This window comes from Mycolicibacterium elephantis DSM 44368 (assembly GCF_004014805.1).
GTDB lineage: Bacteria > Actinomycetota > Actinomycetes > Mycobacteriales > Mycobacteriaceae > Mycobacterium > Mycobacterium elephantis.
Genome location: NZ_ATDN01000056.1, coordinates 1 through 56,410, shown reverse-complemented (window position 1 = coordinate 56,410; position 56,410 = coordinate 1). Strand labels below are relative to the sequence as shown.

Sequence of the window (56,410 nt, the reverse complement as noted above, 5' to 3'; positions counted from 1 at the left end):
CACAGCCAGCTCGCGGCCAGTTCGCTGTAGTTTCGTCCGAGGGAATCCAGGTGCAGTGTGCGGTGCAGTTCGTCGAACCACACTCGCAGCGGCATCCACTGGCCGTAGGTGGTCAGCGCTCCGCGGACCTCCCCGGTGTAAGGGTCGACGAACACCGTGCGCGCGTAATCCGGCGGTACGTCGTCGACCCGCAATCTGACCTGTGTGGTCTCGCCGGCGCCGTTGGGCGGCCGGATGCTCTCGACGGTGCCGGCGGGGTACGCGGTGCGCGCGGCGGTGATCTGGTCGGCGAGCGGCAGGCGTTGTTCACCGACGCGGTCGACGGTCAACTCGTGCCGATACACCGCGGTGTCGATCTGCGGTATCACGGCGTAGAGCAGGCCGGTCACGGCCGCGATCAGGATGAACGGACCTATGAACACGCCCGCATAGAAATGCAGGCGGATCAGCAGGGCACGCCCCCCGCCGGTCGTGGCGTTTGTCATGGATGGGAAGGGCTTTCGGAGGTACGGGCTGCGTTCCGACACAGCAGAAGGCGCAACGCAGAATGGGGTCGCTCTTGCGGCGGCTTACTCAGCAGCCGTCAGCACTATGGCGAAGAAACGAGAATTCGTCGACTAGAGCGCCGAAGCGACAGCGCTCGGCGGGGCACGCATCCCCAGCCCCGAGCGCAGCAGGACAGATTGCGCGACAACGTTATTGGTGGTGCAGGACCGAGCACGTGACGTCGCACGCACGGCCCCGAGCGTGAACAGGCGCAGCCAGCAGAGCACCGACTCGCATACGACGAAGAGGTACTCGACCGCTGCGATCGCCAGCCCGAGCACGACTGCCGCGGCGGCGTGGGCGGCCGCCATCGACGGCGACATCCCGAGCCCGGCGAGTCCATGCTGATGGCCACCGAACACCGCCAGTGCCCAGTGCCCGAGAAGTTGGGTGCCGCCCAGTGCGGCGACCACTCCAAGGAGCGTGCCGTGCCCACGGCCCTTCGTTGCCGTACCCACCGCAGCGCCCGCGGTGGCACACAGCAGCAGGACAACCATCAGAGCGGCGCCGTGGGGAAGACGATCGTCGACGGCCGTGTGCGCCCCGACGGTCAACAGCGCTGAACACCCGCCGACCAGGCCACCACGCAACCGGCGCGCGCGTGTTCTCGGGGTGCTCACAGAACGAACCATACCGCGTCACTACTACAGCGATTAGTAGTCCATCGGATCGGGGCGCCTGCACCTCGCCGCATTCGTGGCGCACATTGCGCGCCGCCATTCCGGCAAAAAGTCGAGCGCGCCTATGTAGCAGCCAGAAATTTTGCGGTTGCAACGATTGAGTGGGCACCAAACGTTTGCTGAACAATGGGCTTTGGCACGCTGATCTGCCATTGTTGAACCAAAGTACTTTACAACTCTTCATCGCGGTCGACGCACGCGTCAATTATTTTCCGAAACCCGCCCTCAGGCGAAGCCTCGTCGCGGTACTTTGCCCTCTGACTGCACGCGCGCCCGTCATAAGTGGAATTGCGCCAATGCAGCCAGCGCTTCGTTATGTGACGAGGGGTGGAGCGCTGGTGATGCGCGCTCTTTCCCTTGGCGGGCCGCGTTTCGTCGGGCGTGACACTGCAAAAGGGGGATGACAGTGACAGCCGAGGTGGCATCCGTCGACGAATTCGACCGCATCAGCGCCGCTGACGAGATAGTGGTGTTCGAATTGGACGGCGTTCGGTTCGAGATCTACCTGTCGCGGGAAAATGCCGCAAAGCTGCGAGAGGCCTTCGCTCCGTGGATAAAGTCGGCGCGCCAAACAGCCTCCCGCCAGCGTCGGCATCTATTCAGCACGACATTGAACAGCGCCGAGGCCGCAGCCATGCGCCGGGCGGCGATTCGCCAGTGGGCCTGGACGCACGGCCACGGCGTGGCCGTTCATGGCCGGATACCGCGCGATGTTCTCAACGCGTACGAGGCAGCGCACGCCAGAAAGGTGCGGCAGCCGTTCAATCATCGGCTGGGTTAGTCACAGCCGTTCAATCACGAAGGCCGCCGCCTCACCGACCATGCCGTTGACGCCGTAGACGTTGTGCGCAAATGACGGACCGCCCGCGGGCGCGCCGTTGCAGATCGTGTCGTCGGGGGCGCACAGCTTCAGGGTCTTGTCCACATAGGACGGGCCGATCACCACCGGCGGGGCGCCGATGTCGCGCATGAACTGGTCCGAGGGCATGCCGATCAGGACCACCGCGGCGACGTGGTCCGCGACCTCCTCCGGCATCGGTTCCGGAATGAACTCTCGGTACTCGGCCGGGATCTGTTCGGGGATCTCGGCTGCCGTCACGTACCCGGCGACCACCGCGCCCTGCGAGAAGCCGCCGAGCACGACCTGGGTGTCGGGGCAGTTCGCGGCAGTGTCCTGCACCTTGATCGCCGCGTCGCGAATGCCGTCGATAACGGTGCGCGCGAATTGAATTCGGTCACCGAAAGCGCTGCTCGCCGGATAGTTGACGGGGTAGACGTCCAACGTCCTGGGTCCCAGTTGCGTCCGCAGGACGTCGACGTAGGACTGCCCGATGCCGCCGACACCCGGCGCCTCGGCCGTTCCTCGCGCGAAGACGAGCTGCACGTCGGGACAGGGCGGAGGCGCCGGGGCAGGTGCCGGGGCCGGCGGCTGCGCGGCGGAGAGCGGGACCGGTCCTGCGAGTAGTGCCGTGAACGTAGCCGCTGCAACAGCGAGCAGTCGAGCGTTTCGCCGAACGTCCATAGTCAACTCCTACACATCACTCGGTAACGTCGATAAGAAGCGCGACAGCCGTCGCCCGGTGACCCAATACCCCATATCTTTTGCTGGTCAAACCACCGGTGTCGAACTCATCCGGCGATGCTGGGTTCGCTGACTTTGACCAGCATCTTGCCGATGTTAGCCCCGGTGAACAGCCCGTTCAATGCGTCGACACAGGACTCGATGCCCTCGAAGATCGTCTGGCGGTGAACGAGCCGGCCCTCTTGCGCCCACGCGCGAAGCGGGCCGAAGGCCTCGTCGAACCGGCCCCATTCGTCGAGCGCGTTGAAGCCCTGCATCAGGGCCGTCTTCGACAGCAGGTTGACGTAGTTCGCCGGTCCGGGGTGCTCACCGGTCAGATAGCTGGAGATGACGCCGCAGAGCACGACGCGGGCCTTGGGAGCGAGTCGTCCCAGCACCGCATCCAGGATCGCACCGCCGACGTTGTCGAAGTAGACGTCGACACCTTTCGGGCAGTGCTGCTTGAGGGCGGCCTTGAGGTCGTCCTCGCGGTAGTCGACGCACGCATCGAAACCGAAGTCCTCCACCACCGCCCGGCACTTCTGTGGCCCCCCCGCGATGCCGACCACACGCGCTCCCGCGATTTTGGCGATCTGCCCGGCGATCGACCCGGTCGCCCCGGCGGCCGCGGACACCACGACCGTCTCCCCCGGCTGCGGCTTACCGATGTCGTTCATGCCGAAATACGCTGTGGCACCGGTCGGGCCGTACACGCTCATCACCGCGAGCTGGTCGACCGCGGGCCCGGGCACCGGTGTGGTGAACACGTCGTCGCGACTGATCACATACTCCTGGAACCCCGTCAGCGTGGTGACGACGTCTCCCACGGCGTACGCGTCGCAGCGGGAGGCCACCACCTCTCCGATCCCCGCAGCGCGGATGACCTCGCCGAGTTGCACCGGCGGAAGGTAGCCGGGCTGATCGTTGAGCCAGGTGCGCGCGGCGGCGTCGATGCCGATGTAGGTAGTGCGCACCAGCGCTTCACCCTCGGCAGGTTCGGGCGCCGGCATGGTGATCAGCTCGGTGTCATCGGGTTGCACCAGCCCGCTGGGCCGGCGCCGCAACACGATCTGGCGATTCATCAACTCGGCCACGATCGCGAAACTACCGGGTGCGGCGGGTGTTTGGTTGCTTCCAGGGGTGAACAGCGATTCGCCTCAGCGGAATCGGCGCTTCTCGCTACGGTCGCGGAACACCGGAATCGCCGGCGGTCTGGGGCAGCTTCGCGCTGTCGGGGCCGACGACCACGGGTGGAACCGCCAGATAGATGTGCAGCGCACTGAAGACGGCTCCGGCCAGCAACGGTATCGCCACCAGGGGAACGCCTGCGACGAACAGAGTCACCGAAATGGCCAGGAGTATCTGTGCGGCGAAAACCCACGCGAAGCGATGGGGCAGATCGCGGATGTCGCTGCGGATTGCCTGCATTCGCCATTCGCGAACGAAGTCGGCGTAGTCGAAAGGCCCGCCTCGTTCCAACGCCTCCGATGCGGCTCCGCACCATTCGATGTAGGCGAGCGCACGTTTGCGCTGAGCCGCCAGGTCATCGGCGTACCTGCGGGATCGCCGGCGAACAAGCCATTCCGTGGCGATCGCGGCGTCGCGACGCAGCAGGTCCTGCAGCTGGGCCGCGGTGATGTCCTGGCCGCGGGGCTCGTGGCGGTTGGAGGGACGCATGGCACCGGCGTTCACGCCGAATCGACATCTCGTAGCAGGTCCGCGTAGACGTCGCGGTCGAAGTCGCTCGACAGATGGGTCAGGCGATCGGCTTCGTTGCAGGCATCGGCCAGCGTCCAGATCAGCTCGTGAACGTCGGCGATATCAAGCTCCACCTGTTCGGCTCCAACGCGGATCATTCTCGCGACGACTGCGCCGCTGAGATCCTGGATTCCGACGATCTGAACGGGCACCTGATCGCCGCGGCGCGTGCCGAAGAGATGCCGCTCGATTTGGCCGTCGTTTTTCTCCCACGGGCCGACACTGGTGGCGTCGAGCGGAGGCGGCACACTGTACTCATCCGAGTTCATCAGAATGGCTCCGTTCTAGCCCGAAGACGAACACCTCGATGCCCGGGATCTTGTCGCGTCGGACCTGACGTTGCCTGTCGTCGGGCGTCTTGTGCCAAACGCAACTTCCCCCTGGTGGTGGCTGACCAGAAATTACCGGAAAAGCGCAGGCCATAGGCCCTATCCCGGCTTCGGTTCACGGAATGATCAGCCTGCTTACAAGCCGGGCAATTTGAGCCCTGAACGAAACTGCAGGGCAGTCGAGCGGCCTGTAGGGCAGGCAAAATAACGGCAGCGTTAGACAGTTTCAAGCCGAAAGTACTTGCCGAAAGCATTTTGAAACACGTTCTGGCCGACAGATCGGTTATTCGGGCATCCTTCCGCAGGAGGTCAGCGGGCGAAACTCCGGATCGGGGCGTTGTGCCGGCCGCAAATGGTGGCCGACCGTCACCGCCCGCGATGCCTGCTTCACTGGCGCATCGGCGGGATGCGGCCACACCGCAGAGCTAAGTGGGTGCGGACCTCATCCAGGCCTGCTGGTCGCGCAGCGGGGTGCCGATGCGTCGGCAACTGTCACCCAAGGCCGTCATCTGTTGACGCGTCAGCGGGTTGAGATACAGCGCGCGAACCCCTTTGGCGTATGCCGCGAGGGCCGGTTTCAGCGTGTCCCGGCCTTTGGGGGTGATGCAGGCGAGCACCACCCGCCGGTCCTCCTGGCTCTTGCTTCGGCGCACCAACGCTCGCGCCTCCAGTCGACGCATCTGTTGGCTGACCCGGCTGGGTATCACGGCAAGCACTTCGGCGATCTCGCCCATCCGTGCGGACCCGTCACACGAGTTGGCGAGAAAGCGCAGCAACATGACATCGGCCAACGTGAGCCCGTGCGCCTCGACGAGTTGACGATTCAAGGCCGCACAGAGCGCCGTTGCTGTGTCGCTGAATTGCTCCCAGGACACTTGCAGGGTCTCATCGAGTCCTGGCAAACAATCCGCTCGCGGCGCGGGCCTGAACTGGTTCGCGGCGGGCAATGACATGGAGGCCGAATGTTCGTCGTCGGAGCCATGAACGGCGATTCCAGCAATCGTCACCATCAGACCCATGCATGCTGCATCCGGGCAATGGGCGAACTCGCCCCAATTGCCTGTTCACCGGTATGCCGACGAGAACTCAGAAAACCCCCTCCGCGCTTGTGGTAACTGCGACCCTCAAGCGACTGCCCGTTCGCGATTGTAACGTCTCATGCAGAGTACTAGAAGTTGCCTACGAGAGCTCCACTTTCGCCAAACGCGCAGCCCAACCGATAGTCCTGACTCTTTTCGGATTTGCTACATAACTTGATACTCGAACGTGTCCACGCGATTATCGAACAATCCGCCGGTCGACAACCACAAGCCCGGAGCGAATTCGAGTAGCAGAGCTGGAGATCCTGACGCGCCCCGCGAGTTTGCCGAAAGGCCCGAGGACTTTTCCCGCGCCGGCGGCTGTTAATGGTTGCCCGTCCCCGCGGTGGCCGACCGGCAGATCGCGATTCCAGATCGATACCGACCACGTCGAGTCGACGCTGATCAGCGCAGCACCGCACCCCGGAGCGTCGTGATACAGCAAATCTCGGCCGGCCCCGGCGGCGGTCAAGTCCTCGCCGCCAACTCCGGTGCGTCGACGATGTCGCGCGTGAACCGCCCGCTGGCCGCCGCGTAGCAGCCCATCGCGACGATCTGCGCCACCGGAACGATCAACAGCGCACGCCCCAGTGACATGACGCCCACGTCGGCCGTCAGCGCATCGCTGATGACACCGGTGAGAAACGGGCCAGCGGAGCCGACGATGGCGCCGAAGAAGAGAAAGATCGCGGAGGCTGTCGCGCGCTGCTCCACGCGAACCAGCCGCTGAATCGCCGCGATCGACGGTGCCATATACGCCGTGCCGATCACGTAGCTCATCGCGATGAACCAGATGCACAGCCCCCGGCCCTCGACCAGAAACGCCAGCGCCGAAAACGGCAGCAGCGCCGCGATCATCACCGCGACCAGCCAGAGCAACCAGCGAGGATCCCTGGCCGACAAGCGATCTGCTATCCGGCCGACCACGAGGAGCCCGACGATCCCGGTCAGACCGCTCGCCACTCCGTATTGCACGCCGACCTCGCCCAGCGACATGCCCCGGGTACGAACCAGATACGCCGGCGCGAACGCCGTCAGCGAGTAGCCCGCGAACGACACGCACGCCCCTCCCCCGACGATCATCAGCAACGCCGGCTTCGTCAGCAGATCCCACGGGTTGCCCGGCGGCATCGCATCCTGCGACGGCGCGGACGGCATGGTTTGGCGCCGCCCGAGCACGAGCAGCACCAGCGGGGCGAACAACACGCTGATGACACCCATCACCACGAAAGCTGTTCGCCAGCCGAGCGACTGGGCAAGCAGGCCGCCGCCGATCAGGCTCGCGGCGCTTGCGAACGGGATGGCCAGCGTGATGACGGCCAACGGCGCCGCGCGTCGCTCCGGCGCGAAGTTCCGTGCCACGTAGGCATGCGCGGCGGGGGTACTGCCCGCTTCCCCGATCGCGACGCCGACCCGGGTGAGCACCAGTTGAAACCCGGATTGCACTGCACCGCCGAGCATGGTCATCGCGCCCCAGAGGCTCAGACAGACCGAGATCACCAGACCGAACGCGCCCCGGTCCGCGATCCGCGCGATCGCGATGCCGACCACCGCGTACACGACCAGAAATCCGAACCCGTTGATGACGCCGATCATCGTGTCCGACAACGCCAGCTCTTGTTTGATCGGCTCGGCCAGCACCGCGGGCAGGAACCGGTCGGCGTAATTGAGCGTGCCGACGATCGCGAGCAACACGACCGCGGCCCAAGCGCGCCCTGGTGGGTGGCGTTCGAGCATCCAAGGAGCCTCGCACGATTGGCCGACGGCCACATGTGGTGTAGAAGGAACCAATGGCTGAAGCAGGATTTTGGATCGCTTGGGGCATCCCCACGCCCGGGCGCGAACCGCAGGCACTCGCGCTGCTGCAGGAGACGAGGGCATACTTCGACCGCCTCGTCCAAGATGGTGCGATCGAGCGCTTCGACACCGCGATCCTCAAACCGCAGAGCACCGAGTTGGGCGGCTTCATCCTCATCCAGGGGTCTACGGAGCAGATCGACGCACTGCGCCGTGACGGCGAGTTCCAGGTCTGGCTGAACCGGGCGCAACTGGTCGCCGACCGGGTCGGCGTGGTGGACGCGTGGGTCGGCGAGGGCCTCAGCGAGGCCACCGACCTCTATGCGCAGGCGCTGCGCGAGGCGGGCATCACGCCATAGCGCCTCTGCCCGCTATTTCCGGCGGACTCTGACCGAGCGGCCCGAACGCCATTGCTCGGTGCTCCTGGGGGCGAGCCAAAAGCCCATCAAGATCAGAACCACAGGGTCCCCTGTGGTCTCTGAGACTTTTGACCCTTTTGCTGTGATCATCTTCCAGGTTCGCTTTAATTGCTCGAAGGCAAATTGACGGGGGAGAAGTACCTGGAGGGTTTACACCATGGGAGCCGCAGCTCATATCGGCCGCGTCGGGGGACTGGCTGTCGCGTTGGGCGTCGGCACGGCAATCGCCACCGGACACGGGGTGGCGTTGGCCGACGACGGCGATTCGGGCACCTCGACGTCCTCGGCGGAGAGCTCGTCGCCCCAGTCGGCGACCGAGAAGTCGGAGAGCGATGAGACACCGTCACAGACCGGGTCGACGACCGCTACGACGACCGACGACGAATCCACCGAGGAGGCGCCGGCAGGCACGACCGGTGTCGTGACGGCCCAGACCAACACCGGCACCTCGCCCACCGCCGAGACATCCGAGGACTCCGGCGCCGAAGACGAGGCAGTCGAAGAAGAAGAGCAGGCGGTCACTTCCGAGACGCCGGACCCCGAACCGGCCGAGCCCGAAGAGCCGGCCGAACCACCGTCCGACGACGACCCTCCGACCGCGCCCTCACCGTCGTCGAGCTCGACGAAATCCCGCAGCGCGGCATCGACCACTGCGACAACGGCAGCCCAAGAGGTCGCCACCACGTCCGCGCGCACCGCGCAATCCCTCGACGACCCGGCGTCCCCGGTTCGACGTACCGAGACCGTGGCGCGGTTCGTCGACGCGCGCGTGCTGGCAGCGGCCTCCCCGGTGATGATGTCGCCCAAGATGGCCGCGCTGTCGGCGGCGACCGAGGTCACCGAGGTCGCTCCGGCATCGACGTCGACGCCGCCGCGGGACCTGTTCGCAGCGGTGACGACGCTGGTCTCCAACGTGGTGAACTGGGTGCTGAACCCGATGGCGGGCACCGCGCCGACGGGACCGACGCAGCCGGTGCTCATGTGGGGGCTGCTCGCGTTCGCACGCCGGGAGTTCGAAAGCTTCCTCACCGGGCTGAGCGGCCAAGGCGCCGCGGAATCCACGGCGGCCCAGACCACCACCAGCCTTGCCTTGGCCGCCGCCGCCGCGGCCGCCAACCCGCGACCGGGCTTCCCGCGGCCCGGCCAACAACTCAGCCCGTCCACCAAGTTCATCGACTGGGTGACCGGGAACTACCCGACCAACAACACCGCTGAACGGTTCGGAGTGTGGGGCACCGACATCGGCGTCATGTGGGACAACGGCATGGAGGACGACCCGTCGACGCCGTGGAACGAGCACCAGGTCCTCATCGCGGTCGGCGACACCTTCAGCGGACCCAATATGAGCGGAATCTGGCGGCTCAACACGATTTTCCGCAGTGCCGACGACTATCTCGCGGACGGAATGTCGATTCCCGACGGAGAATGGTTCAACGGCAACATGTTCGGTGGCGCACCGCTGTCGAGCCCGACGTTCGCCAGGCAGATCATCCACCCGGCGCCGGGTCTGCCGACCGGGGTGACGCTGATTCCGACGGCGGGCATCGCGCTCCCGACGCCCGGCACCCAGTTCGGAGTGACCCAGTACGTCAGCTTCATGTCGGTGTCCCAGTGGGGCTCGCCGGGGCGGTGGACCACCAACTACTCGGCGATCGCCTACTCCACCGACAACGGCGAGAACTGGACCGTCGCACCGAGTTCCGTGCGCTACAACAGCCCGTGGAGCGGTCACAGGAACTTCCAGCAGTCGGCGTTCGTCCGCGGGGAGGATGGCTACGTCTACGTGTACGGCACCCCGAACGGGCGTCAGGGCGCCGCGTATGTGGCCCGCGTGCTCGAGAAGGACATCCTCGACGTCAGCCAGTACGAGTACTACAACGGCGGAACCAGAGCCTGGATCTGGAGCACCCCCGCCGGCTGGTACAAGAACGATCCCGGCAAGGCCACACCGGTCTTCGGCGTCGACCGGGGCGCCTGCGGCGTCGGCAAGGTCGGCAACCAGGTCAGCGAGATGTCGGTGCAGTACAACAAGCATCTCGACAAGTACGTGGTGCTGCACGGCGACCAGTTCAACAACATCGTGATGCGCACCGCCGACAACCCCGAAGGCCCGTGGTCGAGCGCGAAGGTGCTGATGGGCCAGCAGAACGGCGGAATCTACGCACCGATGATGCACCCGTGGTCGCCGTCCACACTGGGCACCGGTTCCGAGCTGTACTGGAACCTGTCGCTGTGGTCGGAGTACAACGTGATGCTGATGAGCACCGACCTCGACAAGGTATGAGCATGCGGCGCAACATCATCGCGCTCGTCACGGCGGCGACACTGCTGTCCGCACCTGCGGTTGCGTCCGCTGATCCCACTGCGCCGCAACCGGATACCCCGTGCCCGCCCGACCTGTCCGGCGTCGCGACCGTGCTTCCGGACGCCACGATGCCGCTGACCTGCCGGGACGGACGGTGGCAGCCGGTCACCACGCCGCAGCCGCCGAACGACCGATGGTTGAGCTACGGGCCGGAGATCACGCTGCGCGGACAAGGCAAGCGCAACCCCGAAGTCGCCGAAGGCGATTGGACCGCGACCCCGCGGGATCCGGAAAGCCGGTGTCGCGCGGTGCTGTCGGAGGTCGTCAGCGCCGGCGTCGTCGGCCCGCCTCAGGTCGCGGAGGGCCGGCCGGGTCAACCGCTGTCCGTCACGGTGCCTGCGAGGATGTACGAGGCCGCGCTGAGCGGTGACTGCCTGTGGCAGAAGGCGGACTAGTTCACCGGCACGTCGAGGATCGGATGGTCGCCGTAGGCGTTGGGGCCGTCGAAGTGCCACCATTCACCCGAATACACCGTGAGCCCACCGAGTCTCATCGCCTCGCGCAACCGCGCCCGGTTCTGCTGCGCGGCCGCGCTGACGCCGTCGGTCGCGTAGGCGTTGGCACGCGGCGCGAACTCGTCGAAGCCGGTGCCCATGTCGAGCGGTTCGCCGTCGCGCGCCAACGTCACGTCCACCGAGAGGCCGGCCTCGTGGCTGCGCGCATAGCGTCCTGGCCGCGCCACCCAGCCGGAATCTGAGACGGCCTCATACATCCGCACCTGCACGTCGTGGGGGCGATAGCAGTCCCAGAACACCAGCACGTCGGGGCGCAGCGCGTCGGCCGCCGCCGCAAGGCCCGCCGCGATCGAGTCGTGCACCAGACACCGGGCGTCCGACGGGTACAGCTGCTCGCCGACGAAGTTGTCGGGCGTCGCGTAGCGCAGATCGACGAGCGCGTCCGGCACCGCCGTCCGCACGTCGACGAGACCGGCGGCCCGCGCCGCGTCGGACACCGGCGGCACCGGCTGCTGCGGGGAGGCGACGGCCACCGCGGGCGTCGCGCACACCGCGCACGTCACCGTCAGAGCGGCCATCACCTGTCGCATCCGTGGCCTCGTTCCCGTGCCGAGTAAGCATCCACCTTAACTTGCTGAGCATCCGCCCAGCGGCGGCGGCGATCCGGCCTACACTGCCAGCGTGCGCGACGTACTGGAGCAGCTGCTGTCGGTCTGGCGGGCCGGCGGCACCGCGGGGGTCGCAACCGTCGTGCGCACCATCCGGTCCGCGCCCCGTCAGCCCGGCGCCACCATGGTCGTCTCCCCCGACGGCACGGTTGCCGGTTCGGTGTCCGGCGGCTGCGTCGAGTCGGCCGTGTACGAACTGGCCAACGAGGTCGTCGCCTCGGGCCGGCCGGAGTTGCAGCGCTACGGCGTCAGCGACGACGACGCGTTCGCCGTCGGACTCACCTGCGGCGGCATCATCGACATCTTCGCCGAACCGATGTCGCGCGAGAACTTCCCGCAGTTGCAGGCGGTCGCCGACGACATCGCCGCGCACCGCCCCACCGCCGTCGCGACGGTCATCACCCACCCCGATCCTCGGGTCCTCGGGCGCAGGCTCGTCATCGGACCCGACTCGACCGACGGCTCGCTCGGCTCAGTGCGCCTCGACGCCGCGGTCACCGACGACGCCAGAGGGCTGCTTGCCGCGGGGCGGACGACCGTGTTGTCCTACGGCCCCGACGGCCAACGCCAGGAAACCGGCATGGAGGTGTTCGTCGCCAGCCACGCCCCGCGGCCACGGATGCTGATCTTCGGGGCGATCGACTTCGCCGGCGCGCTCGCCCGGCAGGCCTCGCTGCTCGGCTACCGGGTGACGGTGTGCGACGCGCGGCCGGTGTTCGCGACGCCCGAACGGTTCCCCGGCGCCGACGAGGTCGTCGTCAAGTGGCCCGACAAGTACCTGGCCGAGCAGGCTCAACAAGGCGCGATCGACGCGCGCACGGCGATCTGCGTGCTCACCCACGACCCCAAGTTCGACGTTCCGGTGCTGCAGGTCGCGCTGCGGTTGCCCGAGGTGGGCTACATCGGGGTGATGGGTTCGCGGCGCACCCACCACGATCGGATGGACCGGTTGCGCGAGGTGGGCCTGACCGATGCCGAGCTGGACCGGTTGTCCAGCCCGATCGGGCTGGACCTGGGGGCGCGCACACCGGAGGAGACCGCGGTGTCGATCGCCGCGGAGATCATCGCCCAGCGGTGGGGCGGCGGTGGGCGCCCGCTGACCGAGACGACCGGCCGGATCCACCACGACGGATGAGACACCCGATCCGATAATGTCATTCTCCACTTCCGGCATGTTCTTTACCGAAGTACGATAACGAGACTCTTCAAGTCTTCGGATTGGAGCGATACCCGTGGCTTCCCCTCTCGGTGGAACCGTCGCGACACGTTATGCGGGCACCCGCGTCGCACGCGTCGAAGACAATCGGCTTCTCACTGGTCACGGCACCTTCGTCGACGACGTGATACGGCCGGGCATGCTGCACGCGTGCTTCGTGCGCAGCCCCTTCGCGCGGGCACGGATCAACGGCATCGACGCCTCGGCCGCGCTGGCCATGCCCGGCGTGCACGCGGTGTTCACCGCCGCGGATCTGAACCCGGACGTCCACGAGGCCTGGCATGCGGTGGCGGGCAAGGACGTGCCCGACACCCCGCGCCCGCCGCTGGCCGAGGGCGAGGCGAAGTTCGTCGGCGACCCCGTCGCGCTCGTCGTCGCCGACAGCCGCTACCTCGCCGAGGACGCCGTCGAGCGGGTGGAGGTCGACTACGAACCGCTGCCCGCGATCGCGGACTTCACCAAGGCGGTCGGCGGCGCGGAGGCCGGCGTTCCCGTCGTGCACGAGGCCTACCCGGACAACGTCGCGGGCGGAATGGCGGGCGCACCGCCGGACGAAGAGACCTTCGCCAACGCCGCGTACGTGGCCGAGGCGCACATCTATCAGCAGATCCATGCGCCGGTGCCGATCGAGACGCGCGGCATGGTCGTCGAATGGGCCGCGTCCACCGCCGAGTTGACGCTGTGGGCATCCACGCAGACGCCACATGAGCTGAGGGCCTTCTGCGCCCGCCTGCTCGGCATCCCCGCGCACAACGTCAGGGTGATCATGCGCGACACCGGCGGCGGCTTCGGGCAGAAGGTCGTGCCGATGCGCGAGGACATGTGCATCATGCTCGCCGCGCGCAAGGTGCCTTCCGCGACGTCGAACGCGCAATCGGGCGTAGCTCTCAAGTGGATCGAGGACCGGCGCGAGAACCTGATGTCGGCCGGGCAGGCCCGCCACGTCGACGGCAAGGCGCGCATGGCGTTCGACGAGGACGGCAACATCCTCGCCGCCGACATCGACTTCACCTACGACATCGGCGCCTATCCCACCCCGTATCCGGTGTTGACCACCGCGGCCGTCGGGATGTTCTTCCCCGGGCCCTACCGGGTCCCGAAGGCCAGCTTCAACTACAAGACGGTGTTCTCCAACACCGCGGGCCTGCACGCCTACCGCGGTCCGTGGCAGTACGAAACCCTGGCCCGCGAAATGCTTTTCGACATCGCCGCACGCCAGATGGACATGGACCCGGTCGAGCTGCGTCGGCGCAACATCCTTCGCGGCGACGAGATGCCGTACTTCAACCCCAACGGCATGCCCTACGACCACGTCGCGCCCGCGGACACCTTCGAGCAGGCCGTGAAAATCCTTGACCACGAAGGCTTCCGCAAGGAGCAGGCCGACGCGTTGGCCGAGGGCCGCTACATCGGCCTGGGCTTCTCGGCCTACATCGAGCCGACCGGCGCCGCGACCGGCCACCTGGCCACCGAAGGCGCCACCATCCGGATGGAGCCGACCGGCAAGATCAACGTCTACGTCAACGGCGGGTCGACGGGCAACAGCCTGGAGACCACCGTCGTTCAGCTGACGGCCGACGCGCTGGGCGCCGACATCAACGACGTGTCGACGATCCAGGGTGACACCGCGGTGACCCCATATGGCGCCGGCACCCAGGGCAGCCGCAGCGCGCCGATGACCGCGGGCGCCGTCAACGAGGCCGGTGCGATGTTGCGCAGCCAGATTCTGGCCATGGCGGCGCATCGCCTCGAGGTCGACGAGACCGAAGTGGAACTCGCCGGTTCGCGCGCACTCGTGCGCGACAACCCGGACAAGAGCGTGACTTTCGCCGATCTCGCCTACCGCGCCTACTACGAGCCGCAGCAGTTGCCGCCGAACGTGTCCGCATCGTTGGAGGCGACAGCGCGGTTCACCTCGGAGGCGCCCATTCACTGGGCCAACGCCACGCACGTCTGCACATGCGAGGTCGACGTGGAGACCGGCCGGGTCACGCTGACGCGCTACGTCGTCAGCGAGGACGTCGGTCCGATGATCAACCCCAACGTCGTCGAGGGCCAGATCGCCGGCGGCACGGTGCAGGGCATCGGCGGTGCGTTGTTGGAGCACATGGTCTACGACGACGACGGAAACCCGTTGTCGTCAACGTTTGTCGACTACCTGTTACCGACATCCACTGAGGTGCCGGTGATCGAGTACGGTCACGTCGAGATTCCCGGGCCGGGCGTCGGCGGATACAAGGGCTGCGGCGAGGGCGGCGCGATCGGTTCGACGCCCGCGGTGATCAACGCGATCAACGACGCCCTGGCGCCGCTGGGCGTGACGCTGACCAAGCTACCTGCCAGCCCGGCTGCGATCCTCGATCTGATCGAGCAAGCCAAAAAGTAAGGAAGAGAATGGAACTGAACAACGAGTTCCGCGTCGCGGTACCCGCCGCCAAAACGTGGGAGTTCCTCACCGACGTCGAGCGCGTTGCGCCGTGCCTGCCGGGAGCGACCCTGCTGTCCGTCGACGGCGACGAGTTCACCGGCACGGTAAAGGTCAAGGTCGGCCCGATCACCGTGTCGTACAAGGGTGAAGCGGCGTTCGCCGAGAAGGACGCCGCGGCGCAGCGGATGGTGTTGAAGGCCACCGGCAAGGAGACCCGGGGCAACGGCAACGTCGCGGCCGTCATCACCGCACAGCTCAAGGACGAGGGCTCCGCCGCGCAACCCGCCACTCGGGTGCTCATCAACACGGACCTGACGATTTCCGGCAAGGCCGCGCAGTTCGGGCGGGGTGTGCTCGCCGATGTGGCCGGGCACCTGATCGGACAGTTCGCGGCCGGCCTGGAGTCCGACCTGCTCGGGGTCTCTGCGCCGACTGCAACCGAAACGCCCAGTGCGGCAACCGAGGCCGAACAAGGTGACGTCATCGACACGGTCGCCCTGGTGAAGGCCGTCGCGCCGTCGGTGGCCAAGCGATACGCACCGGTGGCCGCCGGCCTGGCGGCGGGCGTGGTGATCGGGTTGCTCATCGGTCGCCGACGCAAGCGCGCCCACCCCGCCGCCGTGCTGGCCGACGACCTGCAGGCGGCCCTGACCCGGCTGTTGTCATGAAGCCCGCCCCGTTCGCCTACCACCGCCCCGACTCGGTGAAGGAAGCGGTGGACATGCTCGCCGAGTTCGGCGACGACGCCAAAGTGCTTGCCGGCGGCCAGAGTCTGGTGCCGATGCTGGCGATGCGGCTCACTCACTTCGAGAACCTCATCGACATCTCCCGGATCGACGAGCTGCGCAGCATCGATCTGGTCGACGGCGGGGTGCGGATCGCCGCGGGCACGCCGCACGCCTATGTCGGCATGGATGACGAAGTGGCCGAGTCCGTTCCGCTGCTGACGCTGGCCACACCGCACATCGGCCACTTCCAGATCCGGACCAGGGGAACACTTGGCGGCGCGATCGCGCACGCCGATCCCGCCGCCGAGTACGCGGCGGTGGCGCTGGCGCTCGACGCCAGGATGGACGCGGTGTCGTCGCGCGGATCCCGGCAGGTCGCGGCGAAGGACTTCTTCACCGGGCTGTGGGAGACGTCGCTGCATCCCGGCGAGATCCTGAGCGCCGTGCGCTTCCCGATCTGGGGCAGCCGGTCGGGTTTCGCGGTGGAGGAGTTCGTGCGCAGGCACGGCGACTTCGCCATCGCGGGCGCCACCGTCGCGGTCGAACTGGACGACGACGATCGGGTGACCCGCTGCGGCATCGGGCTTTTGGGCCTCGGCTCCACCCCGCTGCGCGGTACCCCCGCCGAAGAGGCCGTCAGCGGCCGCCCGGTCGGCGAGATCAGCGCCGACGAGATCGGCGAGCTCGCCCTCTCCGGTCTCGAGGACATCCCGTCCGATCTGCAGGGCACCGCCGCATACCGAGCCAAAGTCGGCGCCACGATGGTCGCGCGCGCCTGGTCGAAAGCCACCACGGAGGCAACCAACAATGCATGAGCTGCCGGTCGAGCTGACCGTCAACGGCCGGACCTACCGCGCGGTGGTCGAACCGCGCCTGACGCTCGCCGACTTCCTCCGCGAGAAGTGCGGCCTGACAGGCACACATCTGGGCTGCGAGCACGGCGCCTGTGGGGCCTGCACGGTGCTGGTCGACGGCGCCGCGGTGCGGTCGTGCCTGATCTTCGCCGTACAGGCCGAAGACAGTGAGGTGACCACCGTCGAGGGCATCGCCGGTCCCGACGGTGAGCTGTCGCCAGTACAGGCGGCGCTGCGCGAATGCCACGGGCTGCAATGTGGTTTCTGCACGCCGGGATTCGTCACGAGCATCACCGCGCTGCTGCGCGAGAACCCCAAGCCCACCGACGAGGAGATCCGCGAAGGGTTGTCGGGCAACTTCTGCCGCTGCACCGGCTATCAGGGCATCATCAACGCCGTGCACCGCGCGGCGGAGATGAGCTAGGGGTTCCTGCCGCGAATTCTGCACGAAGGCTGTGATTCCGCACGAACCACGACCCCGCTGCAGATTTGGGTGAAGGTCAGACCAAGGTCAGGCCAGGTTCAGACCAAGGTCAGACCTCAGGAGACCACGCCGCGCAGGCCGTCGGCGCCGAAGAGCGGTTCGAGCATCGCCGACATGTCCGGTCCGCGCCGCAGTCCGTGGCCGCCGTCGATGTTGATCACCTGCCCGGTGATCCAGCCGGAGGCGTCGCTGAGCAGGAACACCGCCGCGTTCGCGATGTCTTCGACCTCGCCGACCCGCGGCAGCGGCGTGCACGACGCGTAGTCGGCGCTGATCTCCGGTGAGCTCATGATGGGCTCGACCAGGTCGGTCCGGATCAGCCCCGGGCGGATGCAGTTCACCCGCACCCACGACGGGCCGAGTTCGTCGGCCGCCAGCATCATCAGGTGGTCGACGGCGGATTTGCTCACCCCGTACGCGCCGAACCACCGGTGGGTGTTGCTGGCCGCGATCGAGGAGATGCCGATGAACGACCCGCCGCCGCCGCGCACCATCTCGCGCGCCGCGTGCTTGAGCACGTACATGCTGCCGTTGACGTTGAGGTCGACGGTGCGGCGCCAGGCGTCGGAGTCGATCTGGGTGATGGGCCCGATCGTCTCGCTGCCACCGGCGCAGTGCACGACGCCGCGCAGCCGCCCGGTCCAGGCCGTGGTGGCGTCCACCACACGGGCCACCTCGTCCTCGTTGGTGACGTCGGCGGGCTCGTAACGCACCTCGCCCGGGCCGCCGCCGCCGCCGGAGAGCTCCTCGGCCGCGGCAGCCAACCGGTCGGCGTTGCGGCCGACGAGCATCGCGTTGCCGCCGGCGGCCACGACCCCGGCGGCCACGCCCTTGCCGATCCCGCTGCCACCACCGGTGACCAGTACCGTTCGCCCCGCCAAAGACACCGCAGACTCCTTCGCTGATCTAACTAGAACAAGGTATACGTCACGGCTCGTCTCGGCGGGCGGGCTTCGGCGCCCCGAGCGTGCGCCAGTCCGGAACGTTGGGCGGCAGCCCGACCGGATAGCGGTTCTCGTTGTGTGCGGCCCAGTGGGCGTGCCCGAGTTCGTGGATGTGGAACGCATGCCGCAAGGCCTCGGTGAAGCCCATCGCATCGGCTGCGGCGTTGACCGAATCCTTGACCAGCAGCGCCGCCATCGTGGGGCGTTCGGCGACGCGCCGCGCGAACTGAAGCGTCTTGTCCTCGAGCTCGTCGCGCGGAAACACCTTCGAAACCATGCCCAGTCGGTAGGCTTCATCGGCGTCGATCGAATCTCCGGTGAGCAGAAGCTCTTTGGCCTTGCGGGCCCCGAATTCCCATGGGTGCGCGTAATACTCGACGCCTGGCATGCCCATCCGAACGGCCACCACATCGCTGAACTTCGCGTCGTCGGCGGCCACGATCAGGTCGCACGCCCACACCAGCATCAGTCCCGCCGAGATCGCGTTGCCTTGCACCTGCGCGATGGTGATCTTGCGCAGATCCCGCCAGCGGCGAGTGTTTTCGAAGAAGAAGTGCCACTCCTGCAGGTACGTCCGCTCGGCGATCGCCGGCCGGGTGGCACCCAGCTGCTGGAACGTCGGATGCTGATCGGGTCCCGGTTTGCGTTCGAGCATCGCCTCTTCGGAGCCGAGGTCATGGCCTGCGGAGAAGTTCTTGCCGCGCGCGGCCAGGATCACGACCCGTACCTGATCGTCGGCCTCCGCGCGGCCGAATGCCTCGTCCAGCTGCACCAACAGGGTGCGTGACTGGGCGTTCTGGGCGTCGGGTCGGTTCAGCCAGATGCGGGCGATCTGGCCGTCGTCCAGCGTCTCGTATTCGACCTGCCGGGGCGCGTCGCCCCCGGCGGATTGCGTCGTCAGATCAGGGCTTGCCACCGCGGACCACCTCGCTCGGTTCGTTCATCACCGTGCACATTACGGTGCCAGTTCACAGCTTCTTTCAGCGGTGCCACCGCTACCTTCCGGCCGGGTCACAGCTGCGCACATCAGGATTGCCGGCAACGGTTCCGCCCCGCCTCACCGGCCGACAAGCAAACGAAGAAGCCAACATGACACCGCTACGGGTTGCAGCCACACGAATTCTCGCTGGCGCTTTCGCGGCGGCGGTACTGGCGATGCCCATGATCACTGCGGATCCGCCGACATCGTCGTTCACGGCTTGTTCGGGTGGTGAATCTCAAGACGTCTACACAGCGGCGTGCGTTCCCGACCTGGTGCCGAACTCGCCGGACCCGTACACGACGATCCCGGGCAACCCCGATATGCCGGCGATCAACGGAATCCCCTGCGGCGGGCACAGTTCGGGTTCATGCATGGGACTGGCCGAGGAACAACAGGCCCAGACGCCCCTGGTGCAGCCGCACACCTCGGTCGAATCCAGCCCTTGACACCCGGGAGGAAACCCCGCGAAGCACCACGTGAGTTGCTGCGTGGGTTCTAGAATTTGCGGAATGACTTCATCGTTCGCCGTCCGGCGGCAGTTCGTGATCGGCGCTTTCCTCGTCGCGGCGGCCGCCGCGCCGGTCGCGGCGGCTCACCACACACCGCAAGCCGGTAATCCACTGGCCGAGTGCTCTTCAGGCGAAGAGAGCGACACGTTCACCACCACATGCGTGCCCTACCTGGTGCCCACGTCGCCGCCGGTATTCACCACCACCGCGGCCAATCCCGACGTCCCCGAGGTCGACGGCATCCCCTGCATCGGCCACAACGCCGGTGGCTGCATCGGATTGGCCGAGGACGCGCAGATGGAGGGCCCGCCCGCGCAGCCTCGGGTCACCATCAGTTCCAGCCCTTAGCCGTGGTCGGTACTCACAGAAGTTGTGCAGAAAGCTCGCAGCTTCCATAGAATTCTTGCCAACGACAGGGTTGACAACTACAGAAAGCGTGACGATGGCGACCTTTCAGCTTTCAGCACGATTGCTCATTGCCGGTGGTTTCGCGGTCGCCGTTGCCGCTGCACCCGTGACGGCCGTGGTCGCAGTGCCCGGCCCCGACGTCACCCCGGTGGCCCAGGATTGTCCCTCCGGTGAGGAGGCCGACCAGTTCACCGGTGTGTGCGTCCCGCATACGGTGCCCAACGCCGGCTCGCCGTTCAGCACCACGCCGGGCAACCCGGACGTCCCCGAGGTGCTGGGCATTCCCTGCATCGGCCACAATTCCGGCGGGTGCATCGGGCTGGCCGAGGAAGCCGAGGCAATGACGGTGACGCCACCGCCGGCCCCGGTCATCGGCCACAGCCCGACGGTGACCGGCCATAGCCCCTGAGCAGCGACGACGGCGTCGCGGCTAGAGTTGTCGTATGGCTGCTAAATCTGATCACTCCGAGCTCGGCGACGTCGAGCCGCTGGCCGACAGCACCGCCCGCCAGGCGCGGCGCGTCGTCGCCGCGTATGCCACCGACGCCGACGAGTGCCGGGTCTTCCTGTCGATGCTGGGTATTGGACCGTCGAAACTCGAGGCGTAAGTGAGCCAGGGGGCCGGCGCGGGGAATTCTGACTTCGTCGTGGTGGCCAACCGGCTGCCGATCGACATGGAGCGGCTGCCTGATGGCAGCACGACGTTCAAACGGAGCCCGGGCGGGCTGGTGACGGCGTTGGAGCCGTTGCTGCGCCGCCGTCGCGGGGCGTGGGTCGGCTGGCCGGGCATCCCCGACGCCGGCGAGGAGCCGATCGAACAGGACGACATGGTCCTGTATCCGGTCAACCTCTCCGCCCACGACGTCGCCGAGTACTACGAGGGCTTCTCCAACGCCACCCTGTGGCCGCTCTACCACGACGTCATCGTCAAACCCATCTACCACCGCAAGTGGTGGGACGCCTACGTCGACGTGAACAGGCGCTTCGCCGAGGCCACCGCGAAGGCCGCCGCACAGGGCGCGACCGTGTGGGTCCAGGACTACCAGCTGCAGCTGGTGCCGCAAATGCTGCGCTCGCTGCGTCCCGACCTGACCATCGGCTTCTTCCTGCACATCCCGTTCCCGCCGGTGGAGCTGTTCATGCAGCTGCCGTGGCGGACCCAGATCATCGAGGGGCTGCTCGGTGCGGACCTGGTCGGGTTCCATCTGGCCGGCGGTGCGCAGAACTTCCTGATCCTGGCCCGGCGCCTGGTGGGGGCGAACACCTCACGCGGCTCGGTCGGCGTGCGGTCCCGCTTCGGTGAGGTCGAACTCGAGGACCGCGTCGTGCGCGTCGGCGCGTTTCCCATCTCGATCGATTCGACATCACTGGACCAGCAGGCCCGTACCCGGGCAATCCGCAAGCGCGCCCGCGAGATCCGCGCCGAGCTCGGTAACCCGCGCAAGATCCTGTTGGGTGTCGATCGGCTGGACTACACCAAGGGCATCGATGTTCGGCTGCGGGCGTTTTCGGAGTTGCTCGCCGAGAAGCGCGCCAGCCGTGAGGACACCGTGCTGGTGCAGCTCGCGACGCCGAGCCGTGAGCGCGTCGAGAGCTACATCGAGATGCGCGAGGACATCGAGCGCCAGGTCGGGCACATCAACGGCGAGTACAGCGAGGTGGGCCACCCGATCGTGCACTATGTACACCGGCCGGTCCCGCGCGAGGAGCTGATCGCGTTCTTCGTCGCCGCCGACGTCATGTTGGTCACCCCGCTGCGTGACGGGATGAACCTGGTGGCCAAAGAGTACGTCGCCTGCCGCAGCGACCTGGGCGGTGCGCTGGTGCTGAGCGAATTCACCGGCGCCGCAGCCGAACTGCGTCAGGCCTATCTGGTCAACCCACACAACCTCGAAGGCGTCAAGGACGCGATCGAGGCGGCGCTGAATCAGACGCCCGAGGAGGGTCGGCGGCGGATGCGGGCCCTGCGCAGGCAGGTGCTCGCGCACGACGTCGACCGGTGGGCGCGCTCGTTCCTCGACGCGCTGGACACCACGAACACCAAAGCCTCGGCTAAATCGGGGTGATGTACTCGATCAGCCACTTGCCGTCGATCTTCTGGTAGTCGACGCGTAACCGGCTGCCGTCGTAGATCGGCTTCTTGGACTTGTCGGTGATCGTCCGGTTCATGAACACCATCACCGACGCCGAAGTCCGTTGCGCCGTCATGACTCCCACGCCGACCACGTTGGCCTGGCTGACCAGCTGCCGTTCCCGGGCCTGCGGAATGATGTCCTTGGCGGCGCGATCCTGGAACTCCTGGCGATAAGCCGGGGTCAGCATCGGGTAGACCTCGTTGAGGCTGCGCTCGACGGTCTGATAGTCGTAGCCGAAGACCTGAGGAATCTGCTTCTCCGCCAACGGAGCCAGCTCGGCGCGGGCGGCTTGTTCACCGCGCAGCTGGACCCGGTTCCAATACATCGCCGCCCCCACCCCGGCGAGCGTCACGAACGCGACCGCCAACAGCGCACACAGCGCACCGACGAGCCTGCGCATCAGTTCCCCCCGTCGGGGTACTTGAGGTCGTAGGCCGTCATGTGGCCGCTACCGTCTTCGTGGACGATCACCCGCAACCGATACGGCTGCGACGGCTGGTTGTTTCCGTCGATATCGGTCACCGTCACCCGCGCGGAGACGAGCACAGAGGCGTTGTCGGCGATCTCGTCGATCTTCTCCAGCGCCGCGCCGTTGATCACCGCCTCGGCGCTGGCGTTGGTCTCCCGAAAGAGCATCTTCAGGTTCTCGGTGTTGTTTCCCTCGGTCATCATCGCCCGCAGCGGTCCGCTGGTGCTGTTGACGAACCGGTCGACGCTTTCGTCGATGGTCTCCTGGTCGTAGCTGAACATGTTGACGACCAACTGCGTCGCGGTGTCGACGAACCGCTGTTCTCGCGCGAACGTCTCTTCGGTGTCGCGTTGCTGGACGTGCAGGACGGCGGCCAACCCGATCAGTACCGCCACCGCCACGCCGGCCGTGGCGGCGAAGATGGTGGCCACCAACAGGCGGTTGGGTGGCCGCTTGGGCGGCGGACCGGGCTGCCGGGCCAACCGCACCTTGATCGTCGGTGGCGCCTCGACCCGCACGGCCGTCGTCGTGGCGGCGCCGCTGGCCGGGCCCGCGGCGCGAGACGCGCGCCGACGCCTGGCGGGCCTCGGCGAGCGTTCCGTCGAAGCCGTTTCTTCCGTCATTTACGCCTGCCTTGGAGCCAACATCAGATCAACCCAGTTCTCTGCCGGCGCCAGTTTGTCAGTTGCGTCCGCGAGCACGCCAGTTCCCCCGGCCGGGTCGACGAACTTGCCGTCGGCGTCGTAGGTGGTGAACTGCGCACCGGAGGCCATCGGCACCTCCGCGGGCAGCGGCGGCCCGTCGGGAGCGGGCGGGGTGTACACATCCCCGGCCGGCGGCGGGGGCGCGGGTGGCGCCGCCGGCGGCGGCGTCCTGCCGTAGGGCGGCAGCACGTGATCCGGCGGGGCGAAGAACGGCCACGCCGGCGGCAGCGTGGGTTGCACCTCGTTCGGCGGTATCGGCAGCGGGAACGGCGCGTGCGGCGCGGGTCCCGGGCCGGGCGGAACACCGGGCGGCAGCTGCACCGCCGGCGGACCCGGATCCGGATCGACCTGCGGCGGGATGTACGGGAACTTGTTGGGCGGCAGAATGTTTCGCCCGATTTCGGTGGTGTCGTCCTCGCGCGTGTCCATCGGTGTGCCGAGCGGAACCGGCGGCCCCCGCCACGGGTTGTTGCCGATCGGGACGTACCCCTGCGGGTCGCGGCACAGCTGGACCGTGGGCGCGCGTTTGCCCGGGAACTCCTGGCAGGGGTAGTTGCGCGCGCCCCGCACCACGGCCGGATCGTTGTGCGGGGTCTTGCAGTACAGGTCCTTCGGCAGCTCGCGCAGCGTCTCGTCGGCCGGTGAACGCATCTGCGACGGTGGGATGAACCCGGTCAGGCACGGCGGCGGGTCCTGCAGGTGGATCTTGAAGTCGAGCTTGCCGCCCTCGTCGGCGGGCACCCCGCCGGCGACGGTCAGCAGGGCCGCCATCAGCGCGGGAAACACCACAAGGGCGTGCTCGATCGAGTCGCGGTAGATCACCCCGATGCGGCCGAAGTTCGCGAGGTTGGCCGCCAGAATCGGGAACGACGGCCGAATGCCGCTGAACAGTTCGTTGGCCTCGGCGGTGGCGCCGGGCACCGTCTGCAGCGTGCTGCGCAGCTGCGGATCGGCGTTGACGAGCTCGGTGGTGAGCCGGGCCAGCCCGTCGGCGAGCGAGCGGATGTCGTCGCCGCTGCGGATCTGCGCGTCGAGGAACGGTCCGGCTTGGTCGATGAGCTGGTTGACCTGCCCGTAGTTGGCGTTGGCCTCGTCGATCAGCAGCCGCGACGACTGGATCAGCCTGGCCAGTTCCGGCCCGGACCCGTTGAACGCCTTGAAGGTTTCGCGCAGCAGGTCCTGCACCCTGCTGTCGTCGATGCTGGCGACCAGGTTCTGGGCTTCCTCCAGCAGTCCGGCGATGTCCTGGCCGACGGCGGTGCGCGAGACGTCGATGTTGGCGCCGTCGCGCAGCTTCTCCGGCGACGCGTCGTCGGGAGGCACCAGGTCGACATACTGCTCGCCGACGGCCGAGACACTCTTGACGGTCGCGGTGACGTTGTCGGGCACCGGTGTGTTGCTGTTGAGCCGCATGTGGGCCACGACGCTGTCGTCGGACAGCCCGACCGACTCCACCCGGCCGATGGTCACGCCTCGGTAGGTGACGTTGGCGTTTTCGTAAAGCCCGCCCGCCGCAACGAAATCCGCGGTCACCCTGTAGGTGCCGAACCCGAGTGCGGCCGGTACCTTCAGGTAGAAGATCGATATCGCGCTGACCGTCAACACCGTGACGATCACGAAGATCCCGAGTTGGATTCGGGTCAGCCTGTCCATCATCTACGGCGCCCCCTCGTGCTGGGTGGCCGTCCCCGGCGGGATCTTGAACGGGTCAGCGGCTTGGCCGGACAGGTTCGCCAACGCCCCGGTGAGAAACTCCGGCGGGGTGATCAGCTCGTGCATCCGTTTCATGTTCGGGTCCAGCCCCCACGAGGTGGTGAACACCGATTCGCCGACGCGCCGCAACGTGAGGTCGAAGGTGGTGTAGACGTTGAGGTAGTCCCCACGGACCGCGTTGCGCAGGTACTTGTAGTGGAACGGGAACGTCGGCAGAAACTCCAGATCCTTGATGAGGAAGTCGACGTTGTCGTTGAGCACCTTGATGATCGGGTACAGATCCTTGAAGTTGGCGGCGAAATCGTCCTTGGTCTGCTGCAGGATGCGCGCGGCGACGGTCGCGAAACTCCGCAGCGCACCGAACGCGTCGACGATGTTGGCGCGGTTGTTGTTCAGTACCGTCAGCGCCTCGGGAAGGCTGTCGAGGGTGCGGCCGAGGCTGTCCTTGCTGCGCGCCAGAATGCCCGCGAATCGGTCGAGCCCCTCGGCGGCGGCGATGATGTCGGCGGTCTGGCGGTCCAAGAAGCCGGTCAACTCGGCCAGCCGCGGTACCAGATGCTCGAAGCTGCCCTGCCGGTTGGCCACCGCGGCATAGGTCTCCTCGGTGATGTCTTGCAGCGCACCGAGATTGCCCTTGTTCACCACGACGCCCAGCGAGGACAGCACTTCTTCGGTGGTGGGATAGCGACCGGCGCGGTCGATCGGGATGTTGTCGCCGTTGGCCAACTTGCCGACCGGGGGTTCGTCGACCGGTTCGGCCAACTCGATGTGCTGTGAGCCCAGCAGCGAGGTCTGCGCCACCCGCACGGTCGCGTTGGCGGGCAGGTCGACGTTGCGGTCCAGGGACAGCTGCACGGCGGCGAAGAACGTGCCGTCGGAGCGCTGCACGGCGTCGATGCCCGACACGCTGCCCACGGTGACGTCGTCGACCATCACCGGAGAGTTCTGCGGCAGCGTCGCCACGTCCGGCAACTCGACGGTGACCTTGTAGGAACCCGCGCCGTGGCCCGCGGTCCCCGGCAAGTTCAGCGAGTTCAGCCCGCCGAACTGACAGCCGGCCACCAACGCGGCCAGCGAGGAGACTGCCAACACCCTGCGGATCATCAGCCACCTGCCTGCGCGGGTTGTGCGGCTTGGGGTGCGGGCGCTGCCGGACCGGCGGGCGCGGCCTCGGGTCCGCCCGCGTGCGACGACGACGGTGCTGAGCCCTCAGGAGCCGGTGGCACGATCAGCGAGCTCAGGTCCATGTCGGCCGAGATCTGCGGCGGGTTCACGCCCGGCGCCGGTTGCCATTGCAGATACGGCACCGGGGTCTTGGCCTTGGCCTCGGTTTCCGGTGTGTCGTAGATGATTTGGCCCTTGTAGGCGGTGATGCTGTTGATCGGGTGGAACAACAACGGCGGGAAGTTCATCGCGATGCGCTTGAACACCGGCCCCATGCGCTGGCGGCAGATCTCGGTGCGCTTGTAGTTGTCGGTCGAGGCGCCGGCCTCGAACGTGCCGCCGCAGATGAACTGCACCGGGTTGGCGAAGTTCGGCAGGGTGAGCAGACCACCGACGGTGCCCTGGGCGGGGTTGTAGATGTTGTAGAAGTTCGAAAGGCCGTTGGGCGTGATGTGCAGGATCTGCTCGATGTCCTCACTGCGCTCGGTCAGGATGCTGGTGAAGTCGGTCAGTTTGGTCACCTGATCGATCAACGCCTGGTTGGAGTCGTCGAGGAATCCGCGCACATCGCCCAGCGCCTGGTTGAGCGTGCCGAGCGTGTTGTCCAGATCGGCCGAACTGTCCGCCAGCACCTGCGACACCGAGGCGACGTGGTTGGAGAACTGCACGATCTGCTCGTTGCTGTTGGACAGCGCATCGACGAGCACCTGCAGGTTGCGGATCGTGCCGAACAGGTCGGTGCGCGAGTCACCGAGCCGGCCCGCCGTCTGCGAGAGCTCCCGCAGCGCTTGGCGGAACGAGTCACCGTTGCCGTCGAAGGTGTCGGCCGCCTGGTTCACGAACGCGGTCAGCGGGCCCTGCACCGACCCCGGTTGCGGCCCCAGCTGCGAACTGAGCGCCGTGAGCTGCTCTTTGACCTCGTCCCATTCCACCGGCACCGCGGTGCGATCCAAGCCGATCTCGGCGCCGTCACCGAGTTCGGGGCCGCCGGTGTAGGCGGGCGTGAGCTGAATGAACCTGGCGGCCACCAGGTTCGGCGAGATGATGAGCGCCTTCGCATCAGCGGGCACCCTGATGCCGTGGTCCAAGGTCATCGTGACCTTCACGTCCTCGGCACGCGGTTCGATCGAGTCGATCGTGCCCACCGGCACCCCGACGATGCGCACGTCGTCGCCGGGATACAGGCCGACCGCGGAGGTGAAGTACGCGGTCAGCTTGTCGCCGGTGCGCGACGGCCAGACCAGATACACGCCGGCGGCCAGCGACACCACCAAAAGGGCCGCCAGCGTCACCCGCAGCCAGCGGCTACGCTCGGAGATCGGGTTCGCGGACGTCATGGTGACTTCGGCCTGATGATCATTCGTTCGGAGATGTAGCCGCGCAGCATGTCGGACAGGCTGTCGGGCAGCTTGCCCGGCTGGAAGTAGACGTCCAACAGCACCTCGGCGATCGGGGCGGGCGGCAACCCGTACAGGTTGATCTGGAAGCCGGGGCCTGAACCGACCACCTCACCCAACGCGGTGGCGTAGGGCGGAAGCCGCTTGAGGGCCTCGCTGATGTGTTCCCGACGCTCGAGAAGGTTGTCCATCACCAGGCTGAGGTTCTCCAGCGCGGGCTTGAACTCACGGCGGTTGTCGGCGACGAACCCCGAAAGTTGTTGGGAGACATCGTCGATACCAGCGATCAGGTTGCTCAGTGCCTGACGTCGCTCGTCGAGCGCGGCGAACAGCATGTTGCCGTCGACGATGAGTTGGTTCACCTGGCCGGCCCGCTCGGCCAGCGTGTCCGACACCCGCTTGGCGTGGCCGAGCAGTTGGCCCAGGGCCTCGTCGCGCTTGTTGAGGGCGCGTGACAGGTTGGCGATACCGTCCAAAGCGCCGCGTAATTGCGGGGTGGCTTCCTGCAGCGAGTCGGTCAGCGTCTGCAGTGCCTGCTCGAAACGCGGCTTGTCCAGCTCGCTGACGTTCTGGCCGAGGTCCTGCAGCGCGGTGTTGAGGGTGTAGGGAGTCGTGGTGCGTCCCAACGGGATCACCGTGGAATCGCCGCTGCCCTTCGGCGTTACGGCCAGCGACTTCTCGCCGAGCACGGTGTCGGTCTTGATGGCGACCAGCGACTGGTCGCCGACCTTGACGTCGCGGTCGACGGTGAAGGTCACCATGGCGGCGTCACCGGCAAGTTCGACACCGGTGACCTGGCCCACCTTGATCCCCGACACGTTGACGTCGTTGCCCGGCGAAATGCCACCCGCATCGGTGAAATACGCCTCGTAGGGCTTTCCCTGCGGCCAGAACGGCAGGCTGGTGTAACCGAAGGCCACCAGCACCAGGCAGGCTATGAGGAAGATGCCGAAAATCCCGGTTCGTAAGGGATTCGACTCGTCAGGTCTACTCATCGACCGGTGCACACCTCCCCTTGGACGGATCCGGTGGCCCACCGAACGGAATCAGGATGTCGCTACCCGCAGGGCCGCTGATCTTGATCCGGGTAGCGCAGTAGAAGATGTTGAAGAACGAGCCGTAGGCGCCGAGCGCGTTGAGCCGCAAGTAGTTCTCGGCGAGCGGCTCGATGGCCTTGTTGACATCGGCCTTGCGCTCGTCGAAACGCTGAGCGAACGGGCGGGCGTTCTCGATCACACCCTGCACCGGCCGGCGCGACTGCTGGAGCATGTCGGTCAGGTCGTTCTCCGCAGACGCCAGCGGGCCGATCGCACCGGCAATCGGGTCGCGGCCCTCGGCAAGGCCGGTGATCAGCTTCTGCAGCTGGTCGACGCTGGCGTTGAACTGCGCGCCCTTCTCGTCGACGGTGGCGAGCACGGTGTTGAGATTGGTGATGACGTCGCCGATGAGTTGATCTCTGGCGGCAAGGTTCTGGGTGAACGCGCTGGTGCTCGACAGCAGGCTCGACAACGCACCGCCTTGGCCCTGCAACAGTTCGACGACCGCGTTGCTCACCTCGTTGACCTTTTGGCCGTCGAGCCCCTTGAGCACGGGACGCAGACCCCCGAGCAGGGCGTCCAGATCCAGCGCCGGCTGGGTGTTCTTCTGTGGGATGGTCGCGCCCGCAGGAAGTTTACGCAACTCGCCCGGCCCGGAGGTGATCTCGAGATAGCGGTCGCCGACGAGGTTCTCGTAGCGCACCACCGCGCGTGTCGAGGTGTAGAGCTGGTAGCGGTCGTCGACGTCGAACGCGACGTCGACGGTGTTGTCGGGGTTGAGCGTGACGTTGTTGACGGTGCCCACGGGAACACCGGCGATGCGCACATCCTGACCGGCCTTCAGCCGCGACGCGTCGGTGAACGTCGCGTGATAGCCGCTTTCCGGAGCGAACCGGAACTCGCCGAACACCACCACGAGCCCGCCGGCGACCAGCAGCATCACCACCGTGAAGACGCTGACGTTGAGCAGCGTGCGATCGCGCTTCGCCATCAGAAGTCGTCCCTCTCGGCGAACGCACCATTGAACAGCCACTGCAGCGTCGACGGCGCGTCGAACTGCAACTCGGTGTTCGGCTGATAAGGCACGTACGCGTTGTCGGTGACCAGGAACGGCGAGCGGTACCACGATCCGCCGAACTGCTTGCTCGGAACATTGGGCAGGCCACGGCAATTCGGGCCGCCCTTCGCGTTCACGATCGGCAGGCTCTCCGGGTAGGTGTAGCCCGGCGAGCCGGGCAGGAAGTTCGACGAGACGAACAGACCCGGCCGGATACCACCGATGACAGGGGCGAACCGGTCCACCGCCAACGCGGTGCCCTCCAGGATGCAGCCGTACTCGGGCGAATACTCGGCCGCCACGCTCAGCGGGGCCCGCAGCCGCTGCATCGCGGCGATGTAGTCGTCCGCTCCCGGCTCCAGCGTGGCGGTGCCGTTGTTGGCCAACCCCGTTGCGGCGAGCAGCGCCGCGTTGAGGTTGTCCTGCTCGTCGACGATCGTGTCGCTGATCGCCGGCGCGTTGTCGAAGATGCGCGCCACGTCGGGACCGGCGTCGCCGTAGATGTTGGCCACCACCGCCGTCTTCTGCAGATCCTCCCCCAACGTCGGCAACTTCGGATTCAGTTGCTCCAGATAGTAATTCAGGCCGGCCAGGGTGGCGCCGAGGTCATCGCCGTTACCGCGCAGACCCTCCGCCAACGCGCTCAACGTGGCGTTCAGGTTGATCGGATCGACCTTCTGCAGCACGTCGTTCAGCGTCTGGAACAGCGTGTTGACCTCGAGCTGAACATCCTTCGCGGCCACCGTCGCACCGGGTTTGAGCTGTCCGACCGGTTCCTCGGGAGGCAGGAACTCCACCGCCTTCGCACCGAAAACCGTTGTGCTGCCGATGCGCACCACGGCGTTGGACGGGATGTAGCGCATCTCAGCGCTGTCGATCGCCAGCGTCAGCCTGGCTTCGTCCCCGGCGTACTCGATCGTCTTGACCTTGCCGATCTGCACACCCCGGTACTTGACCTTGGCGTCGCGTTCCATCACCAGGCCGGCCCGCGGCGCGGTGACGCTGACGGTGTCGGTGGCGGTGAACGCCGCGGTGTAGGCCAGATAGGTGAAGACGGTGGCGCCCAGCAGGATTGCAGCCAGGATCGCCGCAGCGATCCGTACGTGGCTGCGCTTGGCGTCACCGTCGGACATCGATTCCCGCCTAACCCGAGAGGTTGAAGTTGCCGGACGCGCCGTAGACGGCGAGTGAGATGAACAGGGTGATGGTCACGACGACGATCAGCGAGGTCCGCACGGCCTGACCGACGGCGATGCCGACGCCAACGGGACCGCCGGTCGCGTTGAAGCCGTAGTAGGTGTGCACCAGCATCACCGCGACCGCCATCACGATGGCCTGCAGAAACGACCACAACAGATCGGTGGGCACCAGGAAGGTGTTGAAGTAGTGGTCGTAGAGGCCCGCCGACTGGTTGTTGACGAAGACCGTGGTGAACCGCGCCGCGAAGAACGCCGCGAGCACCGAAAGCGAGTACAGCGGGATGATCGCGATCAGCCCGGCCATCAGCCGCGTGGACACCAGGTAGGACACCGAGTGCACGGCCATCGACTCGACCGCATCGATCTCCTCGGCCACGCGCATGGCGCCCAGCTGCGCGGTGGTGCCCGCGCCGATGGTCGCCGCCAGCGCGATGCCCGCGATCACCGGAGCCACGATGCGCACGTTGAGGAACGCCGAGAGGAACCCGGTCAGTGCCTCGATACCGATGTTGCCCAGCGACGAGTAGCCCTGCACGGCGATGACGCCGCCGGAGGCCAGGGTCAAGAACGCCGCGACGCCGACGGTGCCGCCGATCATCACCAGCGCGCCGGTGCCCATGGTCATCTCGGCCACCAGCCGGATGGTCTCCTTGCGGTAGCGGGTGAGCGCGTTGGGGATGTAGCGCATCGTCTGGCCGTAGAACAGCGCCTGCTCGCCGACGGTGTCGACAACCCTTGGCACGCCGCGGAAAAGCCTGCGGAAGCGAACCGTTACGTCGTAACTCATGCTTGTCTGCTCTTCGCGTCAGCGCCCATCACCGCTCCAACACCCGGACCCCGACCGCCGTCATGATCACGTTGATCACGAACAGGCAGATGAACGCGTAGACCACGGTTTCGTTGACCGCGACGCCCACTCCCTTGGGTCCGCCCTTGACCGTCAGGCCCCGGTAGCACCCGACCAGCCCGGCTACGACGCCGAACAGCAACGCCTTGATCTCGGCCATGACGAGCTCACCCAGCCCGGTCAGCACCGTCAGGCCGTTGATGAACGCGCCGGGGTTGACCCCTTGCAGAAAGACCGAGAACACATAGCCGCCGGACAGCCCGATGAGGCAGACCAGGCCGTTGAGCAGCAGCGCGACGAACGTCGAGGCCAGCACGCGCGGCACCACAAGGCGCTGGATCGGGTCGATGCCCAGCACCCGCATCGCGTCGATCTCCTCGCGGATGGTGCGTGCGCCGAGGTCGGCGCAGATCGCGGTGGCGCCGGCGCCGGCGACCACCAGCACCGTCACCACCGGGCCGAGCTGGGTGATGGTGCCGAACGCGGTGCCGGCCCCCGACAGGTCGGCGGCACCGATCTCGCGCAGCAGGATGTTGAGGGTGAACGCGACCAGTACGGTGAACGGGATCGCGACCAACAGCGTCGGCACCAGCGACACCCGCGCGATCATCCAGGTCTGGTCGAGGAACTCACGGAACTGAAACGGCCGCCGGAAGATCTTGGCGAAAGTGTCGAACGACATTTCGACGAACCCGCCCACGGCCCGAGCCGGCGCCGCGAGCTGTTCGATCAACCTAGGCTCCATTCTCGGAAAGGGGCGATCCGACTCTCTTTGGCGAAGAGCTCCAAACTGCTTGCCGCCGAGGTCTTCCCCCCCCTCGTCTAAGCGATATTCTTAGTGAGCCGGCTCATCCTAACTAGAACAAGTTCGCAGTGTCAAAGAACGGCAAGAACAGACCAAGTTGTTATAAACGTACTGGTCAGGGGCACTGTGACCTGAGTCATTGTAGAACGTGTTCTAGTGCCCCGGGCCGGTTTGTCAAATGACCTTCGGCGCTACTGACCCATCAGCGCGGTGGCCGAGAAATTCCGTTCGGGATCCCGGCCAGCAAAGTACTTCTGCAACGTCGTCGACAGGTCCGCCGGATCCCAGGCCCCGGACTCGGCGGTGAACTGAGCTTCGACTGTCGGCGCGGCCACCAGCGTCACCGTGGGGCCGTAGACGATGAACAGCTGTCCGTTGACCCCTTCCGAGGCCGGCGAGGCCAGAAAACACACGAGTTTGACGACGTGCTCGGGCGACAGCGGGTCGACCTGCCCCTCGGCGAGGTCGGGCGCCTCGCCGAACACATCGGCCGTCATCGCCGTGCGGGCGCGCGGGGCGATCGCGTTGGCGCGCACCCCGTAGCGCTCCAGCGCCCGGGCCATCGACAGCGTCAACGCCGTGATGCCGGCCTTGGCCGCGCCGTAGTTGGCCTGACCGACGGGGCCCACCAACCCCGCCTCCGAGGAGGTGTTGATGACGCGGCCGTAGACCTTGCCGGCCCCGTCATCCCCGCCGGCCTTGGCCTTGGCGCGCCAATAGGTGGCCGCGTTGCGGGTCAGCAGGAAGTGGCCCCGCAGGTGCACGGCGATCACCGCGTCCCAGTCCTCGTCGGACATGTTGAACAGCATCCGGTCACGGGTGATGCCGGCGTTGTTGACGACGATGCCCAATCCGCCGAGCTGGTCTGCGGTCTCGACCAGTTCGTCGGCCGTCGACCGCTGCGAGATGTCACCGGCCACCGCGACGGCCTTGGCGCCGGCGGCGGCGATCTCGTCCAGGACGTCGGACTTGTCCAGCGCGGCTGCGATGTCGTTGACCACGACGGTCGCACCGGCCTGGGCCAGGCCGATGGCCTCTGCGCGGCCCAGCCCGGCGGCAGCGCCGGTCACCACCGCAACGCGTCCGGACAGATCGGTTGCGGACTGCTCAGTCGTCACTTTATGAATACCTCTAGTCGCGGCGGTTCAGGGCGGCGCGAGGGCACTCGTCGATCGCCCGCTGGGCGAGCTCCTCCTTGTCGGCGGGGATCGGGTGGGCCTTCACCACCGCGTAGTCATCGTCGTCGAGCTCGAACAGCTCAGGCGCAAGTCCGACGCATACCGCATTGCCTTCACAACGGTCGCGGTCCACTTCCACTCGCATGATTTCCTCCTCGCAGTCGGAGCTGCATGAGCAGCCAGGCGACACCGGCCTAGACCCACAAGACTAGAACGTGTTACAACCGGGGGTGAACTCCGGGTCAGGCGGGTTGTCACACTTGTTGTCACATTAGAGAAGTTAGGACAAGGCGATGCGAATCGGCTACACCCCAGAGCAGGAGGAGTTGCGTCGCGAACTGCGGGCCTACTTCTCCAAGTTGATGACGCCCGAGCGCGCCGAGGCGCTGGCCTCCAACGACGGCGAGATGGGCCGCGGCAACGTCTACCGGGAAACGGTTGCCCAGATGGGCAAGGACGGCTGGCTCACGCTGAGCTGGCCCAAGGAGTACGGCGGCCAGGAACGCCCGCCGATGGACGGGCTGATCTTCAACGACGAGGCCGCGATCGCCAACGTTCCGGTTCCGTTCCTGACGATCAACAGCGTCGCGCCCACGATCATGGCGTTCGGCACCGACGAACAGAAGAAGTTCTATCTGCCCAAGATCGCCTCGGGCGAGCTGCACTTCTCGATCGGTTACTCCGAGCCGGGCGCGGGCACCGACCTGGCCGCGTTGCGCACCACCGCCGTGCGCGACGGCGACGAGTACGTGATCAACGGCCAGAAGATGTGGACCAGCCTGATCGCCTACGCCGATTACGTGTGGCTGGCGGTGCGGACCAACCAGGAGGCCAAGAAGCACCGCGGTATCTCGATGCTGATCGTGCCCACCACCGCGGAGGGTTTCTCCTGGACCCCGGTGCACACGATGGCAGGCGTGGACACCAGCGCCACCTACTACCAGGACGTGCGGGTTCCCGTCGCCAACCTGGTCGGTGAGGAGAACGCCGGCTGGAAGCTGGTCACCAACCAGCTCAACCACGAACGGGTGGCCCTGGTATCGGCCCAGCCGATCTTCCTGGCGCTCAACGGCGTTCGTGAGTGGGCCCAGAACACCAAGGATGTGCACGGCAAGAGGCTGATCGACTCGGAGTGGGTGCAGCTCAACCTGGCCCGGGTGCACGCCAAGGCCGGGGTGCTCAAACTGATCAACTGGGAGCTGGCCTCCTCCGATGAGGCCGCGCCCTCCCCCGCGGACGCGTCGGCGGCCAAGGTGTACGGGACCGAACTGGCCACCGAGGCCTACCGGCTGCTGATGGAGGTGCTCGGCACCGCGGCCACGCTGCGGCCGGGTTCGCCCGGCGCGCTGCTGCGTGGCCGGGTCGAACGCATGCACCGCAGCTGCTTGATCCTGACTTTCGGCGGCGGAACAAACGAGATCCAGCGCGACATCATCGGAATGGTCGCGCTGGGCCTGCCAAGAGCGAACCGGTAAGGACGGCACCCGATGGATTTCAGAACAACCGAAGCCTCCGAAGACCTCGGCGGGCTGGTCCGCACCATCGTCGACTCGGTGTGCACACCCGAGCACCAGCGCGACCTGGACGGCCTCGAGGAGCGCTTCGACCGTGATCTGTGGGCCAAGCTGATCGAGGCCGACGTGCTGTCGGCCGCCGCGCCGGAAGCGTTGGGCGGCGGCGGGTTCGGCGTCCTCGAACAGGTCGCCGTGCTCGGCGCGCTGGGCCGACAGATGGCTGCGGTGCCCTACCTGGAGTCCGCGGTGCTCGGCGCGGGTGCGCTGGCGGCGTTCGGCGCCGAGGCGATCCAACAGCAGTGGGCCGTACCCGCCGTCAGGGGCGAGAAGATCATCACCGTCGCGCTCGACGGTGAGATGGGCGACGGCCCGGTGCGGGCGCAATCGTCGGGGGCGGGCGGATACCGGCTCACCGGGTCGCGTACGCAGGTGCCGTACGGCCCCGTCGCCGACGCGTTCCTCGTGCCGGCCGAGACCGATTCCGGAACGAAAGTGTTCCTGGTGGCCTCCGATGATGACGGAGTGAGCGTCGCGTCACTGGACACCACCGGCCATGGCAGCGTGGGACAGCTGCAGCTCCAGGATGTGGAGGTGGACGGCGCCCGGACGGTCGGCGACCAGGGCGACGCCGTCGTCGCGTGGCTGACCACCCGTGCCACACTGGGCCGCAGCGCATTTCAGCTCGGGGTGGTAGAGCGCGCCTTGGAGCTGACCGCGGCCTACGCACGCGAACGCGAACAGTTCGACCGGCCGATCGGCAGCTTCCAGGCCGTGTCGTCGCGGCTGGCCGACGGCTACATCGACGTCAAGGCGCTGCGGTTGACCGTGACCCAGGCGGCGTGGCGGCTCTCCGAGGATCTGCCCGCCGAGATCGACGTCAACACCGCGGCGTTCTGGGCCGCCGAGGCCGGGCACCGGGTGGCGCACACCACGGTGCACGTGCACGGCGGCGTCGGCATCGACATCGACCATCCGGTGCACCGGTACTTCCTGGCCGCCAAGCAGATCGAGTTCGCGGTCGGCAGCGCGACCGGGCAGTTGCTCCGCATCGGCAGGGAATTGGCGGACTCCCCGGCGTAGTCGTGAGCGAGTTGCCCACCGTCGCGGCCCTGTTGACGCCGCTGGCCGACGTCGACGACCGCGGGGTGTACTTCGAGGACAGTTTCATCAGCTGGCGAGACCACCTCGGGCGCGGCGCGGCGGTGGCCGCCGCGTTGCGGGCACGCATGGACCCCAACCGGCCTCCTCACGTCGGTGTGCTGCTGCAGAACACCCCGGAGTTCTCAGCGGTGCTGGTGGCGGCGGGGCTGACGGGCATCGTGCCGGTGGGCCTGAACCCGGTGCGGCGCGGTGCGGCGCTGCGCCGGGACATCACCCATGCGGATTGCCAAGTGGTGCTGGCCGATTCGGCGCATGCGGACATCCTTGCCGACGTCGAACATGTCAACGTCGACTCACCGCAGTGGGCGCAGGAGGTGGCATCGCACGCCGGCGCGCCGGTACTCGCCTACGACGCCGAGCCCACCGACTTGTTCATGCTGATCTACACGTCGGGCACCAGCGGCGATCCCAAGGCCGTCAAATGCAGCCACGGCAAGGTCGCGATCGCCGGGGTGACGATGGCGGGCCGTTTCGACCTGGGCGAAAGCGACGTCTGCTACGTCTCGATGCCGCTGTTCCATTCCAACGCGGTGCTGGTGGGCTGGGCCGTCGCGCTGGCATCCCAGAGCTCACTTGCGTTGCGGCGCAAGTTCTCTGCCTCACAGTTCCTGCCCGACGTGCGCCGATACGGTGCGACGTACGCCAACTACGTCGGCAAGCCGTTGTCCTACATCCTGGCCACCCCCGAACAACCCGACGACGCGGACAACCCGCTGCGCGCGGTGTACGGCAACGAGGGCGCGCCCGCCGACGTCGAGCGGTTCGCACAGCGGTTCGCCACGGTGGTGATGGACGGGTTCGGATCGACCGAGGGTGGTATCGCGATCGCCCGCACGCCGGACACACCGCCCGGCGCGCTCGGCCCACTGCCACCGGGCACCGAGATCATCGACGTCGACACCGGTGAACCGTGCCCGCCGGGAGTGACCGGCGAGCTGGTGAACGTCTCGGACGCAGGGCGTTTCGAGGGGTACTACAACGACCCGGAGGCCGACGCCGAGCGGATGCGCGGCGGCATGTACCACAGCGGCGACCTGGCCTATCGCGACGAGGACGGCTACGCGTACTTCGCCGGGCGGCTCGGTGACTGGATGCGGGTGGACGGGGAGAACCTCGGCGCGGCGCCGATCGAGCGGGTGCTGCTGCGCCATCCCGACGTGGTCGAGGTGGCGGTGTACGGCATCCCGGCGCCCGACGTCGGCGATCAGGTGATGGCGGCGCTGACGTTGACCGAGGGGGCGGTGTTCGATCTCGAGGCGTTCGCGGCGTTCCTGGCCGAGCAACCCGACCTGGGGCCGAAACAGTGGCCGTCGTTCGTCCGGGTCAGCACGGCGCTGCCACGCACCGAGACGTTCAAGGTGATCAAACGTCACCTACAGGCAGAGGGCACCGACTGCGCCGACCCGGTGTACCCGGTGCCCCGGCCGCAGTCCACCCGCCGATGACCGACACGCCCTTGAGGGTCGATACATTTGCCGTCGCCCCGAGGGCGGGATGAATATACTCTGTTGAGCTTGATCGGCCGTTGGCTTGCGCTTTGCTGACGCTGACCTGGGCAGACGGGAGCCGCGTGATGAGAGCCACGGCGATCTCGGCGGCCGTCGTGATGGTCACGGCGTCGGTGCTCGTGTTGGCCGGCTGCGGCTCGGACAGCGACACCGCGACCGAGCCCACCACCACGTCGGACACCACCAGCACCACGACGACCGAACAGGCAGCGCCGACGACGGCCCGTATCGCACCGCGCGAGGAGGACGCGCCGGGGCCCCATCCGACGATCGCGAGCTACATCGCCGAGAACGACATCGCCGAAACCCCGGTCCAGCGGGGCGATCCCGGTGCGCCCGTCCTCGATCTGCCGGTGCCCGAGGGATGGGAGCCCGCGGGCGACAGCACGCCGGAGTGGGCGTACGGCGCCATCGTCTACACGGGTCCGGAGGCCGGCGAGTACACCCCCAGCATCGTCGCGCTGATGTCGAAGCTGACCGGCGACGTCGACCCACAGGCCATCATCGACTTGGCGCCCGGCGAACTGCAGAACCTGCCGGGCTGGGCCCCGCTGAACGAGGGTGAGGTCAGCTCGCTGGGAGACTACCCGGCCTACCAACTCGGTGGTACCTGGGAGTCGGAGGGGCGGACCAAGATCGTCGCGCAGAAGACGGTGGTGATCCCCGGCAACGACGGGCTCTACGTGTTGCAGCTCAACGCCGACGGGCTCGACAGTCAGGCCGAAATCGTCGGCGCTGCAACCAAAGTGATCGACGAGCAGACCACGATCGGCTTCTGAGCCACGCCATCCTTCCGCCGAGCAGACGTGAAAACCCCCAAATTCACTGTATTTTGGGGGTTTTCACGTCTGCTCGCGGATGTCGTCGAGTCGGCGCGTGGCGGCCTCGAACCCGGCCACCAACTCCGCGATGATGTCGGCAACCGGGCGGATCTCGTTCATCCGGCCGACGATCTGGCCGACCGGCATCGCCACGGTGTCGGGGTTGTCCGACGCGTTCATCCGCTGATGCGCCTCGCTGACGAGGATGTTCTGCAGCGGCATCGGCAAGGGTTCCGGCGCGTCGGGTGCGTCCCACGCGTCGGTCCACTTGCTCTTCAGCAGCCGCGCGGGTTTACCGGTGTAGATGCGCCGGCGCACGGTGTCGCTGGACTCCGCGCGTAGCAGCGCCTGCTGGATGGTGGAGATGCCGCCGGGCTTGCGGTGCCCGAGGTCGTACTCGGCGGCGGTCAGAAACGCCGAACCCATCCACACCCCCTGTGTGCCGAGCGCCAGCGCGGCGGCCACCTGCCGACCGGTGCCGATTCCGCCGGCCGCCAGTACCGGTGCCCGGTCAGCAACGGCGTCGACGATCTCCGGCCACAACACCATCGAACCGATCTCACCGGTGTGACCGCCCGCCTCATGACCCTGGGCGACGACGATGTCCACGCCGTTGTCGACGTGGCGCTGAGCGTGTTTGGCGCTGCCGGCCAGCGCCGCCACCGGCACACCGGCGGCATGCGCCTGATCGATGACGTCGCGCGGCGGGGAGCCGAGCGCGTTGGCGATCAGCTTGATCGGATGCCGCAACGCGACCTCGACATGGGAGCGGGCCACCGAGTGCAGCCAGCCGAGCACCCCCTCACTGCGCGAGCCGTCCTCGGGCAGCGGTGGAACACCCAACTCGGCAAGGGTTTTCGCGACGAAGTCCCGATGACCCTGCGGAATGAGCTTGTCGATGTCGACCGCGGTGCCCTCCTGCGGCACCTTGGCGGGCATCACCACGTCCACGCCGTAGGGCTTGCCGTCGGTGTTTTCGTCCATCCACTGCAGCACGTCCTCGAGGTCGTCGGCGTCGTTGAACCGCACGCAGCCGAGCACCCCGAGACCCCCGGCTTTGCTCACCGCCGCCGCGACCTTCTCCGATGGCGTGAAAACGAAGATCGGGTAGTCGATGCCGAAGCGGTCACACAGCTCGGTGCGCATCAAGTGGCGGTCCCCACATGGTTGGCGTTGACCTCGTCGGCGGGCCGCTGTTCGGCCTGCTCCTTGGCCCACCGGTAGTCCGGCTTACCCGCCGGTGAACGCTTCACCTCGTCGACGAACCAGATACTGCGCGGCACTTTGTACCCCGCGATCTGGTTGCGGACGAACGCGTCGAGCTCGGCCAGCTTCGGCCGTGCGCCTTCGCGCGGCTGGATCACCGCGGCGACATGCTGGCCGAAGCGGGGATCGGGGACACCGACCACGAGCGCGTCGAACACATCCGGATGACCCTTGAGCGCGGCCTCCACCTCCTCGGGATAGATCTTCTCGCCGCCGCTGTTGATCGACACCGAACCACGGCCGAGCATCGTCACCGTGCCGTCCGCCTCGACCGTCGCGTAGTCGCCCGGAATCGCGTAGCGAATTCCGTTGAAGGTCTTGAAGGTCTCCGCGGTCTTCTTCTCGTCCTTGTAGTAGCCGATCGGGATGTTGCCCTTCTTCGCGATCAGGCCACGCACACCGGAGCCGGGCTTGACCTCGTTGCCGTCCTCGTCGAGCACGACGGTGCGGTGGTCGATGGTCACCCGCGGCCCGCCGGCGTTCTGCTGTCCCTTGGCCACGATGCTGGTGCCGCCGAACCCGGTCTCGGATGACCCGATCGAGTCGGTGATGATCCGGTTGGGCAGCAGCTCGAGGAACTTCTCCTTGATGCTGGAGGAGAACAGCGCGGCGGTGCTGGCCAACAGGAACAACGACGACAGGTCGTAGTCCTTGCCCTTGGCCTGTTGCGCGAGCAGCGCGTCGAGCAGCGGTCGGGCCATCGCATCGCCGGTGAAGAACAGCAGGTTCACCTTGTGTTTCTCGACCGTGCGCCACACCTCGTCGGGCTCGAATTCCGGTGCCAACACCGTGGTTTGGCCTGAGAACAGCGACATCCAGGTGGCCGACTGGGTGGCGCCGTGGATCATCGGCGGAATCGGGTAGCGGATCATCGGCGGGTTCTCGGTGGCCGCCTTGGCCAGGTCGTACTCGTCCTTGACGAACTCGCCCGTCGCAAAGTCGGTGCCGCCGAACAACACTCGGTAGATGTCTTCGTGGCGCCACATCACGCCCTTGGGGAAGCCGGTGGTGCCGCCGGTGTAGAGCAGGTAGATGTCGTCGGCGCTGCGTTCGCCGAAGTCGCGATCCGGCGACCCCTGGCTCAGCGCTTCGTTGAACTCCACCCCGCCGTAGCGCTTGAAGTCCTCGCTACTGCCATCCTCGACCACCAGCACCGTCTTCAGGCCGGGCGTCTCCGGCAGCACGTTGGCGACCCGGTCGGCGTAGCGGCGCTCGTGCACCATCGCCACCATGTCGGAGTTCTCGAACAGATACTTCAGCTCGCCCTCGACATAGCGGTAGTTGACGTTGACCAGGATGGCGCCGGCCTTCACGATGCCGAGCATCGCGATCACGATCTCGTTGCGGTTGCGGCAGTACAGGCCGACCTTGTCGTCCTTCTTGACGCCCATGTCGATGAGGTAATGGGCCAGCCGGTTGGCCTTCTCCTCCAATTGCGCGTAGGTCAGTTGGTCTTCGCCGCAGATCAGGGCGACACGGTCAGGCACCGCGTCGATCGCGTGCTCGGCAAGATCAGCAATGTTCAGGGCCACGGAACCTAAACTAGAACGTGTTACATTTTCATTCAAGTCTGTGCCATCGACGCTGGAAAGAGAACCGTACGTGAGCGACACAGAAACCTCTGAAAAGAGCCCAGACGCCCTCATTGAGCAGCGCGGACACACTCTGATCCTGACCTTGAACCGGCCGGAGGCGCGCAATGCCCTGTCGACCGAGATGCTCTCGATCATGGTCGAGGCCTGGGACCGCGTCGACAACGATCCCGAGATCCGCACCGCCATCCTCACCGGCGCCGGCGGCTACTTCTGCGCGGGCATGGACCTCAAGGCCGCGACCGCCAAGCCGCCGGGCGATTCGTTCAAGGACGGCAGCTACGACCCGTCGCGCATCGACGCGCTGCTGAAGGGCAGGCGGCTCACCAAGCCGTTGATCGCCGCGGTCGAGGGGCCCGCGATCGCAGGCGGAACGGAGATTTTGCAGGGCACCGACATCCGCATCGCCGGTGAGAGCGCGAAGTTCGGCATCTCCGAGGCGAAGTGGAGCCTGTACCCGATGGGCGGTTCAGCGGTGCGCCTGGTGCGCCAGATCCCCTACACCGTGGCCTGCGACCTGCTGCTGACCGGACGGCACATCACCGCCGCCGAGGCGCGGGACATGGGGTTGATCGGCTACGTGGTGCCCGACGGGTCAGCGCTGGACAAGGCGCTGGAGATCGCCGAGGTGATCAACAACAACGGCCCGCTGGCGGTGCAGGCCATCCTCAAGACGATCCGCGAAACCGAGGGCATGCACGAGAACGACGCCTTCAAGATCGACACCCAGATCGGCATCAAGGTGTTTCTGTCCGAGGACGCCAAGGAAGGACCGCTGGCGTTCAAGGAGAAACGCGCACCGAACTTCAAGATGAAGTAGCCGCGTCGGATCGCTCACGGGGTGGCGATGTGCCTGCCCGATTCTCGGGCTCGTCGCTAGGCTGGTTGCCGATGACCGAGAGCTCGGCCCGCGTCGCCGCTGTAATCCCTTGGCACGCCAGAACCGTCGCCGACGTCGAAGAGTCATTGGCGACCTCACCGCATGGTCTGACGGCCGAAGAGGCAGAAGCACGGTTGAAGCGGTACGGTTCGAACCGCATCCGCGAGCAACCGCCGCCGCGCGCGATCGTGGTGTTCCTGCGCCAGTTCTCCAGCACGTTCATCCTCATCCTCGTCGTCGCCGCCGTGGTGACCCTGGCACTGGGTGAGCTGCTCGACACCGCCCTGATCGCGGTCGCGCTGCTGCTCAACGCGGTGATCGGGTTCCACGAGGAACGCCGCGCCGCCGACGCCGTGCAGGCACTGATGCAGCTCGTGGTGCCGCACTGCCGGGTGGTGCGCGACGGACAGGAATGGGAGATCGACAGCCGCGACGTCGTACCCGGCGATGTGGTTCTGCTGGAGTCGGGCAGCCGGGCGCCCGCCGACATCCGGCTCAGCGCAGTGAACAGCCTGACCATCGACGAGTCGCTGCTCACCGGTGAGTCGCTGCCGGTCACCAAGACGACCATGCCGGTGCAGGAGAACGCGGCCGCTGTCGACCGCCACTCGATGGCGTTCACCGGCACCATCGTCGCCAACGGCCGGGGCCGCGGCTATGTCGTCGCCACCGGAGACGACACCGAACTCGGATCGATCGCCGGAAGCATCCGCACCGAAGAGGCCGGGGAGTTGCCTCTGCAGGCGCGGATGGCGAAGTTCGCACAGATCGTCGGCGTCTCGGTCTTCATCGCGGCGATCGTCGCGTTCGTCTCCGGTGTGCTGCTCGGCGAGTCGGTCAGCCAGATGTTCCGCGTCGCGGTCGCGATGGCGGTGTCGGCGGTGCCCGAAGGCCTGCCGGTGGCGATGACCGTCACCTTCGCCATCGGAGTGACCCGCATGGCACGGCGAAACGCGGTGCTGCGCCGGCTGCCGGCACTGGAGACGCTGGGCAGCACGACGGTGGTGGGCTCGGACAAGACCGGCACCCTCACCGAGAACCGCATGACGGTGCAGGCGGTGTGGGCCGGCGGGCGCAGCTACGACGCCCACGAGCTGCGGGGCGCGGGTCCGACCGTGGAAATGTTGTTGACCACCGGCGTGCTCACCAACGAAGCCGATCTGGTCAAGACCGCGGAGGGCCCCGTCACCACCGGCGATCCCACCGAGGTCGCGCTGCTGGTGGCGGCGGACCGGGCGGGCATCGACCCCGGCGAACTCCGCGACCGCCACCGGATCGTGGCCGAGATCCCGTTCGAGTCGCACCGCCGATACTCGGCCACCATCCGCGAGTACGACGGCGGGCATGCGGTGTTCGTCAAGGGCGCACCCGAGCGGATCATCTCGATGTGCACGACGATGAACACCGACCAGGGACCGGTCCCGTTCGATCCGGAGAGGCTGCACACCGCGGTGCGCGAACTCGCGGCCCGCGGGATGCGGGTGCTCGGTATGGCGTACCGCAGGCTCGGCCCCGAGGCCGTACGGTCGCTGACGGGCGACGACGCCCCGCCGGGCGACTACACCGATCCGGACGACCTCGTGCTCGTGGGGTTCCAGGCGATGATGGATCCGCCGCGTGAGGGCGTGCGCGAGGCGATCGCACAGTGCCACACCGCGGGGGTGCGGGTCGTGATGATCACCGGTGATCACTCGATCACCGCGCGGGCCATCGCGCACAGGCTCGGCATCCTCGGCAACCCCGACGGCCGGGTCCTGACCGGCGCCGAGATGCGCCACCTCGATGACGACGCGCTGCGCGACCTGGTCGACGAGGTCTCGGTATATGCGCGGGTCTCGCCCAACGACAAGCTTCGAATCGTGCGCGCCCTGCAGGACCGCGGCCACGTCGTCGCGGTCACCGGCGACGGCGTCAACGACGCCCCGGCGCTGCGCGCGGCCGCCATCGGGGTGGCAATGGGCCGGTCGGGCACCGACGTCGCACGGGAAGCCTCCGACATGGTGCTGTCCGACGACAACTTCGTCAGCATCGTGAGCGCGGTCGAAGAAGGCCGCATCGCCTTCGCCAACATCCGCAAGGTCGCGTTCTTCCTGATCTCCACGGCCGTGGCGGAAACCGCGGCCATCCTGGTGTCGGTGTGGCTGGGTTGGCCGCTGTTGCTGATCCCCGCCCAGATCCTGTGGCTGAACCTGGTCACCAACGGGGTTCAGGACATGGCGCTGGCGTTCGAGCCGGGCAGCCGCGACGTGCTCAAGCGCCCACCCCGACCCCGGCGCGAAGGCATCCTGTCGGCGATGATGTGGGAACGCACCCTGCTCGTCGGCATCGTGATGGCCGGCGGCGCGCTGTACATGTTCCACTGGCAGCTCGGCCGCGACGACTCCCTGGTCGCGGCGCAGAGCGTGGCGTTGACAACGCTGGTGATCTACAACATCTTTCAGGCCGGAAACGCCCGCGCGGAGAACCGGTCGCTGTTCACCATCACCCCGTGGGGCAACCCGTTCCTGTTCTGGGCCACGCTCGGCGCGATCACGCTACACGTGTCTGCGCTGTACTTTCCGCCCACGCAGTTCGTGCTCGGCGTCGAACCGATCAGCGCGGAGGCCTGGGTGCGGGCCGTCGTCGTGGCGGTGTCGGTCCTGGTCACCGTCGAGGCGCACAAGTGGGTGCGCCGCCGGTGGCCGCTGGGCACCAGCCACGTGCACTGGGACTAGTTCACCGGCTTCGACGGCGTGAACACCACCGGCATCCGCTCCAGCCCGGACACGAAATTGGCGGGGCGCAACGGTAGTTCGTCGTCGGAGGCCAGCCGAAGGTCGGGCAGCCGCTGCAGCAGCTTGGTCTGCATGATCGACAGCTCCAGCCGGGCCAGCTGGTTGCCCAGACAGAAATGCGTACCGAAGCCGAACGCCAGGTGGTTGTTGGGATAGCGCTCGATGTCGAAGACCTCGGGATCCTCGAACACCTTCTCGTCGAAGTTGGCCGATTCGAACAGCAGGATCATCTTCTCGCCCTCCGCCAGCGCGGTGCCGTGGAATTCGGTGTCGGCGGTGACGGTTCGCGCCATGTTCTTCACCGGCGCGGTCCAGCGCAGCATCTCCTCGATCGCGTTGGGCAGCAGCGACAGATCGTTGCGCAGCCGCTCGTGCTGGTCGGGGTGCAGGATCAGTTGGCGGGTGCCGCCGGAGAGCGTGTGGCGGGTGGTCTCGTCGCCGCCGATCAACAGCAACAGCACCTCGGTGACGATCTGATGGTCTTCGAGCTTGCTGCCCTCGACCTCGGCGTGCACCAGTACGCTCACCAGATCGTCGGTCGGCGACTCCTTACGTTCCGCGATCATGCCCATCATGTACTCGCTGTAGGCGGCGAAGGCGTCCATCGTCAGCTGGAACTGCTCCGGATCGGCGGTGCTGCTCAGGAAGCTGACGAGGTCGTCGGACCACTTCAGGAACATCTCGCGTTCCTCGGGGCGCACGCCGAGCATGTCGCCGATGACCGCCATCGGCAGGGGCGCGGCGATGTCCCAGACGAAGTCGCATTTGCCGCGCTCACATACCTTGTCGATCAACGTGTCGCACAGGTTCCCGATCGAGCCCTCGAGGTCCTTGACGCGCTTGCGGGTGAAGCCGGCGTTGACGAGCTTGCGGCGCAGCAGGTGCTGCGGGTCATCCATCTCGATCATCATCTCGACGCCGGGCTGGTCGGGCCGGATCCCGCCGGCGTTGGAGAACAACTCCGGTTTGCGTTCCGCCTCGATCACCGCGGCATAGGTTGAGGCAGCGGCCAATCCGTTGCGGTCGCGGAAGACCGGTTCGTTTTCGCGCATCCACTTGTAGACCGATCGCGAGTCCCCGGCATAGAAGTTGCCGTCGGTCAGGTCGACGTCGGGTTTGGTCTGCTGTGTGATTGCGGTCATGGGTGAACCTCCTGCGCGTCTGCGAACGTCATCTCCACGTTGCCTGCCGAACTCGAGAGGAGCGCGCGTTTCGAAAAGCCAAGGGACGCGAGCTCTTTGGCGTAAGGATGGTCACCGAGGCGCACCCGGGCACCGCCGAGCCGGTAACGCACGTCGGAAAGCGTCATCTCGCCGAGCGTGCGGCGCACCACCCCGTCGCGGTAGGAGTACGTGGGATGGGCCTGCGGCTTGGACGTGAACCGCGACGGGACGGCCAACCCGCGCCGGAAGTCCATGCCGACGGCGAACCGGCCGTCGATGGTCACGTCGAACGAGTACGTGTGCCCGTCACGGATGGTGAAGTCCGCCATGACTTTCGGATAGCCCCAGATCTTGGTGCCCGCCTCCAGGGTGAACGCCTGGTCGACGGGAAGGTGGTGGACGAACGCGCCCGCCGACTGCAGCGCGCGCGGGCTCCAGCTGCCCGGCGGACGGGTGTCCTCCGGCGGGTTCACCATGATGTTCGTGCCGTACTCGTAGTACTGGCCCAAGTCGCCGTCCTCGTATCGCATCAGCATCAACACGACGATCGCGCGGCCCGGCAGGTAGCGGCAGACCGTCAGGCCGCTGTAATCGATCAACCGCTGGGCGGCGTCGGCGTCCACTGAGAACATCGCCATGTGCTGGTGCGCCTTGCGGATCTTCACCGGCATCGTCAGAACGGTGCCTGCGATGGTGTGCTGGGTCATCGCGTCAATCTAAGACGCCGAGTAGACACCTGGCAAGGAAGTGTCTACTCGGTGAGCGCTCACGCAGCGAGGACCCGCTTTACACCAGCGCGGCGAGGTCGCGGATCTGCTCGACCGAGCGGGCGCCGACGACCATCATCGTCACGCCGGCGGCCTCCCACGCCTTGATCTGCTCGCGCACGTAGTCGAGGTTGCCGACGATCGCGGAGTCGTCGACCAGCTCGTCGGGAACGGCCTTGGCGGCCTCGTCCTTGCGGTCGTTGCGGAACAGCCGGGTGACGTCGTCGACGACCTCGGAGTAACCCATCCGGCGGTACACGTCGGCGTGGAAGTTGGTGTCCTCGGCACCCATTCCGCCGATGTAGAGCGCCAGGTGCGGCTTCATCAGCTCCATCATCTCGGCGCGGTCGTCGGTGACCACCACCTGCGCCGTCGCGCAGATCTCGAAGTCCTCGCGGCTGCGGCGGGCGCCTGGGCGGGCGAAGCCCTCGTCGAGCCACTCGTTGTACATGCCCGCGATGCGCGGCGAGTAGAAGATCGGCAGCCAGCCGTCGCAGATCTCCGCGGCCAGCGCCACGTTCTTGGGTCCCTCGGCGCCCAGCATCACCGGAATGTCCGCGCGCAACGGATGCGTGATCGGCTTGAGGTTCTTACCCAGCCCGGTGGTGCCCTCACCGGTCAGCGGCAGCGGATAGTGCGGGCCGTCGCTGCGCACCGGCGCCTCGCGGGCCCACACCTGACGCAGGATGTCGATGTACTCGCGGGTGCGGGCCAACGGTTTGGGGAACCGCTGCCCGTACCAGCCCTCCACGACCTGCGGCCCGGACACCCCGAGGCCGAGGATGTGGCGGCCGCCGGAGAGGTGATCCAGTGTCAGCGCCGCCATCGCACAGGCGGTCGGGGTCCGCGCGGACAACTGCACCACCGAGGTGCCCAGCCGCATCCGCTTGGTTTCGCGGCCCCACCAGGCCAGCGGGGTGTAGGCGTCCGACCCCCAGGCCTCGGCGGTGAACACGGTGTCGAAACCGGCGTCCTCGGCGGCGGCGACCAGTTCCGCGTGGTTGTCGGGCGGCTGCGCGCCCCAATACCCCAGCTGAAGTCCCAGCTTCATTAGCTCGCCTTTCCACCCGTCCTTGAAACCATTGTTAGAACCTGTTCTACTCGATGCCGTGACCACCAGCCATAGCAGCCCGGTGCAGATCGATCCACATGAGCCGCCGCTTTCGGCACCACTGAAGCTCTCATTCGACTACACCCGTTCAGTAGGGCCACTCCTGTCCCAGTTCTTCACCGCCCTGCGCGAGCGACGCATCGTCGGCGTGCGCGGTTCCGACGGCCGAGTGCACGTGCCGCCTGCGGAGTTCGACCCCGTCACCTACGAACGGTTGACGGAAATCGTACCGGTGGGCGCCGTCGGCACCGTCCAGTCGTGGACGTGGCAGCCCGCGCCGCTGCAGGGCCAACCCCTGGACCGCCCGTTCGCATGGGCGTTGATCAAGCTGGACGGCGCCGACACCGCACTTTTGCACGCCGTGGATGTCGGAGCCGGCGGGTCCGCAGAATCCATCAGCACCGGCGCCCGGGTCTACGCGCACTGGGTCGACGAACCCGTCGGCGCGATCACCGACATCGCGTGCTTCAAGCTGGGCGACCAGCCGGAACCGGAGGGCCAGCCCGACGACCGGGAGCCGGTCACCGTGCAGGTGAGTCCATCGACGATCGAGATCCAGCACACCGCGTCGCTGCCCGAGAGCGTGTTCCTGCGCGCGCTCGAGGAGGGCAAGCTGCTGGGCGCGGGGACCAAACGCGGCCGCGACGGCAAGCCGGGCAAGGTGTACTTCCCGCCCAAGGAGGCCGATCCGGCCACCGGCCTGGCGCTCGACGAGTTTGTCGAGCTGCCGGACAAGGGCACCGTCACCACGTTCGCCGTGATCAACATCCCGTTCGCCGGGCAGCGCATCAAGCCGCCCTACGTCGCGGCCTACGTGCTGCTCGACGGCGCAGACATCCCGTTCCTGCACCTGGTCACCGAGATCGACGCCGCCGAGGTGCGGATGGGGATGCGGGTGCAGGCCGTGTGGAAGCCCCGCGAAGAGTGGGGCCTGGGCATCGACAACATCGACTACTTCCGGCCGACGGGCGAGCCCGACGCCGATTACGACTCCTACAAGCACCACCTGTGAAGGCCTGACATGACTTTGGCGAGAGATGTAGCGGTCGTCGGCTTCGCGCATGCGCCGCATGTGCGTCGCACCGACGGCACCACCAACGGTGTCGAAATGCTGATGCCGTGCTTCCACCAGCTCTACGAGGAACTCGGCCTGCAGCAGACCGACATCGGGTTCTGGTGCTCCGGATCCTCGGATTACCTTGCCGGGCGCGCGTTCTCGTTCATCTCGGCGATCGACTCGATCGGCGCGGTGCCGCCGATCAACGAGTCGCATGTGGAGATGGATGGGGCTTGGGCGCTGTATGAGGCCTACATCAAGGTGCTGACCGGTGAGGTCGACACCGCGCTGGTGTACGGCTTCGGCAAGTCCAGCGCGGGCGTGCTGCGCCGGATCCTCGCACTGCAGACCGATCCGTACAGCATGGCGCCGCTGTGGCCGGATTCGGTGTCGATCGCCGGGCTGCAGGCGCGGCTCGGCCTCGACGCCGGCAAGTGGACGCCTGAGCAGATGGCGCAGGTGGCGTTGGACTCGATGGCCGCCGCCGGCCGCACCGACAGCGAGAAACCGGCAACGTCCATCGAGCAGCTGCTCGAGCGGCCCTACTTCGCGGATCCGTTGCGCCGCCACGACATCGCGCCGATCACCGACGGTGCGTCGGCGATCGTGCTCGCGGCGGGTGACCGGGCCCGCGAGCTGCGGGAAAACCCCGCATGGATCGCCGGCATCGAGCACCGGATCGAGACGCCGGTGCTGGGCGCCCGCGACCTCACCACCTCGCCGTCCACGGCCGCCTCGGCCCAGGCCGCCACCGGCGGTGACGTCGATTCCGTTGAGGTGGCCGAGATCTACGCGCCGTTTACGCACCAGCACCTGATCCTGACCGAGGCGATCGGGCTGCCGTCGTCGACGAAGGTGAACCCGTCGGGCGGTGCGCTGGCCGCCAACCCGATGTTCTCGGCCGGGCTGGAGCGCATCGGTTTCGCTGCGCAGCACATCTTCGACGGATCCGCGCAGCGGGTCCTCGCGCACGCCACCAGTGGTCCTGCGCTGCAACAGAATCTCGTCGCGGTCTTGGAGGGACACTGATGGCCAAGAATCTCGCCGCTGTGCTGGGCACCGGGCAGACGAAGTACGTCTCCAAGCGTCACGACGTGTCGATGAGCGGCCTTGTCCGCGAGGCCATCGACAGGGCGCTGGCCGATTCGGGCGCCACGATGGACGACATCGACGCCGTGGTGGTCGGTAAGGCACCGGACTTCTTCGAGGGCGTGATGATGCCCGAGCTGTTCATGGCCGACGCCGTGGGCGCCACCGGTAAACCATTGATCCGGGTGCACACCGCAGGCTCGGTGGGCGGGTCGACCGCGATCGTGGCGGCCAGCCTGGTGCAGTCGGGCAGGTACCGCCGGGTGTTGGCGATGGCGTGGGAGAAGCAGTCCGAGTCGAACGCCATGTGGGCGTTGAGCATTCCGGTGCCCTTCACCAAGCCCGTCGGCGCGGGTGCGGGCGGATACTTCGCGCCGCACGTGCGCGCCTACATCCGTCGCTCAGGGGCGCCCACGCACATCGGTGCCATGGTGGCGGTCAAGGACCGGCTCAACGGGGCCAAGAACCCGCTGGCGCATCTGCATCAGCCCGACATCACGCTGGAGAAGGTGCTGTCGTCCCAGATGCTGTGGGACCCGATCCGGTTCGACGAGACCTGCCCGTCCTCGGACGGGGCCTGCGCGATGGTGATCGGCAACGAGGAGATCGCCGACAACCGGGTCGCCGAAGGCCATCCCGTTGCGTGGATCCACGCCACCGCGCTGCGCACCGAACCGTTGGCCTACTCGGGTCGCGACCAGGTCAATCCGCAGGCCGGCCGCGACGCCGCCAAGGCGCTGTGGCAGGCGGCGGGGATCACCAACCCGATCGACGAGATCGACGCCGCCGAAATCTATGTCCCGTTCTCCTGGTTCGAGCCGATGTGGTTGGAAAACCTCGGATTCGCACTGGAGGGTGAGGGGTGGAAGCTCACCGAGGCCGGCGAGACCGCGATCGGTGGCCGCATTCCCGTCAACGCGTCGGGCGGGGTGTTGTCGTCGAACCCGATCGGCGCGTCGGGCATGATCCGGTTCGCGGAATCGGCGATCCAGGTGATGGGCAAGGCCGGTGACCACCAGGTGCCGAATGCGCGAAAGGCGTTGGGGCACGCATACGGCGGGGGGTCGCAGTACTTCTCGATGTGGGTAGTGGGAGCCGACAAGCCGTGAAGTACACCTGCGCGGTGCCGATGTGCCAGATCGACCAGTTGATCGAGATCGCCAAGACCGCGGAGGAAGTCGGCTTCGACTCGATCGCGCTGCCGGACTCGATCTTCTACATGGAGAAGCAGTCGGCGGACTACCCGTACACACCGGACGGTTCGCGGATGTGGAACGCCGACACGCCCTGGGTCGATCCGCTGATCGCCGCCGGCGCGATGGGGGCGGCGACCTCGACGCTGCGCTTCTACACCAACGTCATGAAGCTGGGCTCGCGCAACCCGTTGCTGCTGGCGCGCCAAGTCGGCTCGGTCGCCAACCTCACCGGCAACCGGTTCGGCTTCGGGGTCGGGATCGGTTGGGCACCTGAGGAATTCGAATGGTGCGGTCAGCGCTACGCCAGACGCGGCAAACGCGTCGACGAGATGATCGAGGTGATCAAGCGCGTACTCGCGGGCGGCATGGTGGAGTTTCACGGCGAGTTCTATGACTTCGACAAGCTCCAGATGAGCCCGGCGCCAAGCAAACCGGTGCCCTTCTACGTCGGCGGACACACCGACGTGGCGCTCAAGCGAGCGGCGCGTGTTGGCGACGGCTGGACCAGCGCGATGATGACGTGCGCTCAACTGGCCGAGACCATCGGCAAGCTCAAGGCGCTGCTCGCCGGATTCGGGCGGGAGGACGAGCCGTTCGAGTTTCAGGCGGTGTGCATCGACAAGTTCGACGTCGACGGGCATCGTGAGCTTGCCGAGGCGGGCGTCACCGACAACATCGTGATGCCGTGGGTGATGGAGGGCCTGGGCTTCGACGCGCCGCTGGACAGGAAGCAGGACGCGATGAAACGCTTCGCCGACACGTTCATCCACTCGGGCTGGCAGGACTGACGCTCGCTAGCCATCGGGGTATGGTCCGTCATCCGGCTGAGTCCAGAATTCCCAGCGCGCGTGCCCGGCGTACCGCGTCGCGCCGGTTGGCAGCCTGAAGTTTGTCGAGGATCGCGGCCACGTGCTTGTCGACCGTCCTGACCGACAGGAACATGCGCTCGGCAAGTTCGGCATTGGTCAACCCCTGACCCATCAACCGGAGGACGTCGAGCTGTCGCATGGTCAGACCGCACGCATTGGCGAGTGTGGTCGGTCGACGACGGGCGGGCACCACGGTGACCCCGCGCGCCCGAAGGTCGCGCCGGACCTTCGCGGCGACGGCGGCGGCGCCGAGCCGGTCGAGCATGTCGAGTCCGCGGCGCGTCCGAGCGGGCTCACCGGTGTCGGTGAGGGCGAGCGCTGCTTCGTACGGCAGCGAAAGCCGTTGGAACTCATCGGCTGCCGCTTCGAACTCCCCGTCCAGGAAGAACCGATACGGCTGCGCGACATCGACAGCGTCGATAGCGGGATCTGCCCGATGTAGCCACATCGCCAGTTCGCCGCGGGCATACTCGAGGCCCTCGACATGACCGCGGTCGAGGATCGCGCGGCATTCGGCGAGACGGTCGTCGGAGGTTTCGGTGAGCCAGGATCGTTCGGCGATCACCGTCGCGGGGAAGACGGCGAGGGTATCTCCGCAGTGGCGCAGAACTCGCCACGCCTCGTCGATGCCCTCGACTTCCGTTGTCCCTTCCCTACGAAGGGCGATCAGCGATTGAACGAGATGAGCCCACGAACGGGCCAAGGGCACCCCGGGGATGTCGAGGACCGCGTTGGCGTCGACGATCGCGTCACCCCACTCCCCCACCATCTGTTTGAGCCGGGCGCGGTGGATATGTTGGTAGGAGCGGGCCAGCGGCACGTCGCGGTCCACACTCAGCGAGATTCTACTGTCGATGACCTCTTCGGCCTGATGGAGTCTGCGCTGCTCGAGGTCGACCAGACCCAGGTGGCTGCACCCGAACGCGTAGATTTCGTCCAGATACTCAGGCGCCGATCTGACCGCTGACCACAACGCGTCGCGACCTGCCGCAGTGGCGGGCCCGGCTGGTGTCGTCGACCGGCGGTAGCGCGGTCAGCCGCACCTCGCGGCCGGCGAGTTCCGGCAGTCTGGCGTGCACCACGGCGGCGCTGCTGGTCAACACGGTGCCGTCGGGGAAGGTGAGTTCGACCTCCGTCCCGGCCCTGACCAGCGGCAACGACACGTTCAGTACGTTGTGTGATGACCGACAGCGAAAGTAAGCACACGAACTTCGATCAAGATGCCCGGATACCGCAGACCTGAGGGTTTGACGTCGATGGCCGCCGCGGCGGCACTGCTCTGTGCTGTCACGGTCGGCTGTGAAGCGTCCAGCGCCGACCGGTCCGAAGGGTTAGGACTCCCGGCCACGGCACCGACGACATCGGCGGCGCAGTCCACGCCCACGACCAGCGAAAACGAGACAACCGAGGACTACAGCCGGCTGCTGCTTCAGCCGTCCGACATCAGCGACGCCGAAGACACCTTCACCGTGCAGTCGACCAACCCCGGTCTTGACGGACTGCCCGGGGCCAGCGCCCTGTTCGTCAACCAGGACGACACCCGCGCCGTCGCGGACACGATCGTGATCTATCCGGACGCCCAGACAGCGACCAAGACGCTGCGCGACGCTCTGCCCCGGATCGACACCCTGGTCGCAGGTGCGACCCCACGGCCCGCTCCGGTCGGCGCCGACGGCACCATGGCCGTCGGGACGTCGCGCGACGGCACCAAGGCGGCCACACTGCTGCTGTTCACGCACGGCCCGGCGTTGGTGCGCCTGGAGTTCCAGAGCGCGCTGGGTGACTCCACCACCGACGAGTTCGTGATCAAAGTCGGCAAGATGCAGGAGATCGCCCTGCGTGTCGGCCTGCCGCAGTCGCAGTGATCGCCCACCCTCACGCCTCGACGGGCGGCAGACCGGTCACGTGACGGCGCGCCGCCGTCGAAGGTGTATATGCCCGCGTCGTTGGGTTATCCCGCAGGTAGGAGCGTTTGGATTGCGCCGCGCATGGGAAAAACTGTAACGTGTTCTAGTTAGAGACACAGAACCGGGAGGCCAACCGTGAGTACGGACAGCGCAGGAATCCGTGAGATAGATACCGGCACATTGCCAGACCGGTACGCGCGCGGCTGGCACTGCCTCGGGCCGGTGAAGAACTTCCTGGACGGCAAGCCGCACGGGATCGAGATCTTCGGCACCATGCTGGTGGTGTTCGCCGACTCCAAGGGTGAGGTGCACGTCCTCGACGGGTACTGCAGGCACATGGGCGGTAACCTCGCGCAGGGCACCATCAAGGGCGACGAGGTGGCCTGCCCGTTCCACGACTGGCGCTGGGGGGGCGACGGCAAATGCAAGCTTGTGCCCTACGCGAAGCGCACCCCTCGACTGGCCCGCACCCGAAGCTGGCACACCGATGTCCGCGGCGGTCTGCTGTTCGTCTGGCACGACCACGAGGGCAATCCCCCGCAACCCGAGGTGCGCATCCCGGAGATCCCACAGTTCGAGGACCCGAACTGGACCGACTGGAAGTGGAACTCGATCCTGATCGAGGGCGCCAATTGTCGCGACATCATCGACAACGTCACCGACATGGCCCACTTCTTCTACATCCACTTCGGGCTGCCGACGTACTTCAAGAACGTCTTCGAGGGCCACATCGCCTCGCAGTACCTGCACAACCTCGGCCGTCCCGATGTCACCGACATGGGCACGAGTTACGGTGAGGCACATCTTGATTCGGAGGCGTCCTACTTCGGCCCGTCGTTCATGATCAACTGGCTGCACAACACCTACGGCGACTACAAGGCCGAGTCGATCCTGATCAACTGCCACTACCCCGTCACGCAGACCTCGTTCGTGCTGCAGTGGGGCGTCACCGTCGAGAAGCCCAAGGGCCTGGACGACGAGACCACCGAGAAGCTGGCGGCGGCGTTCACCGACGGCGTCAGCAAGGGCTTCCTGCAGGACGTCGAGATCTGGAAGCACAAGACACGCATCGAAAACCCGCTCCTGGTCGAGGAGGACGGTGCCGTCTACCAGATGCGCCGGTGGTATCAGCAGTTCTATGTCGATGTCGCCGACGTCACACCGGAAATGACGGACCGCTTCGAGATCGAGGTGGACACCACAGTGGCGAACGAGAAGTGGCACGTGGAGGTCGAGGAGAACCTCAAGCGGCAAGCCGAAGAGGAAGAGAAGGCCGACCAGAAGTCGTGACCGACGACCGCACCGCACCCGACGTCGACCGGCTGGCCCGGGCGATGTTGATGCTGCACGGCGCGCACGACGATCACCACCATTCGGCCGGCGACATCCAAGGTGGTGGAACCTGGCCCAAGGCACGAGTTTTCAGTGCTGAGCGGGCCGCCGCGCTTCGGGAGGCCACCGCACGCGACCGCGAGCGGTATCTCACCGCGGGGCTGGTGTCGATCGACTGCCGGTTCTGTCATGTGACGGTCGACGTGAAGAAGCTGGGGCCGGCGCACACCGCGGTGCAGTGGAACACCGAGGCCGCGCAGCGCTGCGCGTACTTCGCCGAGATCCGCCAGTCCGGTGGTGATCCGGCCCGCGTGCCGTCCTGCCCGAGGCTGGCCGACAGCATCAAACACGCTGTGGCCGAGGGCTGTCTGGAAGAGGTGTCGTCGGCGCCTCCCCCCGGCGACGGCTGAGCGCGCCCAAAGGGACAAACGGGCGGAAAAGTGCGAGGCATTGTCAAGTGGTGAGGGAAACATTTAGGCCGCTTGGTT

At 66.9% G+C, this 56,410-nt stretch carries 57 protein-coding genes (1 of these 57 cut by a window edge); 27 read left to right on the top strand and 30 right to left on the bottom strand.

Translation table 11 applies throughout. The features are described from left to right. Together MELE44368_RS23080 and MELE44368_RS23075 are read right to left on the bottom strand one after the other, a co-directional pair. Positions 1–485, bottom strand: the beginning of a protein-coding gene (locus tag MELE44368_RS23080; protein ID WP_128110619.1) for a PepSY-associated TM helix domain-containing protein. It extends 892 nt beyond the left edge of the window; the window shows 485 of its 1,377 coding nt (coding positions 1–485); the start codon lies at positions 483–485; its stop codon lies off the left edge, out of view. A 132-nt stretch (positions 486–617) separates the two neighbouring features. Then, a complete protein-coding gene (locus MELE44368_RS23075; protein ID WP_128110618.1) occupies positions 618–1,166 on the bottom strand; it encodes a hypothetical protein in 549 nt (182 codons plus the stop codon). A 466-nt stretch (positions 1,167–1,632) separates the two neighbouring features. Here MELE44368_RS23075 and MELE44368_RS23070 point away from each other — a divergent pair, with 466 nt between their 5' ends. Beyond that, positions 1,633–2,007 (top strand): histone-like nucleoid-structuring protein Lsr2, encoded by a 375-nt coding sequence (locus MELE44368_RS23070; protein ID WP_164890206.1) that lies wholly within the window; start codon positions 1,633–1,635, stop codon positions 2,005–2,007. Here MELE44368_RS23070 and MELE44368_RS23065 read toward each other — a convergent pair whose 3' ends face one another. The 6 genes from MELE44368_RS23065 to MELE44368_RS23040 form a co-directional block, all read right to left on the bottom strand. Next, positions 2,008–2,748, bottom strand: a complete 741-nt coding sequence (locus tag MELE44368_RS23065) for a cutinase family protein (RefSeq protein WP_128110616.1) — start codon at positions 2,746–2,748, stop codon at positions 2,008–2,010. Between the two features lie 107 nt (positions 2,749–2,855). Next, the gene (locus tag MELE44368_RS23060; protein WP_128110615.1) at positions 2,856–3,881 is read right to left on the bottom strand and encodes an NADP-dependent oxidoreductase; all 1,026 of its coding nucleotides are present in this window, start codon (positions 3,879–3,881) and stop codon (positions 2,856–2,858) included. 85 nt (positions 3,882–3,966) lie between these two features. Next, positions 3,967–4,479 carry a hypothetical protein gene (locus MELE44368_RS23055; RefSeq protein WP_128110614.1) on the bottom strand — a complete coding sequence of 171 codons (513 nt, stop codon included), beginning with the start codon at positions 4,477–4,479 and terminating at the stop codon, positions 3,967–3,969. Beyond that, positions 4,476–4,814, bottom strand: coding sequence for a hypothetical protein (locus MELE44368_RS23050; RefSeq protein WP_128110613.1), 339 nt, complete (start codon positions 4,812–4,814; stop codon positions 4,476–4,478). The genes MELE44368_RS23055 and MELE44368_RS23050 overlap by 4 nt, the downstream gene beginning before the upstream one ends. A 485-nt stretch (positions 4,815–5,299) precedes the next feature. Beyond that, the gene (locus MELE44368_RS23045) at positions 5,300–5,893 is read right to left on the bottom strand and encodes a MarR family winged helix-turn-helix transcriptional regulator (protein ID WP_241566742.1); all 594 of its coding nucleotides are present in this window, start codon (positions 5,891–5,893) and stop codon (positions 5,300–5,302) included. 528 nt (positions 5,894–6,421) lie between these two features. Then, on the bottom strand, positions 6,422–7,690 hold the full coding sequence (locus tag MELE44368_RS23040; protein WP_128110612.1) for a spinster family MFS transporter: 1,269 nt from the start codon (positions 7,688–7,690) through the stop codon (positions 6,422–6,424). A 53-nt stretch (positions 7,691–7,743) separates the two neighbouring features. On the opposite strand from MELE44368_RS23040, the gene MELE44368_RS23035 reads away from it, so the two are divergent. The 3 genes from MELE44368_RS23035 (at position 7,744) to MELE44368_RS23025 (ending at position 10,929) form a co-directional block, all read left to right on the top strand. Next, the gene (locus tag MELE44368_RS23035; protein ID WP_128110611.1) at positions 7,744–8,109 is read left to right on the top strand and encodes a hypothetical protein; all 366 of its coding nucleotides are present in this window, start codon (positions 7,744–7,746) and stop codon (positions 8,107–8,109) included. 217 nt (positions 8,110–8,326) lie between these two features. After that, on the top strand, positions 8,327–10,453 hold the full coding sequence (locus MELE44368_RS23030; protein ID WP_128110610.1) for a glycoside hydrolase family 183 protein: 2,127 nt from the start codon (positions 8,327–8,329) through the stop codon (positions 10,451–10,453). A 2-nt stretch (positions 10,454–10,455) separates the two neighbouring features. After that, on the top strand, positions 10,456–10,929 hold the full coding sequence (locus MELE44368_RS23025; protein ID WP_128110609.1) for a hypothetical protein: 474 nt from the start codon (positions 10,456–10,458) through the stop codon (positions 10,927–10,929). Here MELE44368_RS23025 and MELE44368_RS23020 read toward each other — a convergent pair. Next, a complete protein-coding gene (locus tag MELE44368_RS23020) occupies positions 10,926–11,567 on the bottom strand; it encodes a M15 family metallopeptidase (protein ID WP_241566741.1) in 642 nt (213 codons plus the stop codon). The two genes, MELE44368_RS23025 and MELE44368_RS23020, sit on opposite strands and share 4 nt — an antisense overlap. 103 nt (positions 11,568–11,670) lie before the next feature. Here MELE44368_RS23020 and MELE44368_RS23015 point away from each other — a divergent pair, with 103 nt between their 5' ends. From MELE44368_RS23015 to MELE44368_RS22995, 5 genes are all read left to right on the top strand, one after another. Next, on the top strand, positions 11,671–12,792 hold the full coding sequence (locus MELE44368_RS23015) for an XdhC family protein (protein WP_128110607.1): 1,122 nt from the start codon (positions 11,671–11,673) through the stop codon (positions 12,790–12,792). A 97-nt stretch (positions 12,793–12,889) separates the two neighbouring features. Next, positions 12,890–15,259 carry a xanthine dehydrogenase family protein molybdopterin-binding subunit gene (locus tag MELE44368_RS23010; protein WP_128110606.1) on the top strand — a complete coding sequence of 790 codons (2,370 nt, stop codon included), beginning with the start codon at positions 12,890–12,892 and terminating at the stop codon, positions 15,257–15,259. Between the two features lie 8 nt (positions 15,260–15,267). Beyond that, complete coding sequence (locus tag MELE44368_RS23005) at positions 15,268–15,969, top strand: SRPBCC family protein (protein ID WP_128110605.1); 702 nt, start codon at positions 15,268–15,270, stop codon at positions 15,967–15,969. Then, positions 15,966–16,844, top strand: coding sequence for an FAD binding domain-containing protein (locus MELE44368_RS23000; RefSeq protein ID WP_128110604.1), 879 nt, complete (start codon positions 15,966–15,968; stop codon positions 16,842–16,844). Before MELE44368_RS23005 ends, MELE44368_RS23000 begins: the two co-directional genes overlap by 4 nt. Further along, positions 16,837–17,307, top strand: a complete 471-nt coding sequence (locus MELE44368_RS22995) for a (2Fe-2S)-binding protein (protein ID WP_128110603.1) — start codon at positions 16,837–16,839, stop codon at positions 17,305–17,307. The genes MELE44368_RS23000 and MELE44368_RS22995 overlap by 8 nt, the downstream gene beginning before the upstream one ends. 116 nt (positions 17,308–17,423) lie before the next feature. Here MELE44368_RS22995 and MELE44368_RS22990 read toward each other — a convergent pair whose 3' ends face one another. Then, a complete protein-coding gene (locus MELE44368_RS22990) occupies positions 17,424–18,254 on the bottom strand; it encodes an SDR family oxidoreductase (protein WP_128110602.1) in 831 nt (276 codons plus the stop codon). 40 nt (positions 18,255–18,294) lie between these two features. Then, positions 18,295–19,227, bottom strand: coding sequence for an enoyl-CoA hydratase (locus tag MELE44368_RS22985; protein WP_128110601.1), 933 nt, complete (start codon positions 19,225–19,227; stop codon positions 18,295–18,297). A 245-nt stretch (positions 19,228–19,472) separates the two neighbouring features. Between MELE44368_RS22985 and MELE44368_RS22980 the strand changes: the two genes are divergently transcribed. The 5 genes from MELE44368_RS22980 to MELE44368_RS22960 all read left to right on the top strand — a co-directional run bounded on the left by MELE44368_RS22980 (position 19,473) and on the right by MELE44368_RS22960 (position 22,276). Continuing rightward, positions 19,473–19,739 (top strand): hypothetical protein, encoded by a 267-nt coding sequence (locus MELE44368_RS22980; RefSeq protein WP_241566740.1) that lies wholly within the window; start codon positions 19,473–19,475, stop codon positions 19,737–19,739. Positions 19,740–19,802: 63 nt separating this feature from the next. Then, positions 19,803–20,150 (top strand): hypothetical protein, encoded by a 348-nt coding sequence (locus MELE44368_RS22975; protein WP_046752123.1) that lies wholly within the window; start codon positions 19,803–19,805, stop codon positions 20,148–20,150. A gap of 166 nt (positions 20,151–20,316) precedes the next feature. After that, positions 20,317–20,619: a hypothetical protein gene (locus MELE44368_RS22970; protein ID WP_409366149.1), complete on the top strand. Its 303-nt coding sequence runs from the start codon at positions 20,317–20,319 to the stop codon at positions 20,617–20,619. Between the two features lie 34 nt (positions 20,620–20,653). Beyond that, a complete protein-coding gene (locus tag MELE44368_RS22965) occupies positions 20,654–20,818 on the top strand; it encodes a hypothetical protein (protein ID WP_109747019.1) in 165 nt (54 codons plus the stop codon). Next, positions 20,819–22,276, top strand: coding sequence for an alpha,alpha-trehalose-phosphate synthase (UDP-forming) (locus tag MELE44368_RS22960; protein WP_128110599.1), 1,458 nt, complete (start codon positions 20,819–20,821; stop codon positions 22,274–22,276). Here MELE44368_RS22960 and MELE44368_RS22955 read toward each other — a convergent pair. The 12 genes from MELE44368_RS22955 to MELE44368_RS22900 all read right to left on the bottom strand — a co-directional run bounded on the left by MELE44368_RS22955 (position 22,263) and on the right by MELE44368_RS22900 (position 34,060). Beyond that, positions 22,263–22,745: an Rv1363c family protein gene (locus MELE44368_RS22955; RefSeq protein ID WP_128110598.1), complete on the bottom strand. Its 483-nt coding sequence runs from the start codon at positions 22,743–22,745 to the stop codon at positions 22,263–22,265. The two genes, MELE44368_RS22960 and MELE44368_RS22955, sit on opposite strands and share 14 nt — an antisense overlap. Beyond that, positions 22,745–23,437, bottom strand: coding sequence for an Rv1363c family protein (locus tag MELE44368_RS22950; RefSeq protein WP_128110597.1), 693 nt, complete (start codon positions 23,435–23,437; stop codon positions 22,745–22,747). The genes MELE44368_RS22955 and MELE44368_RS22950 overlap by 1 nt, the downstream gene beginning before the upstream one ends. Further along, positions 23,438–25,174 carry a virulence factor Mce family protein gene (locus tag MELE44368_RS22945; protein WP_128110596.1) on the bottom strand — a complete coding sequence of 579 codons (1,737 nt, stop codon included), beginning with the start codon at positions 25,172–25,174 and terminating at the stop codon, positions 23,438–23,440. Further along, positions 25,175–26,335, bottom strand: coding sequence for an MCE family protein (locus MELE44368_RS22940; protein ID WP_128110595.1), 1,161 nt, complete (start codon positions 26,333–26,335; stop codon positions 25,175–25,177). Further along, entirely contained in the window at positions 26,335–27,732 is a 1,398-nt protein-coding gene (locus MELE44368_RS22935) for a virulence factor Mce family protein (RefSeq protein ID WP_128110594.1), read from the bottom strand. The genes MELE44368_RS22940 and MELE44368_RS22935 overlap by 1 nt, the downstream gene beginning before the upstream one ends. Next, positions 27,729–28,787 carry a virulence factor Mce family protein gene (locus MELE44368_RS22930; RefSeq protein WP_128110593.1) on the bottom strand — a complete coding sequence of 353 codons (1,059 nt, stop codon included), beginning with the start codon at positions 28,785–28,787 and terminating at the stop codon, positions 27,729–27,731. Before MELE44368_RS22930 ends, MELE44368_RS22935 begins: the two co-directional genes overlap by 4 nt. Then, the gene (locus tag MELE44368_RS22925) at positions 28,780–29,820 is read right to left on the bottom strand and encodes an MCE family protein (RefSeq protein ID WP_128110592.1); all 1,041 of its coding nucleotides are present in this window, start codon (positions 29,818–29,820) and stop codon (positions 28,780–28,782) included. Before MELE44368_RS22925 ends, MELE44368_RS22930 begins: the two co-directional genes overlap by 8 nt. Beyond that, positions 29,820–31,019: an MCE family protein gene (locus MELE44368_RS22920; protein WP_128110591.1), complete on the bottom strand. Its 1,200-nt coding sequence runs from the start codon at positions 31,017–31,019 to the stop codon at positions 29,820–29,822. The genes MELE44368_RS22925 and MELE44368_RS22920 overlap by 1 nt, the downstream gene beginning before the upstream one ends. A 10-nt stretch (positions 31,020–31,029) precedes the next feature. After that, the gene (locus MELE44368_RS22915) at positions 31,030–31,872 is read right to left on the bottom strand and encodes an MlaE family ABC transporter permease (protein WP_128110590.1); all 843 of its coding nucleotides are present in this window, start codon (positions 31,870–31,872) and stop codon (positions 31,030–31,032) included. 28 nt (positions 31,873–31,900) lie between these two features. After that, positions 31,901–32,665, bottom strand: a complete 765-nt coding sequence (locus tag MELE44368_RS22910) for an MlaE family ABC transporter permease (RefSeq protein WP_046753320.1) — start codon at positions 32,663–32,665, stop codon at positions 31,901–31,903. Positions 32,666–32,928: 263 nt separating this feature from the next. Next, complete coding sequence (locus tag MELE44368_RS22905; RefSeq protein ID WP_128110589.1) at positions 32,929–33,855, bottom strand: 3-oxoacyl-ACP reductase; 927 nt, start codon at positions 33,853–33,855, stop codon at positions 32,929–32,931. Positions 33,856–33,868: 13 nt separating this feature from the next. Then, positions 33,869–34,060, bottom strand: coding sequence for a ferredoxin (locus MELE44368_RS22900; RefSeq protein WP_128110588.1), 192 nt, complete (start codon positions 34,058–34,060; stop codon positions 33,869–33,871). Positions 34,061–34,208: 148 nt separating this feature from the next. Here MELE44368_RS22900 and MELE44368_RS22895 point away from each other — a divergent pair, with 148 nt between their 5' ends. The 4 genes from MELE44368_RS22895 to lpqN all read left to right on the top strand — a co-directional run bounded on the left by MELE44368_RS22895 (position 34,209) and on the right by lpqN (position 38,877). After that, entirely contained in the window at positions 34,209–35,390 is a 1,182-nt protein-coding gene (locus tag MELE44368_RS22895) for an acyl-CoA dehydrogenase family protein (protein WP_128110587.1), read from the top strand. A 12-nt stretch (positions 35,391–35,402) separates the two neighbouring features. Next, positions 35,403–36,509 (top strand): acyl-CoA dehydrogenase family protein, encoded by a 1,107-nt coding sequence (locus MELE44368_RS22890; RefSeq protein WP_128110586.1) that lies wholly within the window; start codon positions 35,403–35,405, stop codon positions 36,507–36,509. A gap of 2 nt (positions 36,510–36,511) precedes the next feature. Continuing rightward, on the top strand, positions 36,512–38,035 hold the full coding sequence (fadD17, locus tag MELE44368_RS22885) for a long-chain-fatty-acid--CoA ligase FadD17 (protein WP_128110585.1): 1,524 nt from the start codon (positions 36,512–36,514) through the stop codon (positions 38,033–38,035). 128 nt (positions 38,036–38,163) lie between these two features. Then, on the top strand, positions 38,164–38,877 hold the full coding sequence (lpqN, locus tag MELE44368_RS22880) for an envelope biogenesis lipoprotein LpqN (RefSeq protein WP_128110584.1): 714 nt from the start codon (positions 38,164–38,166) through the stop codon (positions 38,875–38,877). A gap of 63 nt (positions 38,878–38,940) precedes the next feature. Here the strand turns inward: lpqN and MELE44368_RS22875 are convergent, their stop codons facing one another. Beyond that, positions 38,941–40,065, bottom strand: a complete 1,125-nt coding sequence (locus MELE44368_RS22875) for an NAD(P)H-dependent flavin oxidoreductase (RefSeq protein ID WP_128110583.1) — start codon at positions 40,063–40,065, stop codon at positions 38,941–38,943. Then, positions 40,065–41,753 (bottom strand): medium/long-chain-fatty-acid--CoA/3-oxocholest-4-en-26-oate--CoA ligase, encoded by a 1,689-nt coding sequence (locus MELE44368_RS22870; protein WP_241566739.1) that lies wholly within the window; start codon positions 41,751–41,753, stop codon positions 40,065–40,067. Before MELE44368_RS22870 ends, MELE44368_RS22875 begins: the two co-directional genes overlap by 1 nt. Before the next feature lie 34 nt (positions 41,754–41,787). On the opposite strand from MELE44368_RS22870, the gene MELE44368_RS22865 reads away from it, so the two are divergent. After that, complete coding sequence (locus tag MELE44368_RS22865; protein ID WP_128110581.1) at positions 41,788–42,597, top strand: crotonase/enoyl-CoA hydratase family protein; 810 nt, start codon at positions 41,788–41,790, stop codon at positions 42,595–42,597. Positions 42,598–42,668: 71 nt separating this feature from the next. Next, positions 42,669–45,371 (top strand): cation-translocating P-type ATPase, encoded by a 2,703-nt coding sequence (locus MELE44368_RS22860; RefSeq protein ID WP_128110580.1) that lies wholly within the window; start codon positions 42,669–42,671, stop codon positions 45,369–45,371. Here the strand turns inward: MELE44368_RS22860 and MELE44368_RS22855 are convergent. From MELE44368_RS22855 to MELE44368_RS22845, 3 genes are all read right to left on the bottom strand, one after another. After that, entirely contained in the window at positions 45,368–46,573 is a 1,206-nt protein-coding gene (locus MELE44368_RS22855; protein WP_128110579.1) for a cytochrome P450, read from the bottom strand. The genes MELE44368_RS22860 and MELE44368_RS22855 overlap by 4 nt on opposite strands. After that, on the bottom strand, positions 46,570–47,301 hold the full coding sequence (locus MELE44368_RS22850; protein WP_128110578.1) for an acetoacetate decarboxylase family protein: 732 nt from the start codon (positions 47,299–47,301) through the stop codon (positions 46,570–46,572). The genes MELE44368_RS22855 and MELE44368_RS22850 overlap by 4 nt, the downstream gene beginning before the upstream one ends. A 79-nt stretch (positions 47,302–47,380) precedes the next feature. After that, on the bottom strand, positions 47,381–48,412 hold the full coding sequence (locus tag MELE44368_RS22845) for an LLM class F420-dependent oxidoreductase (protein ID WP_128110577.1): 1,032 nt from the start codon (positions 48,410–48,412) through the stop codon (positions 47,381–47,383). A gap of 58 nt (positions 48,413–48,470) precedes the next feature. On the opposite strand from MELE44368_RS22845, the gene MELE44368_RS22840 reads away from it, so the two are divergent. Genes MELE44368_RS22840 through MELE44368_RS22825 form a run of 4 tightly spaced genes read left to right on the top strand, consistent with a single transcriptional unit; the run spans position 48,471 to position 52,602 of the window. Next, the gene (locus MELE44368_RS22840) at positions 48,471–49,484 is read left to right on the top strand and encodes a Zn-ribbon domain-containing OB-fold protein (protein WP_128110576.1); all 1,014 of its coding nucleotides are present in this window, start codon (positions 48,471–48,473) and stop codon (positions 49,482–49,484) included. Positions 49,485–49,493: 9 nt separating this feature from the next. Then, positions 49,494–50,558, top strand: a complete 1,065-nt coding sequence (locus MELE44368_RS22835; protein WP_128110575.1) for a thiolase family protein — start codon at positions 49,494–49,496, stop codon at positions 50,556–50,558. Further along, entirely contained in the window at positions 50,558–51,727 is a 1,170-nt protein-coding gene (locus tag MELE44368_RS22830) for a thiolase family protein (RefSeq protein ID WP_128110574.1), read from the top strand. The genes MELE44368_RS22835 and MELE44368_RS22830 overlap by 1 nt, the downstream gene beginning before the upstream one ends. 20 nt (positions 51,728–51,747) lie before the next feature. Beyond that, positions 51,748–52,602 carry a TIGR03619 family F420-dependent LLM class oxidoreductase gene (locus tag MELE44368_RS22825; protein ID WP_276050492.1) on the top strand — a complete coding sequence of 285 codons (855 nt, stop codon included), beginning with the start codon at positions 51,748–51,750 and terminating at the stop codon, positions 52,600–52,602. Positions 52,603–52,630: 28 nt separating this feature from the next. On the opposite strand, the gene MELE44368_RS22820 is transcribed toward MELE44368_RS22825, so the two are convergent. After that, positions 52,631–53,656, bottom strand: coding sequence for a helix-turn-helix transcriptional regulator (locus tag MELE44368_RS22820; protein WP_128110572.1), 1,026 nt, complete (start codon positions 53,654–53,656; stop codon positions 52,631–52,633). Next, positions 53,628–53,846, bottom strand: a complete 219-nt coding sequence (locus tag MELE44368_RS22815; RefSeq protein WP_241566738.1) for a hypothetical protein — start codon at positions 53,844–53,846, stop codon at positions 53,628–53,630. The genes MELE44368_RS22820 and MELE44368_RS22815 overlap by 29 nt, the downstream gene beginning before the upstream one ends. Before the next feature lie 93 nt (positions 53,847–53,939). Between MELE44368_RS22815 and MELE44368_RS22810 the strand changes: the two genes are divergently transcribed. From MELE44368_RS22810 to MELE44368_RS22800, 3 genes are all read left to right on the top strand, one after another. Then, positions 53,940–54,548 carry a hypothetical protein gene (locus MELE44368_RS22810; RefSeq protein WP_241566737.1) on the top strand — a complete coding sequence of 203 codons (609 nt, stop codon included), beginning with the start codon at positions 53,940–53,942 and terminating at the stop codon, positions 54,546–54,548. Positions 54,549–54,725: 177 nt separating this feature from the next. Beyond that, complete coding sequence (locus tag MELE44368_RS22805; protein WP_128110570.1) at positions 54,726–55,880, top strand: 3-ketosteroid-9-alpha-monooxygenase, oxygenase component; 1,155 nt, start codon at positions 54,726–54,728, stop codon at positions 55,878–55,880. A gap of 44 nt (positions 55,881–55,924) precedes the next feature. After that, positions 55,925–56,332 carry a hypothetical protein gene (locus tag MELE44368_RS22800; RefSeq protein WP_241566750.1) on the top strand — a complete coding sequence of 136 codons (408 nt, stop codon included), beginning with the start codon at positions 55,925–55,927 and terminating at the stop codon, positions 56,330–56,332. Positions 56,333–56,410: the final 78 nt, after the last annotated feature.

Excerpts from the sequence above, each read along its gene's own strand:
- MELE44368_RS23065 (WP_128110616.1), bottom strand. The coding sequence starts at position 2,748 with ATGGACGTTCGGCGAAACGCTCGACTGCTCGCTGTTGCAGCGGCTACG.
- MELE44368_RS23050 (WP_128110613.1), bottom strand. The coding sequence starts at position 4,814 with ATGAACTCGGATGAGTACAGTGTGCCGCCTCCGCTCGACGCCACCAGT.
- MELE44368_RS23045 (WP_241566742.1), bottom strand. The coding sequence starts at position 5,893 with ATGGGTCTGATGGTGACGATTGCTGGAATCGCCGTTCATGGCTCCGAC.
- MELE44368_RS23040 (WP_128110612.1), bottom strand. The coding sequence starts at position 7,690 with ATGCTCGAACGCCACCCACCAGGGCGCGCTTGGGCCGCGGTCGTGTTG.
- MELE44368_RS23035 (WP_128110611.1), top strand. The coding sequence starts at position 7,744 with ATGGCTGAAGCAGGATTTTGGATCGCTTGGGGCATCCCCACGCCCGGG.
- MELE44368_RS23030 (WP_128110610.1), top strand. The coding sequence starts at position 8,327 with ATGGGAGCCGCAGCTCATATCGGCCGCGTCGGGGGACTGGCTGTCGCG.
- MELE44368_RS23025 (WP_128110609.1), top strand. The coding sequence starts at position 10,456 with ATGCGGCGCAACATCATCGCGCTCGTCACGGCGGCGACACTGCTGTCC.
- MELE44368_RS23020 (WP_241566741.1), bottom strand. The coding sequence starts at position 11,567 with ATGGCCGCTCTGACGGTGACGTGCGCGGTGTGCGCGACGCCCGCGGTG.
- MELE44368_RS23005 (WP_128110605.1), top strand. The coding sequence starts at position 15,268 with ATGGAACTGAACAACGAGTTCCGCGTCGCGGTACCCGCCGCCAAAACG.
- MELE44368_RS23000 (WP_128110604.1), top strand. The coding sequence starts at position 15,966 with ATGAAGCCCGCCCCGTTCGCCTACCACCGCCCCGACTCGGTGAAGGAA.
- MELE44368_RS22995 (WP_128110603.1), top strand. The coding sequence starts at position 16,837 with ATGCATGAGCTGCCGGTCGAGCTGACCGTCAACGGCCGGACCTACCGC.
- MELE44368_RS22980 (WP_241566740.1), top strand. The coding sequence starts at position 19,473 with ATGATCACTGCGGATCCGCCGACATCGTCGTTCACGGCTTGTTCGGGT.
- MELE44368_RS22975 (WP_046752123.1), top strand. The coding sequence starts at position 19,803 with ATGACTTCATCGTTCGCCGTCCGGCGGCAGTTCGTGATCGGCGCTTTC.
- MELE44368_RS22965 (WP_109747019.1), top strand. The coding sequence starts at position 20,654 with ATGGCTGCTAAATCTGATCACTCCGAGCTCGGCGACGTCGAGCCGCTG.
- MELE44368_RS22955 (WP_128110598.1), bottom strand. The coding sequence starts at position 22,745 with ATGCGCAGGCTCGTCGGTGCGCTGTGTGCGCTGTTGGCGGTCGCGTTC.
- MELE44368_RS22950 (WP_128110597.1), bottom strand. The coding sequence starts at position 23,437 with ATGACGGAAGAAACGGCTTCGACGGAACGCTCGCCGAGGCCCGCCAGG.
- MELE44368_RS22945 (WP_128110596.1), bottom strand. The coding sequence starts at position 25,174 with ATGATGGACAGGCTGACCCGAATCCAACTCGGGATCTTCGTGATCGTC.
- MELE44368_RS22940 (WP_128110595.1), bottom strand. The coding sequence starts at position 26,335 with ATGATCCGCAGGGTGTTGGCAGTCTCCTCGCTGGCCGCGTTGGTGGCC.
- MELE44368_RS22935 (WP_128110594.1), bottom strand. The coding sequence starts at position 27,732 with ATGACGTCCGCGAACCCGATCTCCGAGCGTAGCCGCTGGCTGCGGGTG.
- MELE44368_RS22930 (WP_128110593.1), bottom strand. The coding sequence starts at position 28,787 with ATGAGTAGACCTGACGAGTCGAATCCCTTACGAACCGGGATTTTCGGC.
- MELE44368_RS22925 (WP_128110592.1), bottom strand. The coding sequence starts at position 29,820 with ATGGCGAAGCGCGATCGCACGCTGCTCAACGTCAGCGTCTTCACGGTG.
- MELE44368_RS22920 (WP_128110591.1), bottom strand. The coding sequence starts at position 31,019 with ATGTCCGACGGTGACGCCAAGCGCAGCCACGTACGGATCGCTGCGGCG.
- MELE44368_RS22915 (WP_128110590.1), bottom strand. The coding sequence starts at position 31,872 with ATGAGTTACGACGTAACGGTTCGCTTCCGCAGGCTTTTCCGCGGCGTG.
- MELE44368_RS22900 (WP_128110588.1), bottom strand. The coding sequence starts at position 34,060 with ATGCGAGTGGAAGTGGACCGCGACCGTTGTGAAGGCAATGCGGTATGC.
- MELE44368_RS22895 (WP_128110587.1), top strand. The coding sequence starts at position 34,209 with ATGCGAATCGGCTACACCCCAGAGCAGGAGGAGTTGCGTCGCGAACTG.
- MELE44368_RS22890 (WP_128110586.1), top strand. The coding sequence starts at position 35,403 with ATGGATTTCAGAACAACCGAAGCCTCCGAAGACCTCGGCGGGCTGGTC.
- lpqN (WP_128110584.1), top strand. The coding sequence starts at position 38,164 with ATGAGAGCCACGGCGATCTCGGCGGCCGTCGTGATGGTCACGGCGTCG.
- MELE44368_RS22875 (WP_128110583.1), bottom strand. The coding sequence starts at position 40,065 with ATGCGCACCGAGCTGTGTGACCGCTTCGGCATCGACTACCCGATCTTC.
- MELE44368_RS22860 (WP_128110580.1), top strand. The coding sequence starts at position 42,669 with ATGACCGAGAGCTCGGCCCGCGTCGCCGCTGTAATCCCTTGGCACGCC.
- MELE44368_RS22855 (WP_128110579.1), bottom strand. The coding sequence starts at position 46,573 with ATGACCGCAATCACACAGCAGACCAAACCCGACGTCGACCTGACCGAC.
- MELE44368_RS22850 (WP_128110578.1), bottom strand. The coding sequence starts at position 47,301 with ATGACCCAGCACACCATCGCAGGCACCGTTCTGACGATGCCGGTGAAG.
- MELE44368_RS22845 (WP_128110577.1), bottom strand. The coding sequence starts at position 48,412 with ATGAAGCTGGGACTTCAGCTGGGGTATTGGGGCGCGCAGCCGCCCGAC.
- MELE44368_RS22835 (WP_128110575.1), top strand. The coding sequence starts at position 49,494 with ATGACTTTGGCGAGAGATGTAGCGGTCGTCGGCTTCGCGCATGCGCCG.
- MELE44368_RS22830 (WP_128110574.1), top strand. The coding sequence starts at position 50,558 with ATGGCCAAGAATCTCGCCGCTGTGCTGGGCACCGGGCAGACGAAGTAC.
- MELE44368_RS22825 (WP_276050492.1), top strand. The coding sequence starts at position 51,748 with ATGTGCCAGATCGACCAGTTGATCGAGATCGCCAAGACCGCGGAGGAA.
- MELE44368_RS22810 (WP_241566737.1), top strand. The coding sequence starts at position 53,940 with ATGGCCGCCGCGGCGGCACTGCTCTGTGCTGTCACGGTCGGCTGTGAA.
- MELE44368_RS22800 (WP_241566750.1), top strand. The coding sequence starts at position 55,925 with ATGTTGATGCTGCACGGCGCGCACGACGATCACCACCATTCGGCCGGC.